The 57,671-nt window shown below is 37.4% G+C and carries 56 protein-coding genes, 1 riboswitch and 3 other annotated features (1 of these 60 running past the window's edge); of the genes, 51 read left to right on the top strand and 5 right to left on the bottom strand.

Translation table 11 applies throughout. The features are described from left to right. On the bottom strand, positions 1-99 hold the beginning of the coding sequence (gene ytvI, locus V7097_RS08960; protein WP_335703253.1) for a sporulation integral membrane protein YtvI. The gene continues 1,017 nt to the left of window position 1, outside the view; 99 of the gene's 1,116 nt are visible here — the first part of the coding sequence; the start codon lies at positions 97-99; its stop codon lies beyond the left edge, outside the window. Positions 100-666: 567 nt separating this feature from the next. Here ytvI and citZ point away from each other — a divergent pair. The 25 genes from citZ (at position 667) to V7097_RS08835 (ending at position 26,047) form a co-directional block, all read left to right on the top strand. Continuing rightward, positions 667-1,785: a citrate synthase gene (citZ, locus tag V7097_RS08955; RefSeq protein ID WP_335703274.1), complete on the top strand. Its 1,119-nt coding sequence runs from the start codon at positions 667-669 to the stop codon at positions 1,783-1,785. A gap of 90 nt (positions 1,786-1,875) precedes the next feature. Continuing rightward, positions 1,876-3,144: an NADP-dependent isocitrate dehydrogenase gene (gene icd / locus V7097_RS08950; RefSeq protein ID WP_335703252.1), complete on the top strand. Its 1,269-nt coding sequence runs from the start codon at positions 1,876-1,878 to the stop codon at positions 3,142-3,144. A gap of 82 nt (positions 3,145-3,226) precedes the next feature. Then, a complete protein-coding gene (gene mdh / locus V7097_RS08945) occupies positions 3,227-4,168 on the top strand; it encodes a malate dehydrogenase (RefSeq protein ID WP_335703251.1) in 942 nt (313 codons plus the stop codon). A gap of 95 nt (positions 4,169-4,263) precedes the next feature. Further along, the gene (locus V7097_RS08940; protein ID WP_335703250.1) at positions 4,264-4,740 is read left to right on the top strand and encodes a MaoC/PaaZ C-terminal domain-containing protein; all 477 of its coding nucleotides are present in this window, start codon (positions 4,264-4,266) and stop codon (positions 4,738-4,740) included. A gap of 114 nt (positions 4,741-4,854) precedes the next feature. Then, positions 4,855-5,571: a response regulator transcription factor gene (locus V7097_RS08935; RefSeq protein WP_335703249.1), complete on the top strand. Its 717-nt coding sequence runs from the start codon at positions 4,855-4,857 to the stop codon at positions 5,569-5,571. Beyond that, positions 5,564-6,991: a two-component system histidine kinase PnpS gene (gene pnpS, locus V7097_RS08930; RefSeq protein ID WP_335703248.1), complete on the top strand. Its 1,428-nt coding sequence runs from the start codon at positions 5,564-5,566 to the stop codon at positions 6,989-6,991. The genes V7097_RS08935 and pnpS overlap by 8 nt, the downstream gene beginning before the upstream one ends. 215 nt (positions 6,992-7,206) lie before the next feature. Continuing rightward, positions 7,207-8,175 (top strand): FtsH protease activity modulator HflK, encoded by a 969-nt coding sequence (gene hflK, locus V7097_RS08925; protein ID WP_335703247.1) that lies wholly within the window; start codon positions 7,207-7,209, stop codon positions 8,173-8,175. Continuing rightward, positions 8,172-9,101, top strand: a complete 930-nt coding sequence (hflC, locus tag V7097_RS08920; protein WP_335703246.1) for a protease modulator HflC — start codon at positions 8,172-8,174, stop codon at positions 9,099-9,101. The genes hflK and hflC overlap by 4 nt, the downstream gene beginning before the upstream one ends. Positions 9,102-9,244: 143 nt before the next feature. Further along, entirely contained in the window at positions 9,245-11,875 is a 2,631-nt protein-coding gene (gene polA, locus V7097_RS08915; RefSeq protein WP_335703245.1) for a DNA polymerase I, read from the top strand. Positions 11,876-12,046: 171 nt separating this feature from the next. Then, entirely contained in the window at positions 12,047-12,889 is an 843-nt protein-coding gene (gene mutM, locus V7097_RS08910) for a DNA-formamidopyrimidine glycosylase (protein WP_335703244.1), read from the top strand. 116 nt (positions 12,890-13,005) lie between these two features. Continuing rightward, on the top strand, positions 13,006-13,641 hold the full coding sequence (gene ytaF, locus V7097_RS08905) for a sporulation membrane protein YtaF (protein WP_335703243.1): 636 nt from the start codon (positions 13,006-13,008) through the stop codon (positions 13,639-13,641). A 27-nt stretch (positions 13,642-13,668) separates the two neighbouring features. Next, a complete protein-coding gene (coaE, locus tag V7097_RS08900; RefSeq protein ID WP_335703242.1) occupies positions 13,669-14,271 on the top strand; it encodes a dephospho-CoA kinase in 603 nt (200 codons plus the stop codon). Between the two features lie 197 nt (positions 14,272-14,468). After that, on the top strand, positions 14,469-15,500 hold the full coding sequence (locus tag V7097_RS08895) for a glyceraldehyde-3-phosphate dehydrogenase (protein ID WP_335703241.1): 1,032 nt from the start codon (positions 14,469-14,471) through the stop codon (positions 15,498-15,500). 475 nt (positions 15,501-15,975) lie between these two features. Beyond that, positions 15,976-16,356, top strand: a complete 381-nt coding sequence (speD, locus tag V7097_RS08890) for an adenosylmethionine decarboxylase (protein WP_010678381.1) — start codon at positions 15,976-15,978, stop codon at positions 16,354-16,356. Positions 16,357-16,465: 109 nt separating this feature from the next. Next, positions 16,466-16,849 (top strand): cytosolic protein, encoded by a 384-nt coding sequence (locus V7097_RS08885; RefSeq protein ID WP_335703240.1) that lies wholly within the window; start codon positions 16,466-16,468, stop codon positions 16,847-16,849. 94 nt (positions 16,850-16,943) lie between these two features. Further along, on the top strand, positions 16,944-17,402 hold the full coding sequence (gene nrdR / locus V7097_RS08880; protein WP_335703239.1) for a transcriptional regulator NrdR: 459 nt from the start codon (positions 16,944-16,946) through the stop codon (positions 17,400-17,402). 301 nt (positions 17,403-17,703) lie between these two features. After that, positions 17,704-19,095, top strand: coding sequence for a replication initiation and membrane attachment family protein (locus tag V7097_RS08875; protein WP_335703238.1), 1,392 nt, complete (start codon positions 17,704-17,706; stop codon positions 19,093-19,095). Between the two features lie 15 nt (positions 19,096-19,110). Beyond that, positions 19,111-20,040: a primosomal protein DnaI gene (gene dnaI / locus V7097_RS08870; RefSeq protein WP_335703237.1), complete on the top strand. Its 930-nt coding sequence runs from the start codon at positions 19,111-19,113 to the stop codon at positions 20,038-20,040. 311 nt (positions 20,041-20,351) lie between these two features. After that, a complete protein-coding gene (gene ytxC / locus V7097_RS08865; protein WP_335703273.1) occupies positions 20,352-21,203 on the top strand; it encodes a putative sporulation protein YtxC in 852 nt (283 codons plus the stop codon). Between the two features lie 76 nt (positions 21,204-21,279). Next, positions 21,280-21,518 (top strand) — a binding site (T-box leader). A 52-nt stretch (positions 21,519-21,570) separates the two neighbouring features. Continuing rightward, a complete protein-coding gene (thrS, locus tag V7097_RS08860) occupies positions 21,571-23,502 on the top strand; it encodes a threonine--tRNA ligase (RefSeq protein WP_335703236.1) in 1,932 nt (643 codons plus the stop codon). A 121-nt stretch (positions 23,503-23,623) separates the two neighbouring features. Further along, positions 23,624-23,758, top strand: a sequence feature (ribosomal protein L20 leader region). A 65-nt stretch (positions 23,759-23,823) separates the two neighbouring features. After that, positions 23,824-24,342 (top strand): translation initiation factor IF-3, encoded by a 519-nt coding sequence (gene infC, locus V7097_RS08855; protein ID WP_335703272.1) that lies wholly within the window; start codon positions 23,824-23,826, stop codon positions 24,340-24,342. 21 nt (positions 24,343-24,363) lie between these two features. Then, positions 24,364-24,564, top strand: a complete 201-nt coding sequence (rpmI, locus tag V7097_RS08850) for a 50S ribosomal protein L35 (protein ID WP_335365949.1) — start codon at positions 24,364-24,366, stop codon at positions 24,562-24,564. Positions 24,565-24,602: 38 nt separating this feature from the next. Next, complete coding sequence (rplT, locus tag V7097_RS08845) at positions 24,603-24,959, top strand: 50S ribosomal protein L20 (protein ID WP_057999469.1); 357 nt, start codon at positions 24,603-24,605, stop codon at positions 24,957-24,959. 159 nt (positions 24,960-25,118) lie between these two features. Then, positions 25,119-25,388, top strand: a complete 270-nt coding sequence (locus V7097_RS08840; RefSeq protein ID WP_335703235.1) for a DUF1294 domain-containing protein — start codon at positions 25,119-25,121, stop codon at positions 25,386-25,388. 71 nt (positions 25,389-25,459) lie between these two features. Continuing rightward, positions 25,460-26,047, top strand: coding sequence for a TVP38/TMEM64 family protein (locus tag V7097_RS08835; protein ID WP_335703234.1), 588 nt, complete (start codon positions 25,460-25,462; stop codon positions 26,045-26,047). A 16-nt stretch (positions 26,048-26,063) separates the two neighbouring features. Here the strand turns inward: V7097_RS08835 and V7097_RS08830 are convergent, their stop codons facing one another. Then, positions 26,064-26,459 carry a sigma-w pathway protein ysdB gene (locus tag V7097_RS08830; RefSeq protein ID WP_335703233.1) on the bottom strand — a complete coding sequence of 132 codons (396 nt, stop codon included), beginning with the start codon at positions 26,457-26,459 and terminating at the stop codon, positions 26,064-26,066. 110 nt (positions 26,460-26,569) lie between these two features. Here V7097_RS08830 and dut point away from each other — a divergent pair, with 110 nt between their 5' ends. Further along, complete coding sequence (gene dut / locus V7097_RS08825) at positions 26,570-27,007, top strand: dUTP diphosphatase (protein ID WP_335703232.1); 438 nt, start codon at positions 26,570-26,572, stop codon at positions 27,005-27,007. A gap of 128 nt (positions 27,008-27,135) precedes the next feature. Next, positions 27,136-28,221: a M42 family metallopeptidase gene (locus tag V7097_RS08820; RefSeq protein WP_335703231.1), complete on the top strand. Its 1,086-nt coding sequence runs from the start codon at positions 27,136-27,138 to the stop codon at positions 28,219-28,221. A 226-nt stretch (positions 28,222-28,447) separates the two neighbouring features. On the opposite strand, the gene sspI is transcribed toward V7097_RS08820, so the two are convergent. After that, positions 28,448-28,657, bottom strand: a complete 210-nt coding sequence (sspI, locus tag V7097_RS08815; protein WP_099362128.1) for a small acid-soluble spore protein SspI — start codon at positions 28,655-28,657, stop codon at positions 28,448-28,450. Between the two features lie 121 nt (positions 28,658-28,778). On the opposite strand from sspI, the gene V7097_RS08810 reads away from it, so the two are divergent. The 4 genes from V7097_RS08810 to pheT all read left to right on the top strand — a co-directional run bounded on the left by V7097_RS08810 (position 28,779) and on the right by pheT (position 34,053). Further along, positions 28,779-29,528, top strand: coding sequence for a TrmH family RNA methyltransferase (locus V7097_RS08810; protein ID WP_335703230.1), 750 nt, complete (start codon positions 28,779-28,781; stop codon positions 29,526-29,528). 12 nt (positions 29,529-29,540) lie between these two features. Then, complete coding sequence (locus V7097_RS08805) at positions 29,541-30,248, top strand: YwaF family protein (protein WP_335703271.1); 708 nt, start codon at positions 29,541-29,543, stop codon at positions 30,246-30,248. A gap of 60 nt (positions 30,249-30,308) precedes the next feature. Further along, positions 30,309-30,543: a binding site (T-box leader), on the top strand. A gap of 45 nt (positions 30,544-30,588) precedes the next feature. After that, positions 30,589-31,623: a phenylalanine--tRNA ligase subunit alpha gene (gene pheS, locus V7097_RS08800; RefSeq protein ID WP_335703229.1), complete on the top strand. Its 1,035-nt coding sequence runs from the start codon at positions 30,589-30,591 to the stop codon at positions 31,621-31,623. Between the two features lie 15 nt (positions 31,624-31,638). Further along, positions 31,639-34,053 (top strand): phenylalanine--tRNA ligase subunit beta, encoded by a 2,415-nt coding sequence (pheT, locus tag V7097_RS08795; RefSeq protein ID WP_335703228.1) that lies wholly within the window; start codon positions 31,639-31,641, stop codon positions 34,051-34,053. A 162-nt stretch (positions 34,054-34,215) separates the two neighbouring features. Here pheT and rnhC read toward each other — a convergent pair whose 3' ends face one another. Beyond that, on the bottom strand, positions 34,216-35,151 hold the full coding sequence (gene rnhC, locus V7097_RS08790) for a ribonuclease HIII (protein WP_335703227.1): 936 nt from the start codon (positions 35,149-35,151) through the stop codon (positions 34,216-34,218). Positions 35,152-35,296: 145 nt separating this feature from the next. Here rnhC and zapA point away from each other — a divergent pair, with 145 nt between their 5' ends. The 13 genes from zapA (at position 35,297) to V7097_RS08725 (ending at position 50,775) form a co-directional block, all read left to right on the top strand. Then, a complete protein-coding gene (zapA, locus tag V7097_RS08785; protein WP_335703226.1) occupies positions 35,297-35,566 on the top strand; it encodes a cell division protein ZapA in 270 nt (89 codons plus the stop codon). A 6-nt stretch (positions 35,567-35,572) separates the two neighbouring features. After that, entirely contained in the window at positions 35,573-36,100 is a 528-nt protein-coding gene (locus tag V7097_RS08780; RefSeq protein WP_335703225.1) for a CvpA family protein, read from the top strand. A 123-nt stretch (positions 36,101-36,223) separates the two neighbouring features. After that, on the top strand, positions 36,224-37,942 hold the full coding sequence (gene polX / locus V7097_RS08775) for a DNA polymerase/3'-5' exonuclease PolX (protein WP_335703224.1): 1,719 nt from the start codon (positions 36,224-36,226) through the stop codon (positions 37,940-37,942). A 54-nt stretch (positions 37,943-37,996) separates the two neighbouring features. After that, the gene (locus tag V7097_RS08770; protein ID WP_335703223.1) at positions 37,997-40,357 is read left to right on the top strand and encodes an endonuclease MutS2; all 2,361 of its coding nucleotides are present in this window, start codon (positions 37,997-37,999) and stop codon (positions 40,355-40,357) included. Between the two features lie 40 nt (positions 40,358-40,397). Beyond that, positions 40,398-40,817, top strand: a complete 420-nt coding sequence (locus V7097_RS08765; protein ID WP_335703222.1) for a DUF350 domain-containing protein — start codon at positions 40,398-40,400, stop codon at positions 40,815-40,817. A 281-nt stretch (positions 40,818-41,098) separates the two neighbouring features. Continuing rightward, complete coding sequence (locus tag V7097_RS08760) at positions 41,099-42,787, top strand: AMP-binding protein (RefSeq protein WP_335703221.1); 1,689 nt, start codon at positions 41,099-41,101, stop codon at positions 42,785-42,787. A gap of 215 nt (positions 42,788-43,002) precedes the next feature. After that, positions 43,003-43,593 carry a TetR/AcrR family transcriptional regulator gene (locus V7097_RS08755; protein ID WP_335703220.1) on the top strand — a complete coding sequence of 197 codons (591 nt, stop codon included), beginning with the start codon at positions 43,003-43,005 and terminating at the stop codon, positions 43,591-43,593. Between the two features lie 298 nt (positions 43,594-43,891). Further along, positions 43,892-44,665 (top strand): enoyl-CoA hydratase, encoded by a 774-nt coding sequence (locus tag V7097_RS08750; protein WP_335703219.1) that lies wholly within the window; start codon positions 43,892-43,894, stop codon positions 44,663-44,665. A 78-nt stretch (positions 44,666-44,743) separates the two neighbouring features. Continuing rightward, positions 44,744-45,520, top strand: coding sequence for an electron transfer flavoprotein subunit beta/FixA family protein (locus tag V7097_RS08745; RefSeq protein ID WP_335703218.1), 777 nt, complete (start codon positions 44,744-44,746; stop codon positions 45,518-45,520). Between the two features lie 63 nt (positions 45,521-45,583). Next, positions 45,584-46,561: an electron transfer flavoprotein subunit alpha/FixB family protein gene (locus V7097_RS08740; protein WP_335703217.1), complete on the top strand. Its 978-nt coding sequence runs from the start codon at positions 45,584-45,586 to the stop codon at positions 46,559-46,561. Between the two features lie 379 nt (positions 46,562-46,940). After that, positions 46,941-47,255: a thioredoxin gene (gene trxA, locus V7097_RS08735; RefSeq protein ID WP_335703216.1), complete on the top strand. Its 315-nt coding sequence runs from the start codon at positions 46,941-46,943 to the stop codon at positions 47,253-47,255. Positions 47,256-47,427: 172 nt separating this feature from the next. Continuing rightward, positions 47,428-49,200: an excinuclease ABC subunit UvrC gene (uvrC, locus tag V7097_RS08730; protein ID WP_335703215.1), complete on the top strand. Its 1,773-nt coding sequence runs from the start codon at positions 47,428-47,430 to the stop codon at positions 49,198-49,200. Between the two features lie 66 nt (positions 49,201-49,266). Beyond that, positions 49,267-49,444, top strand: a riboswitch (Lysine riboswitch). Between the two features lie 86 nt (positions 49,445-49,530). After that, entirely contained in the window at positions 49,531-50,775 is a 1,245-nt protein-coding gene (locus V7097_RS08725) for an aspartate kinase (RefSeq protein ID WP_335703214.1), read from the top strand. A gap of 87 nt (positions 50,776-50,862) precedes the next feature. Here the strand turns inward: V7097_RS08725 and V7097_RS08720 are convergent, their stop codons facing one another. Next, the gene (locus V7097_RS08720; RefSeq protein WP_335703213.1) at positions 50,863-51,318 is read right to left on the bottom strand and encodes a YslB family protein; all 456 of its coding nucleotides are present in this window, start codon (positions 51,316-51,318) and stop codon (positions 50,863-50,865) included. Between the two features lie 388 nt (positions 51,319-51,706). On the opposite strand from V7097_RS08720, the gene V7097_RS08715 reads away from it, so the two are divergent. From V7097_RS08715 to racE, 7 genes are all read left to right on the top strand, one after another. Continuing rightward, positions 51,707-52,315 carry a succinate dehydrogenase cytochrome b558 subunit gene (locus V7097_RS08715; protein WP_335703212.1) on the top strand — a complete coding sequence of 203 codons (609 nt, stop codon included), beginning with the start codon at positions 51,707-51,709 and terminating at the stop codon, positions 52,313-52,315. Positions 52,316-52,387: 72 nt separating this feature from the next. Next, positions 52,388-54,148, top strand: a complete 1,761-nt coding sequence (gene sdhA, locus V7097_RS08710; protein WP_335703211.1) for a succinate dehydrogenase flavoprotein subunit — start codon at positions 52,388-52,390, stop codon at positions 54,146-54,148. A 1-nt stretch (position 54,149) separates the two neighbouring features. After that, entirely contained in the window at positions 54,150-54,908 is a 759-nt protein-coding gene (sdhB, locus tag V7097_RS08705) for a succinate dehydrogenase iron-sulfur subunit (protein ID WP_335703210.1), read from the top strand. Positions 54,909-55,076: 168 nt separating this feature from the next. Next, positions 55,077-55,541, top strand: a complete 465-nt coding sequence (locus V7097_RS08700; protein WP_335703209.1) for an acyl-CoA thioesterase — start codon at positions 55,077-55,079, stop codon at positions 55,539-55,541. A 166-nt stretch (positions 55,542-55,707) separates the two neighbouring features. Next, positions 55,708-55,932, top strand: coding sequence for a spore germination transcription factor GerE (gene gerE, locus V7097_RS08695; RefSeq protein WP_010678342.1), 225 nt, complete (start codon positions 55,708-55,710; stop codon positions 55,930-55,932). 231 nt (positions 55,933-56,163) lie between these two features. After that, positions 56,164-56,622 carry a MarR family winged helix-turn-helix transcriptional regulator gene (locus tag V7097_RS08690; RefSeq protein ID WP_335703208.1) on the top strand — a complete coding sequence of 153 codons (459 nt, stop codon included), beginning with the start codon at positions 56,164-56,166 and terminating at the stop codon, positions 56,620-56,622. Between the two features lie 10 nt (positions 56,623-56,632). Continuing rightward, positions 56,633-57,427: a glutamate racemase gene (racE, locus tag V7097_RS08685; RefSeq protein WP_335703207.1), complete on the top strand. Its 795-nt coding sequence runs from the start codon at positions 56,633-56,635 to the stop codon at positions 57,425-57,427. Positions 57,428-57,671 lie beyond the last annotated feature (244 nt).

Below are 57,671 nucleotides of genomic sequence, written 5' to 3'. Positions count from 1 at the left end.
GGTAAGTTTAAATAGATAATAAAACAATACGAAACCAATAACTACTAATGCAATAACCAACAAAAATCGAAGAAAACCATACACATAGTTAATATTCAAACTTTTTCCTCCCTAGGTAATTCTTACATATTATTTTACAATCAGTTAGAAAACTTTAAAAGTATATAAGAAGAAATGAATAATAAAGTTTCCAATTATGGAGAAAAATTTGTAGATATGATATTATACGTAAGAGCGAGTGAAAAAATTTCGTGAATAAACTGCAAAATACCCTAAAATTAGATAAATCTATTTTAGATGACTAAATTAAGTGTTCGGCTCTGTTAATTAGCAAAAGAGAAAACCTAGTGAAAATATTTTTGTGTGATAATAGTTTGTTAGGGAAATTAGTCTCTTTTGATTCACAAAAGTCTGATTTTTTATTATAATAGAGTCGTGAGTTACAACTTTTCTACATATCACTTGCTAGTTCTTTTAAATTGTCACAATATTATTTTGATATTTGTGGCATAGAGTGATTTTCTCAAAAATGAAAGCATTTACTTCACGAAATGAAGGGTATGTAACGCATACTCAAAGATATGTAAATTTGTTTTTTTTTTGAGCATGCGCTCATTTTACCTCTTTATAAGGGGGTAGGGGAATATGAAAAAAGGAGAGGGTCTTATGACAGCAACAAAGGGTCTTGAAGGAATTGTAGCTACATCATCTTCAGTCAGTTCAATTATTGATGACACATTAACGTATGCAGGATTTGATATTGATGATTTAGCTGAAAATGCTAGTTTTGAAGAGGTTGTCTACCTACTATGGCATCGCAAACTTCCGAATAAGGAGGAACTAGCTGAATTAAATCAGCAGCTTGCTGATAATGCAAGTCTACCTCAAGAAGTATTAAATCATTTCAAAACATATCCAATCGATAAGGTTCACCCAATGGCTGCTCTTCGCTCAGCAGTATCGCTATTAGGACTGTATGATGAAGAGTCAGACGTTATGGATCCAGAAGCAAACTATCGTAAAGCGATTCGTCTACAAGCAAAATTACCTACAATTGTTACCGCTTTTTCACGTGTGCGTAAAGGATTAGATCCGGTTGCTCCACGCACCGATTTAAGCTTTGCAGGCAACTTCTTGTATATGCTAAGTGGTCAGGAGCCAAGTGAAATTGCAGAAGAAGCATTTAACAAAGCACTAGTTCTACACGCTGACCATGAACTTAATGCATCGACTTTCACGGCTCGAGTTTGTGTTGCAACTCTTTCTGATATTTATTCTGGTGTAACTGCTGCGATTGGAGCATTAAAAGGTCCACTTCACGGTGGTGCAAACGAAGCAGTTATGAAAATGCTTTCTGAAATCGGGGAAGTTGAAAACGTTGAAAATTATATAAAAACCAAATTAGCAAATAAAGAAAAAATCATGGGATTTGGGCACAGAGTGTACCGTAAAGGTGATCCACGTGCTAAACACTTGAAAGCGATGTCTCAAAAATTAACAACTATTACCGGCGAACCAAAATGGTATGAGATGTCTACGAAAATTGAGGAAATTGTTACAAGTGAAAAACCATTACCACCGAATGTTGACTTCTACTCAGCATCTGTATACCATAGCTTAGGTATTGATCATGATTTATTTACTCCTATCTTTGCAGTAAGTCGTGTTTCTGGTTGGTTAGCTCATATTCTAGAACAATATGATAACAACCGTCTAATCCGTCCACGTGCTGAATATACTGGTCCAGGAATGCAACAATACGTTCCAATCGACCAAAGAGGTTAATAAATCTATACAATATATATTAAATTGGAAAAGTATCTCAGGAGACATTTCTCCCTGAGATGCTTCTTAAAATTTTAGGAGGTAATACAAGTGACAGGAGAAAAAATTACAGTATCAAATGGCGTTCTAAACGTACCAAACAACCCAATTATTCCTTTTATTGAAGGTGATGGAACAGGTCCAGATATTTGGGCAGCAGCGTCACGTGTATTAGAAGCATCTGTAGAAAAAGCATACAACGGTGAAAAATCAATTGTTTGGAAAGAAGTATTAGCAGGGGAAAAAGCTTTTAATCAAACTGGCGAATGGTTACCAGCAGAAACATTAGATCTTATTCGCGAGTACATAATTGCTATTAAAGGACCTCTTACTACACCTGTTGGTGGTGGGATCCGTTCATTAAACGTTGCATTACGTCAAGAATTAGATCTATTTACTTGTCTTCGTCCGGTACGTTATTTTACAGGTGTACCTTCACCAGTTAAGCGTCCAGAAGATACAGATATGGTTATTTTCCGTGAGAACACAGAAGATATCTATGCTGGTATTGAGTATGCGCAAGGTTCTGAAGGCGTTCAAAAACTTATCAACTTCCTTCAAAATGAACTAGGTGTTAATAAAATCCGTTTCCCAGAAACTTCTGGAATTGGTATCAAGCCAGTTTCTGAAGAAGGAACTCAACGTCTTGTACGTGCTGCTATTAACTACGCAATCGAGCAAGGACGTAAGTCTGTAACTCTTGTTCACAAAGGAAACATCATGAAGTTTACTGAAGGAGCTTTCAAAAACTGGGGCTACGAGCTAGCTGAACAAGAATTTGGCGATAAAGTATTCACTTGGGCTCAGTATGATCGCATCGTTGAAGAAGAAGGTAAAGATGCAGCTAATAAAGCTCAAGCTGATGCTGAGGCTGCAGGTAAGATTATTGTAAAGGATTCAATTGCTGATATCTTCTTACAACAAATCTTAACTCGTCCACGTGAATTTGATGTTGTAGCTACAATGAACTTAAACGGTGATTACATTTCTGACGCATTAGCTGCACAAGTTGGTGGAATCGGAATTGCACCTGGAGCAAATATTAACTATGAAACTGGACATGCAATTTTCGAAGCTACACACGGAACAGCACCTAAATATGCTGGTTTAGACAAAGTTAACCCATCCTCTGTTCTATTATCAGGTGTATTAATGCTTGAACACCTAGGTTGGAATGAAGCAGCGAACCTAATCATGAATTCAATGGAAAAAACGATTGAATCTAAAGTTGTAACATACGACTTCGCTCGTCTAATGGAAGGCGCGACAGAAGTAAAATGTTCAGAATTTGCTGATGAACTAATCAAAAACTTAGGCTAATCATAAATATAAGTAACTACCCTGAAAAATTGGAGTAACATCCTAGGGGTAGTTACTTACATATGAATAGGGAGGATATATAATGACTCAATTCAAACGCAAAAAAATCTCTGTAATTGGTAGTGGATTTACTGGTGCAACAACAGCTTTTCTACTTGCTCAAAAAGAATTAGGAGACGTCGTTTTAGTTGATATTCCACAAATGGAGAACCCAACAAAAGGGAAAGCTCTAGATATGTTGGAAGCAAGTCCTGTTCAAGGGTTTGATGCAAATATTACCGGAACAGCAAATTATGAGGATACAGCTAATTCTGATATCGTTGTTATTACAGCTGGAATTGCTCGTAAACCTGGTATGAGTCGTGATGATCTTGTGCAAATCAACCAAAAAATCATGAAAAGTGTTGCCCAGGAAATTGTAAAACATTCTCCAAATAGCTATATCATTGTATTAACAAATCCAGTTGACGCTATGACCTATACTGTGTTCCAGGAATCTGGTTTCCCGAAAAACCGTGTCATTGGCCAATCAGGCGTACTTGACACTGCTCGATTCCGTACATTTATTGCCCAAGAACTAAATTTATCAGTAAAAGATATTACTGGATTTGTCCTAGGGGGTCATGGTGACGACATGGTGCCACTTGTTCGATACTCCTACGCAGGAGGCATTCCACTCGAAACTTTAATTCCAAAAGAACGTTTAGACGCAATAGTTGAACGTACACGTAAGGGTGGCGGTGAAATTGTCAACCTTTTGGGAAATGGAAGTGCATACTATGCACCAGCAGCTTCCCTAGTGGAAATGGTTGAAGCGATTTTAAAAGACCAGCGTCGCGTCTTACCTGCAATTGCATATTTAGAAGGTGAATATGGCTTTACTGGAATTTACCTTGGGGTTCCAACCATTCTAGGTGCAAATGGTATTGAAAAAATCATTGAGCTTGAACTTACAGAACAGGAAAAAGCAGAACTTGCAAAATCTGCAGAGTCCGTAAAAAACGTCATGAATATCCTTGTCTAATCATAAAATAAACAAAAAAATTTCGGGGTTCTCCCCGAATTTTTTGTACATAATATTGTAATCGTTTTCATTTTGATGGAGGTGCATCCTTTTTTATGTTATTGGGTAAAAAGAGAAAACTAGGAAGAATGATTGAAGAAATGACCGTCGGTGAAAAATTAACTCTTACGGAGAAAATCGAAGATAAAGATTTACTTTTATACTTAGGATTGACGAATGATGCAAATCCGCTTTATATTCAACATGATTATGCATCTCAAACCCCCTTTAAAAAACCAATTGTTCCCACTGTAATGCTGACAGGTATTATTTCAGCGGCTATTTCAAAGTATTTACCAGGTCCAGGCAGTCATATTCTTAAGCAGGAAATTGAATTTTTGCAGCCATTGTACCACTACGACACTGTTCAATTTCTATTTGAAGTAACTAAAATTAATCGTCATGACCATACTGTGGAAATTTCGGTTACTGCACTGGATGAAGATGAATCAAGGGTAATCGAAGGAAGATTACTCGTTTGTCCTCCACACAGAATCACCCCAATGGAAGGGAAAATATTGGAGAATTTTTAGAGAGCTTAGTCTCTCTTTTTTATTTTCATGGCAAGTCCTGAAATGTTATTCTATAATGATTTTATATAGAGAGAGAAAATTGATGGGGTTTATCTTTTTTGATGGAGGAAAACAATGAAGAAAAAAGTATTAGTTGTTGAGGATGAACGGTCGATCATTACATTACTTCAGTATAACCTACAACAGGCGGGATACGAGGTTATTACTGCCATGGACGGAGAAGAAGGATTAGAGAAAGCATTAGCGGAAAGACCACAAATTATCGTCCTTGACTTAATGCTGCCAAAATTGGATGGGATCGAAGTATGCAAACAGCTTCGTCAAAATAAAGTAGACATCCCAATCTTAATGTTAACTGCAAAGGACGACGAATTTGATAAGGTTTTGGGTTTAGAGCTTGGAGCCGACGACTACATGACAAAACCATTTAGTCCTAGAGAAGTAGTGGCACGTTTGAAGGCAATCCTTAGAAGAACAGGTAAAAAAGAAGTCAGTCCAGAAGAAACTAGTACAACTCCACAAATAGTGATAGGAGCGCTACAGATTTTACCTGAAAATTTCGAGGCTTATGTTAATGAGGAGGCACTTGACCTTACACCGAAAGAATTTGAACTTCTCGCTTATTTAGCAAAAAATAAAGGAAGAGTTTTAACTCGAGATCAACTTTTAAGTGCAGTCTGGAATTATGATTTTGCTGGTGACACTAGAATAGTGGACGTTCATATCAGTCATTTACGCGAAAAAATTGAAAAAGATTCGAAAAAACCAAGTATGATTAAAACAGTAAGGGGACTAGGCTATAAGCTTGAGGAGCCAAAACTCTATGAATAAATTTCACTCGAGACTTCTATTTGCGATTATCTTTTTAATTATTATTGTTTTTCTTTGTATGGGTTTAGTGTTGGGGCAATTCATTAGTAGTCTTATCACCAATAGTGCGAATCACGGAACTTCTGTAGATAAAACAATCCAGCAGGTTTGGATTGCTCTAGTCATTGGTCTAGGAATCGCACTAGTTATTATTCTCTCACTTATTGTAAGAATCACGACTACTTACACTAAACCTATTGATGCAGCAACAAAAGTAGTTAAAGAACTTGCAAAGGGAGATTATCGAGCAAGAACCTATGAAGATCATGTAAGTGCTGCTGGATTATTGGGACAATCTATCAATATTGTTGCAAGAAATATTGAAGAAATGACTAAATCCTATGAAATGCAGCATGATCGTTTGCATACCTTGATTGAAAATATGGGAAGCGGTCTATTGTTTATCGATAGCAAAGGGTATATTAGTATTTTCAATCGGTCAATCAATGAGATATTCAAAGTTGACCATGACGATTTTATGGGTCAGCTTTATTATGAGGCTTTTACTCATAAAGAAATTGTAAAATTGGTAGAAGAAATTTTTATGACCGAACGAAAATTACGAAGACAAATCCATTTGATGATTGGAAACGAACAGAAGGATTTTGAGGTATACGCTACACCAATATTAGGAGCAAATGTTGAGTGGAGGGGTGTTGTTCTTGTCTTTCATGATATCTCAGATATAAAAAGACTCGAGCAGATGCGTAAGGACTTTGTTGCAAATGTTTCTCATGAGCTACGTACACCGATTACTTCGATTAAAGGGTTTGCGGAAACATTATTAGATGGCGCAATGAATGATAGGGAAGTCTTAGAAGAATTTTTAACAATCATTCTAAATGAAAGTCATCGTCTTCAAGTCCTTATTCAAGATCTATTGGATTTATCTAAGATGGAAAATAAGGGTTTTTCGCTTAACCTTTCACGTGTTAATGTGAAGGAGCTTTTAGAAAATAGTTTACGAATGCTTAGATCAAAAGCGGAAGAAAAAGACATTCAATTAGAGCTTACTGTAGATGATGAAACAACCTTAGTAGAAGGAGATATGGACAGGTTGAAACAGGTCTTTATCAATGTTATTAATAATAGTTTGTCGTATTCTCCAAATAAAGCTAAGGTTGCGGTAAAGGCAACAAATCTGGTTGACTATGTTGAAATTCAAATTATTGATACCGGGATTGGAATTGAAGAAAACGAGCTTACCCGAATTTTTGAAAGATTTTATCGTGTGGATAAAGCTAGGAGTAGGAATTCTGGAGGCACAGGTTTAGGTCTTGCAATTGTAAAGCATATTATTGAGGCACATGAAGGGACGGTTCAAGTAAGAAGTAAGTTAGGAAAAGGAACTACAGTTACGTTTCGTTTAAAAAAGAAGTAACATCCACGAAATATGTCCTAATTTACAAAATGTTTACATAGTAAACATATTCTCTTAATATCCGAACCGTATGATATTAATGAGAACCCCTTCATTTTAGGAGGCCAAACTTTTTGACAAGGATTTAATATCCTTGTCATTTTTTTAATGAAAATGAAACCTTTTTACATGATATTCGTATAAAACTATGTAGATATAAATTGAGGGGGGAAAGCATGGTTAGTTTGAAACGAATTTATACTATTGTTGGACTTAGTGTGCTTGTTCTGATTTTGGGTGTGGTTGGTTTTACATCCTGGTATACGGTCGATGAATCGGAGCAAGCAATTATATTAACCTTCGGGAAAGCAGATGAAGGAATTACAGAGCCAGGGCTTCACTTTAAAATGCCATGGCCAATCCAAGATGTAGAGAAACTGCCAAAAACAACGTACAGTTTGCAGTTTGGATATGATCAAAAGGATGGTGAAATAACCGATGTGCCAAAGGACACGAAAATGATTACCGGTGACGAAAATATTGTTCTCGCCGATATGGTTGTTCAATGGCAAATTACCGATCCTTCAAAATTCCTATTTAATTCAGAGGATCCAGAGCAAATTCTATATAATTCTACTTCTGCATCTTTAAGAAGTATAATCGGAAGTTCTAAAATCGATGATGCCTTAACATCAGGTAAAGCAGAAATCGAAGCTGAGGTAAGAGATTTATTAGCGGCACTTTTAGAGAAATATGATATTGGCATTTCAGTTACAGCAGTTAAGTTGCAAGATGTTGAACTGCCCAATGATGATGTTCGTAAGGCGTTTACCAACGTTACGGATGCCCGTGAAACAAGAAACACAAAAGTAAACGAAGCAAACAAATACCGCAATCAAAAAATGAATGAAGCAAAAGGGGAGGAAAAAGCCCTAATTTCTCGTGCCAACGGGGATAAAGCAGCCCGTATTGAAATTGCGCGTGGGGATGTTGCTACATTTAATGCATTATATACTGAATACGCAAAAAATCCTGAGATTACAAGAAAACGACTTGTTCTTGAAACCTTAGATCAAGTGCTACCACATACAGAAATTTATATTATGAAGGATGATGGCAATACAATGAAATACTTGCCAATTCGTCAAGCTGGTAACCAGGCACAGGTACCTCCTGTAGAAACAGAAGGGAGTGGTAACCAATGAGTGAAAAAGTAGTTGATTTTAATGAACAAAGAGGGAACTCAAAATTTGGCAAATACACTAAAGGTGGAATCGCCATCATCATTGTGCTGATCCTAATCGGGATTGCACTGGTGAATTTATTTATTGTAAGAGAAGGGGAGTACAAAGTAATTCGTCAATTTGGTGAAGTTGTGCGAATTGTTGAGACACCAGGACTTTCCTATAAAATTCCATTTATTCAGTCTGTCGAAACCTTACCGAAATATCAAATGATTTATGATGTAGAAGAAGCTGAAATAAATACGAAAGATAAAAAACGAATGATGATTGATAATTATGCGGTTTGGAAGATTGAAAATCCAAAACAAATGATTGCCACAACAAGAACAGTAGTAAATGCGGAAGCAAAGCTGGATGAGTTCGTCTATTCTGCCATTAGGACTGAGCTTGGTCAATTAAATTATGATGAGATTATTAATGATGAGAAATCTGAGCGTGGTAGTCTTAATGACCGAATTACAGAAATTGTAAATAAAAACCTTGAGGAAGACAAATATGGAATAGTTGTAACAGATATTCGTATGAAGCGTACAGATTTACCTGCTGAGAACGAACAATCAGTATATACAAGAATGATTTCAGAACGTGAGTCAACAGCACAAAACTATCTTTCCGAAGGTGATGCTGAGAAAAATAAAATCGAAGCTGAAACTGACAGAGAAGTAAAAGAAATTATCGCAAAAGCACAAGCGGACGCGGAGGTTATTCGAAGTCAAGGGGAAGGAGAAGCAGCTCGTATTTATAACGATGCTTTCTCAAAAGATCCTGATTTCTATAATCTATTCCGTACGTTAGAATCCTATAAAACTACAATTGATGGAGAAACAGTCATTATTTTACCAGCTGATTCTCCGTACGCAAGATTATTATTAGGGTACACTGAATAACTATTAAAGATGGCCGTTATTTTCCATTTGCGTTCATGCATGCTAAAATGAACAGTAGGAAATGACGGCTATTTTTTTACGGATTTTTAAAGAAATACGTAGCACGAAAGGTCCAATGATGTAAAAGAAAGGAAGGATTTTTCTTGGATAAAAAGATTGTTTTAGTGGATGGAAATAGTATTGCATATCGGGCATTTTTTGCATTGCCACTTCTAAATAATGATAAAGGTGTACATACGAATGCAATTTATGGCTTTACAATGATTTTGAATCGGATTCTTGAACAGGAAAAGCCATCACATATATTAGTAGCCTTTGATGCAGGGAAAACAACATTTAGACATAGTACGTTTAGTGAGTATAAAGGTGGTCGACAAAAAACTCCGCCTGAGCTTTCAGAGCAGTTTCCATTTTTACGAGAGCTCCTTGATGCTTACAAGATTGCCAGATATGAATTAGAAAACTATGAAGCCGATGACATTATTGGAACATTATCGCTTCAAGCTGAAAAAGAAGGCTTTGAGGTTAAAGTTATTTCAGGTGATAAAGACTTAACACAGTTAGCTTCAGACCATGTTACAGTAGATATTACGAAAAAAGGGATTACAGATGTGGATTCATATACGCCTGATTTCATCAAGGAAAAGTATGGAATCACTCCAGAACGAATTATCGATATGAAAGGACTCATGGGGGATAGCTCTGATAATATTCCAGGTGTCCCAGGCGTTGGTGAAAAAACAGCCTTAAAACTTTTACATGAGTTCAACACATTGGAGGAACTGTTAGACTCAATTGATAAGGTGAGCGGGAAGAAGTTGAAAGAAAAGCTTGAAGAAAATAAAGACCAAGCAATAATGAGTAAGCAGCTTGCCACCATTTATCGTGAAGCACCAATAGAAATTGGAATTTCTGAGCTTGGGTATAACGGCTACGATGGCGATCAGGTAATCAAGCTATTTAAAGAACTCGGTTTTAACTCACTTCTTGATAAAGTAGAGGGAAGCGAGAAAACAGAGGACACGCCTTTAGAAGAAATTTCGTTTAAAATCGTTGACGAAGTTACTGATGATTTGTTAACAGCCGAATCTTCATTAATGGTGGAAGTGCTTGATGAAAGCTACCATAGAGCAGACATACAAGGAATTGCGATTTCAAATGAAAACGGGAATTTTTATATTCCAACAAAGCTCGCCCTTGAATCGAAAAACTTCAAGGAATGGGCAATGGACAAAGAAAAAAAGAAAACAGTTTTTGACGGAAAAAAATCAATTGTTGCCTTAAGATGGAAGGGAATCGATTTACAAGGAATCGTTTTTGATTGTTTAATTGCCTCCTATATTTTAAATCCGTCTGATTCGACCGGTGATATTGCTCCAGTTGCAAAATTAAAGGGAATAAAAGACGTACAAACTGATGAATCGGTGTACGGAAAAGGGGCAAAACAAAGAATACCAGGTGAAGAAGTTCTTTCCGAGCATATAGTGAGAAAGGCAGTTGCTCTCAAAAAGCTACAGGATATTTACCTAAAGGAGCTTCAGGAAAACGAGCAATATAAGCTTTTCACTGATTTAGAAATGCCATTATCACTAATATTAGCTGATATGGAAGCAACAGGGGTAAAGGTCGATGTGGGACGATTAAAAGCAATGGGAGAGGAATTAAAGGGACATCTTCAAGAGCTTGAACAAAAGATTTATGAGCTGGCTGGAGAGGAATTCAATATTAATTCACCAAAGCAGCTTGGTGTCATTCTTTTTGAAAAGCTTCAGCTTACCGCATACAAGAAAACAAAAACTGGTTATTCAACTTCTGCTGATATTCTTGAAAAGCTCGCTAAAGAGCATGAGATTATCAATTATATATTGCATTATCGACAAGTTGGAAAGCTTCAATCAACCTATATTGAAGGTTTACTAAAGGTTGTTCATGAAGATACATGCAAGGTTCATACACGATTCCAGCAAGCTTTAACACAAACTGGAAGACTAAGTTCAACAGACCCAAATCTACAAAACATTCCAATTCGCTTGGAGGAAGGTCGTAAAATTAGACAAGCCTTTGTACCTTCACAAAAGGATTGGTTTATGTTTGCAGCTGATTATTCTCAAATTGAACTAAGGGTGCTCGCTCATATAGCAAATGATGAAAATTTAATCCACGCCTTTACAAATGACTTGGATATTCACACAAAGACTGCAATGGATGTGTTCCATGTTAAGGAAGACGAGGTTACCTCCAATATGCGTCGTCAGGCAAAGGCAGTAAATTTCGGAATTGTGTACGGAATTAGTGATTTTGGATTATCTCAAAACCTTGGAATTACAAGGAAGGAAGCGGGACAATTTATTGAACGATATTTCGCAAGCTTTCCAGGTGTTAAGGAATATATGGAAGATATTGTTGAGGACGTCAGACAAAAAGGGTATGTATCAACTCTTCTTCACAGAAGAAGATACATTCCTGAAATTACGGCACGTAATTTTAATGTTCGAAGCTTTGCAGAAAGAACGGCGATGAATACCCCAATTCAAGGAAGTGCTGCCGATATCATCAAGAAAGCAATGATTGATATGGCTGCCAAATTGAAAGAAGAAAAGCTTCAATCGAAATTGCTTTTACAAGTACATGATGAATTAATTTTTGAAGCACCAGAAGAGGAAATAGAGATATTGAAAAAGATTGTACCGGAAGTAATGGAAAATGCCATTTCCTTAAAAGTACCATTGAAGGTCGATTATTCGTACGGAAAGACCTGGTATGATGCAAAATAGTTTAACTTTATTTAGCCGGGGTTTAAACCCAGCTGAATAAAGTTAAAAGCCTTCGGCGGATGCCACGATTTTTCAAAGGAAGTTTTTCGAGCTTTGCTCGAAAAAAATCGAGCGCAAATACGCCGAGGCGTATTTGATTTAAAGTTGTTTAGAAATAAAGGAAGTGATCAAATGCCTGAATTACCAGAGGTCGAAACCGTTAGACGAACATTAATTCAGCTTGTAAATGGAAAGACAATCGATCATGTAACGGTGCTATGGCCAAAAATCATCAAAAAACCAGAAGAGCCAGAACAATTTTGTGATGCTCTTCGTGGTCAAACTATCCATGATGTGGATAGAAGAGGAAAGTTTTTAAAATTTTTATTAGATGATTATGTGATGGTTTCACATTTACGCATGGAGGGCAGATACGGTCTATACGATAAAGATGAACCATATGATAAACATACCCATGTTTTGTTTACTTTTACAGATGGCACTGAGCTTCGCTATCGGGATGTTCGGAAATTTGGAACGATGCATTTATTTAGTATAGGGGAAGAAGAGGGGAGTCTTCCCTTATCCCAATTAGGTCCTGAGCCATTTTCAAAAGAATTTACACTGAAATATTTGGAGGAAAAGCTCTCTAAGACTAATCGGAAAATAAAGGTTGCACTACTTGATCAAACAAATGTTGTTGGCCTTGGAAATATTTATGTGGATGAGGCGTTGTTTAGAGCAGGAATTTTTCCGGAACGTGAAGCAAATTCCCTGACTAAAAAGGAAATGAAAATACTCCACCAAGAAATCATTCAAACATTGAACGAGGCCGTTGAAAAAGGTGGAAGCACAATCCGCTCTTATGTTAACACTCAAGGTGACATCGGGATGTTCCAATTGGAGCTATTTGTTTATGGTCAAAACGGAAAAGCATGCCAAAGATGTGGAACAGAAATAGAAAAAACAGTCGTCGGCGGAAGAGGCACCCACTACTGCCCAAAATGCCAGAAGAATAAAAAGAAATTAAAATAAAGATCAAAAAGGAGGAGGAATCCGATGTGTCATTTCCTTCTCCTTCGGACATTTCACATAAATGGGCTCCCTCCATATAATATCTTAGCAATCGATAGGAAGGAGACTTTTGCGAGATGTCCCAGTTTGCGTCACTCGTTTTATTAGCATTTGCAGTTAGCTTGGATAGTTTTAGCGTTGGTTTCACATACGGTATGAGAAAAATGAAAATACCATTTAAATCAATCATTACAATAGCCTGCTGTTCAGCCGTAACGATGGCGGCTGCCATGGGGTTAGGTAAATCAATTGCACTCTTCGTATCACCTGTAATCGCCGACCGGCTTGGTGGTATTGTACTCGTATTAATTGGTGTTTGGGTATTATTTCAGTTTTTTCGTCCAACATCCCAAGCGTCGGAGCTTAACGAAGAAAAACTACTGGTGAAGGTTGAAATAAAATCACTTGGACTTGTTATCAATATTTTAAAGAAGCCAATGGTTGCAGACCTTGATAAATCAGGAACCATTACTGGTTTTGAAGCATTTTTACTAGGTCTTGCCCTTTCGCTTGATGCTTTCGGTGCCGGAATTGGCGCTGCTTTATTAGGTTTTTCTCCGTGGGTAATGGCTTTGTTGGTTGCTTTTATGAGCTCACTTTTTGTTTATACAGGTATCGAAAGCGGTTCCGTATTTTCAAAGAAAAGATGGATACAGAAATTTTCATTTTTTCCAGGAATCTTACTGATTTTAATTGGAATATGGAAATTCTAAAAAAACGCGGCAGAGGAGATAGAATACGTGATACTAACAATCGGATTAACAGGTGGAATCGCAAGTGGAAAAAGTACAGTATCACAGATGTTTAAAGAAGCTGGAATCATTGTAATTGATGCTGACGTTATTGCACGTAAAGTTGTTGAGGTTGGTGAAGAAGCATACGAGCAAATTGTTCAATCCTTTGGCGAAGAAATTTTATTATCTGACAAGACGATTGACCGTCCGAAGTTAGGATCGGTCGTCTTTTTCAGTGAAGAAAAACGTCTTTTATTAAATTCAATTGTTCATCCGGCCGTTCGAAAACAAATGCTAAAGGAAAAGGAAGAGCATATCATGAACGGTGAAAAAACAATTGTATTAGACATCCCATTATTGTTTGAAAGCAAATTAACTTCATTGGTCGATCGAACTCTCCTTGTTTATGTTGATAAAGAAACACAGTTATTGCGTCTTATGAATCGCAATAATCTTAGCAAGACGGATGCAGAGGCTAGAATTCACTCACAAATGCCACTTGAGGAGAAAATTCAACTTGCGGATGCTGTAATTGATAATAATCGCACAATTGAGGATACGTTTGATCAGTTCCGTGAAATTTGCAAAAAATGGGGTATACAAAATTAAGTATCATAACATATAAATTAAGGTATCTCGGATTGCTGAGATACCTTTTTTTATGCTTAATTATGGAACACAATAGCTATATGAATAACCATTTTTATAAAAAACTGAATAAAAATGTTACATATCCAATCCAATGTGTTATACTAATTGTGAATATTGAGTGTAAAAAGTATAGCATATATTTTGGAGGGGTTGTAATGAAGCCAAGAATCGCAATTAATGGATTTGGCCGTATTGGAAGAATGGTATTTAGAAATGCAATTATGGATGATTCATTGGAAATAGTTGCTATTAATGCAAGCTACCCTGCTGAAACACTAGCACATCTCATAAAATATGATACTAACCATGGAAAGTTCGATGTAGAAGTCATTCCTGAGGAAGAATCTTTATTGGTGAATGGAAAGCGCGTTCAACTACTAAGCTCCCGTGATCCGTTAGAGCTTCCTTGGAAAAGATTAAATATAGATATTGTGATTGAGGCAACAGGAAAGTTTAACTCAAAGGATAGAGCGAACCTACATTTACAAGCTGGTGCGAAGAAAGTGATTTTAACAGCACCTGGTAAGAATGAAGACATTACTATCGTAATGGGTGTTAACGAAGAAAAGTACGATCATGACAAACATACGATTATTTCAAATGCATCTTGTACAACAAATTGCTTAGCTCCAGTTGCGAAGGTGTTAAATGAGCAATTTGGAATTGTAAACGGTCTAATGACAACTGTTCATGCTTATACAAATGATCAAAAGAATATTGATAATCCACATAAGGATTTGAGAAGAGCAAGAGCTTGTGCACAGTCAATTATTCCAACTTCAACAGGAGCGGCAAAAGCACTATCACTTGTATTACCGGAACTAAAAGGAAAATTACATGGAATGGCACTGCGCGTCCCGACTCCAAATGTGTCATTAGTTGACTTAGTTGTAGATGTTGAGAGAGATGTAACAGTTGAAGAAATTAACGAAGCTTTTATTACTGCATCCGTCGGATCATTAAAAGGGATTTTGGATTTTACTACTGAGCCACTAGTTTCAATTGATTACAATACAAATCCTCATTCTTCGATAATTGATGGCCTATCAACGATGGTCATTGGAGATCGTAAGGTAAAGGTACTAGCTTGGTATGATAATGAATGGGGATATTCTTGTAGAGTCGTAGATTTGGTTAGATATGTAGGCGCAAAAATCATCCAAAAAACAGAAGTGAACGTAGGATAACTTTATTCAGTAGAGTCCCTACTATAAAGTGGGGATGAATGTTAATGAGTATCAAACATAATGGCGTGGTAAAACCCTGACTGAATAAAGTTATAGCCTCCGGCGGATGCCACGATTTTTCAGAGGAAATTTTTCGAGCAGTAAGATCAAAGCCTAAAAACGCCACATCCTGTGGCAACGTCTTTATAACCCACTTCCTGTGGAGCTAAAAATCGGGCACAAATACGCCAAGTCGTATTTGATTATGATAACCTTCCTAATTTGCGGGAAGGTTTTTTATATTTTTAAAAAATTTATTGCTAAAAGTATATAAAATTAGTATACTAGGTTTCGTGAACTTCTTAAAAGCCTATGCTTTTGTAGCTACTTAAAGGGTTAGGACCTCTCTGGACTAACTTTCCCCCGTGGTAGTTATGCTCATGCTTTACGCGAAGAACTCACCCGAAATTATTGTAAGAGGGGGAACAACTGAATGATGGAAACTATGGGACGTCATGTAATCTCTGAATTATGGGGTTGCGATTTTGAAAAATTAAATGACATGCAAGGAATTGAAGAAACATTTGTTCAGGCAGCACTTAAGTCAGGTGCAGAAATTCGTGAGGTAGCATTTCACAAATTTGCTCCACAGGGAGTAAGTGGTGTGGTTATCATTTCGGAATCACATTTAACGATTCACAGTTTTCCTGAACATGGATATGCAAGTATTGATGTATACACATGTGGAGATTTAGATCCGAATATTGCTGCAGACTATATTGCCGAGGCACTTGGTGCACAAACGCGCGAGAATATTGAACTTCCACGTGGCATGGGCCCAGTACAAGTAAAACCAGCACAAGTTAAAGTACTTTAAAAATAAATAAGAATCATCTAAAATAGTAAGAGGTGTATTAATTACACCTCTTTTTTTACATTTTCAGCTTACATAATTTAATATATAGGATTAATAAGGAGTGGAACAAATGGGATTGCAAGCGTTTTTTTCTAACCACAGTGAAACAAGGGACAAACATTCGGACGAGCTTTTGAGAAGTCATTATTATAAAATAACTAATAAAAAAGCAATCGAAGCAGTAAAAAAGGTTATAAATAATTTAGATGGCTATCATATTAACTCTGTATCAGAAGAACGAGGAGAAATCAGCATCTCGATCAAAAAAGGAAGAAAAGCCTTTGTTGTAGCAACCATCGTCTCTGTTAGACCATTTGAAACAGCAATTGACTTTGCTGTCACGACGGAGACATTATTGCTACCGATCGACTTTGGCTATAGCCGAAAGGTTATCATGAATTTATATCAACACTTAGATAAAGAGCTTCCGCTAAGCGGAAAGGGAGAATCTTAAGAACAGCATAATTTACAAGTATAAGCCCTTGTCCTACAAAAATCTTTCTTATATGATAAATACAAAGAGATCTCCTTGGAAGGGAGTTGTTACAATGAGATGCCCATCTTGTAATCATAATGGAACAAGAGTGTTGGATTCACGTCCAGTTGATGATAGTCGTTCAATCCGCAGAAGACGCGAATGCGAAAAATGCCAATATCGTTTTACAACATTTGAAAAAGTGGAAGAAATTCCGTTGATTGTCGTAAAAAAAGAAGGAACGCGCGAGGAATTTAGTAGAGAAAAGATGCTGCGTGGACTTATTAAAGCATGTGAAAAACGTCCGGTTTCCTTAAAACAATTAGAGGATATTACCCACGAGGTTGAAAAGGAACTTCGAAGTCAAGGGATTGCAGAAGTGCATAGCGATATTATTGGTGAGTATGTAATGAATCATTTGGCCAAAGTGGATGAAGTGGCATATGTTCGATTTGCATCCGTATACCGTCAGTTTAAAGATATTAATGTGTTTATTGATGAATTAAAGGAATTAATTAAACGGGAACGCTAAGGGCTTAAGAATCTTTTTAAGCTCTTTTTTAACTTTATTCAGCAGAAGTCCATACTTGGACAAGTGGGATAATGAAAAAAGTATACAATATTAATGTTGATTCAAATCCTGGCTGAATTAAGTTAGCCTCCGGCGGATGCCACAGAAAAGGTAACTTTTCGAGCAAAAGGATCGAAGACTAAGAACGCCACATCCTGATGTCTTCGTCTTTGTGACCCACATCTTGTGGGCCTAAAAAACCTGGGCGCAAATACGCCAAGGCGCATTTGATCTATTAGTAGAAATGAAAGGCTTTGATGAAATGGAGCATTGGAAGGAATTAGTACCAGTTGATCGCTATATCGTTCATGCTGCAGACCTTATGCATGACTATGATCGGAAAGTTATATCATTGCTATACCAGCCTCTAATTGGAATGAAAGCCTTCAGTCTTTATATGACCCTGTGGAGTGAATTGGAGCAAAACCGACTTTGGAGTGAGGAAAGCACCCATTATACGTTAATGGCCCTTCTTCAAACGAATCTAGAGGAAATTTATCAAGAACGCTTAAAGCTAGAAGGCATTGGCCTATTAAAAACATTTGTGAAGTCTGATGAAGATTCAAGAAGTTTTATTTATGAGCTCCAAGCCCCCCTTTCCCCGAGAGCCTTTTTTACGGATGGTGTTCTCAACGTTTACTTATATAACAGGCTTGGTAAGAGTAAATTTTTTAAACTTAAGCAGTTCTTTTCTGATAATGAACTAGATTTAAACTCGTACAAACCAATTACAAAAGCGTTTAGCGAAGTATTTGAATCGGTTAAAGTCTCGAAAATGATTTCCACGATTAGTGATGAAATGAATCATAATCTTGAACGGGATGACAATACAGAATTCATGGACCGAAGTGAGGAGAAAAAGCTTTTAATTGAAAATGTGAGCTTTAATTTTGATTTGTTCTTTGCAGGAATTTCCGAAGTAATGATTCCCCAAAAATCAATTACTCCTAGAGTAAAAGAGGCTATCACAAAGCTCTCCTTCCTATACGGAATCGATCCAATTGAAATGCAGGGGATTGTCATGAGTGCACTTGACCCAAATGAAAAAATTGATATTGAAAAATTAAGAAGAGCTTCAAGGGATTGGTATCAATTTGAAACAGGCAATGAATTACCTACACTGACTGAAAAAGTTCAACCACTACCTAACCAAACTATGGTAAATAAAGTCCCGCAAACAAAGGAAGAGGAATTAATTCAAAAGCTTGAAAGAATCTCACCAAAGGAGTTTCTAATTGATGTTTCTGGAGGAGCACAGCCGTCTGTCTCGGAATTGAAAATCATTGAAGATGTAATGTTCCGACAAAACCTTCTTCCAGGTGTTGTGAATGTACTGTTATATTATGTCATGTTAAAATCGGATATGAGACTAACAAAGTCCTATATTGAAACCATAGCGAGCAACTGGGCGCGTTTGGATATTAAGACAGTAAAAGATGCAATGGAAACAGCGAAAAAGCATAATTGGACTGCTGATAAAAAAGCAAGTAAATACAAAAGGCAGCCGATACGTAAAGAATTACTGCCTGATTGGTTAAAACAAGATGAAGAAACAACACAAGTAGAAACTCCAAAACAGGAAGATACGTATGATCCTTCGTTTGAGGAAAAGAAGAGATTATTTGAGGAAAGACTGAAGAAAATTAAAAAGTAAGATGGGGGTGAGGACATGAAGCCGATTCAGGATTCATTAAAAAAACTATCAAATAATACTGGTTTTCAACAGCGGTATGAGCAAATCAAGCATGAAGTATTGAATAATCCTGAGGTAAGGGACTTTATAAATGTCCATCAAGACGTAATCACGAATGACACAATCAATAGAAGTCTTGGAAAACTGTACGAGTATATTAACCAAAGTAAGGAATGTACGAAATGTGAAAGCCTGGATACTTGTAAAAACATGCTACAGGGATATCATCCTCATCTCGAACTTAAAGGAAATTCAATTGATTTAAGTTATGAAAGATGTCCGAAAAAGGTAATGCATGATGAACAGGTTAAATATAAATCATTAATCAAAAGTATGTATGTTCCAAAGGACATTCTTGATGCATCCCTTGAATCCATTGAATTTGATGAAGGACGTTCTGATGCGATTTTATTAATCCAGGAATTTCTTGATCATTATGAACCGGGTAAACGGATGCAAGGTCTATATTTGTACGGTTCATTTGGAATTGGAAAAACTTATTTTCTTGGAGCACTTGCAAATGGTTTGGCACAAAAGAAAGTTGCTTCAATGCTCGTATATGTACCTGAATTTATGAGAGAACTAAAAGGATCCTTACAGGACCAATCCATCAATTCGAAAATTGACGCAGTTAAAAAGGTTCCAGTGTTAATGCTTGATGATATTGGAGCAGAATCCATGTCTAGCTGGATGAGAGATGATATTCTTGGAAGTATATTACAATATCGTATGCTTGAAAATTTACCGACCTTCTTCACATCAAATTTTGATATGAAAGGTCTTGAACACCACTTATCATATACACAACGTGGTGAAGAGGAAAAAGTAAAAGCGGCTAGAATTATGGAACGAATTAAATTTTTAGCGAAACCAGTTGAACTTAAAGGAAAAAACCGTCGTTACTAACTTTATTCAGCCGGTTTGAACCCGGCTGAATAAAGTTAGAGCCTCAGGCAGATGCCACGATTTTTCAGAGGGAATTTTTCGAGCAGTAAGATCAAAGACTAAAAACGTCACATCCTGTGGCAACGTCTTTATGACCCACTTCCTGTGGGCCTAAAAATCGGGCGCAAATACGCGAAGGCGCATTTTATTCGAGCAAACGGCTATCTCAAAAAAAGGGATAGCTTTTTTTATATTCTAAAGTTGTCCCTTGTACCATATACATTTAACAGGGTAATGGTATTGGCTATTAGGGGGGGACTAGCTTGATTGAAATGCATTTTCAAGAAATCACAGATGCACAAAAAATGTATAAGAGCTTACTAAGAAAGATAAAAGCTCTTTCTATAGATTACATAGAGGTTGTAAATGAAGAAGAAAACGTGGTGTCTGTTTTTGCATCAGAACAAACACAATATGCAATACAGGTTGTTATCATTCCAGTTATGACCGAATTTATTATCAAAAATAATGAAGATAATTGGATTCTTGATTATATTGAAAACTTATTTTACTTTACCGATTATGAAGAGAAAAAACAAATTTTAGAAATTTCTAAAGCATTGATGGATGGGAATAACCCTGATATACCTGGTGTACAGGATGTCGTTCCACGGGAACAACTAATAGCGGAAGCGCTTCACGATTTCCTGCAGGTTCCCATTTCTTTTTCCTTCGAATCGTTTTTAAAGTTTCGCATGCGCTCGTATAATGAGGCATTATTACAAATTGTAGAGTCAGCAATTGACGAGTACAAGCTAGAGCAGGAGTATCAGACATTTATTCAAGGATTGCGAGAATTTCGGGAAAAACGGGAACCGAAGCTTGACCAATTACATATTTTCCATGATGAACAATTTTATTTTTTTAATCAGGAATTTACTGAAATTAAACGAGATGAGCTATTTAAATTTATTGATCGTAAATTAATTTTGCACCAACCGATGTATATTGATTCCGCAGTTTTGGCACCTCTAGTATCGATTGCACCAAAATCGATATCAATTTATACAGATCAGATTGATAATGGGATGGTTCAAACCATTCATAATATATTCTTGGAAAATGTAACGATTTATACAAAAAAGTCTTTTGAAAATAGACGTCTTAAAGCAAAAAAAATATAAAATATGTCAAGTGCCCTTGATTTAACTTTTAAATAAGACTATAATACCTACATATTGCAAATACTACATTAATAATTTAAAAGTTATGATGAGGACACGATGGTATGATTACGGTTTTCAGAGAGGGAAGACATGGCTGGAAGCTTCCTAACACGAATGATACGATTACCACCTCTAAACTTCAGTAGTGAACCTTTGTTTATCAAAGCTGTAATTGCTGACGGGATAACCGTTACTTATTTCTTGAGCCATGGATAGACTTGTGTCTGACATGGAAACAAGGGTGGAACCACGATACATATACTCGTCCCTTTTTTATAGGGACGGGTATTTTTTATTTTCATAAAGAAAAAGGAGTTGAAAACTGATGTCAGATGTAGTAAAAATTACATTCCCAGACGGTGCAGTGAAGGAGTTTCCTAAAGGAACAACAACCGAAGAAATTGCAGGCTCAATCAGCCCAGGACTTAAGAAAAAATCATATGCTGGTAAATTCAACGGCGAGGAAATTGATTTGCGAACTGAAATCCATGAAGATGGTGAAATAGCAATCATTACCCAAGATACTGATGCAGCATTAGAAATCATGCGACACAGTACAGCTCACTTGATGGCTCAAGCGATTAAGCGTCTATACAAAGACGTTAAGCTTGGTGTGGGCCCGGTTATTGAAAATGGCTTCTACTATGATATTGATATGGAAAAGTCATTAACACCTGAAGATTTGCCTGAAATTGAAAAAGAAATGAAGAAAATCGTTAATGAAAATCTTGAAATTCACCGTGTTGAGGTTTCACGAGATGAAGCGATTCGTCGATACGAAGAGATTGGTGATGAGCTTAAGCTTGAGCTGATTCAAGATATTCCAGAAGGAGATACATTAACTATTTACGAACAAGGTGAATTCTTTGACCTTTGCCGTGGTGTTCATGTTCCTTCTACAGGAAAAATTAAAGAATTTAAGCTATTAAGCATTGCTGGTGCATACTGGCGTGGCGATAGTGACAATAAAATGCTTCAACGAATTTATGGGACAGCATTCTTTAAAAAGGCCGACCTTGATGAATATTTACGTTTACTTGAAGAGGCTAAAGAGCGCGACCATCGTAAATTGGGTAAGGAACTAAGCCTTTTTACAAACTCACAAAAAGTAGGTCAAGGCTTGCCATTATGGCTTCCAAAAGGTGCGACTATTCGTCGTGTTATCGAACGATATATCGTTGATAAAGAAGTTAGACTTGGCTATGATCATGTTTATACACCTGTTCTAGCAAATGTTGATCTTTATAAAACATCAGGTCACTGGGATCATTATCAAGATGACATGTTCCCTGTAATGGAAATGGATAATGAAGAGCTTGTCCTACGTCCAATGAATTGCCCGCACCATATGATGATCTATAAAAATGGCATTCACAGCTATCGCAAGCTTCCAATCCGTATTGCTGAATTAGGAACAATGCACCGTTATGAAATGAGTGGAGCACTTTCAGGTCTACAGCGTGTTAGAGGGATGACACTTAATGATGCACATATCTTCGTTCGTCCTGACCAAATTCAAGAAGAGTTCAAACGCGTTGTTAACCTTATTTTAGAGGTATATAAAGACTTTGATATTAAAGACTACAGTTTCCGACTTTCTTATCGCGACCCAGCGGATACTGAAAAATATTTCGATGATGATGCGATGTGGGAAAAAGCACAAGCTATGTTAAAGGCGGCGATGGACGACCTTGGCCTTGATTATTTCGAGGCAGAAGGTGAAGCAGCTTTTTATGGTCCTAAGCTTGATGTACAAGTTCGTACAGCTCTTGGAAAAGATGAAACACTTTCAACTGTTCAGCTTGACTTCTTATTACCTGAACGCTTTGATTTAACATATGTCGGTGAAGATGGAAAACAACATCGTCCAGTCGTTATTCACCGTGGTGTTGTATCAACAATGGAACGCTTCGTTGCTTATTTAATCGAAGAATACAAAGGCGCATTCCCAACTTGGTTAGCACCTGTGCAAGTTCAAGTTATTCCAGTTTCTCCAGACGTTCATTTAGACTATGCGAAGAATGTCCAAGAGAAACTTCAAGCAGAAGGTTTACGCGTAGAAATAGATGATCGCGATGAAAAAATCGGCTATAAGATTCGAGAAGCTCAGATGCAAAAAGTTCCATTTATGCTTGTTGTAGGGGACAATGAAATAAAGGAAAATGCAGTAAACGTACGCAAGTATGGCGAGCAAAAATCAGAGACTCTTGCCTTTGATACATTCCTTGCAAATATCCTCCAAGAAGTTAATAAATAAAAAAAGTTCTTGTCAAACATAAAAGTGCATGCTAGAATAAATTTCGTTGTGTTATTCTAGTTGCACTATTTGACAGATACCATCTTAAATGTTATACTTTTGAAGGTAATTGAATACTTGTTTGAGAAAGTAGAGGCACCCGCTTCTCACCTGATTGACGCAAATTGCAGTTGGTAGGTCTTACGTTCATTAATCATTATTGTGTAAATGAATTGTAATAGTGTGGGTGTGTATACATTCACACTTTTTTGTTTGTCTCAAATCTGTAAAATGCGCAAGATTTCAAACGAGGCATTCTTTAAAAAACCTTGGAGGTGGCTAATTATTAGCAAAGACATGATGGTTAACGAGGGCATTCGTGCCCGTGAGGTTCGTTTGATTGGTTCAAATGGTGATCAGCTAGGAATTAAATCCAAAATTGAAGCATTAGAAATTGCTGCTAGAGCAAATCTTGATCTTGTATTGGTTGCCCCAAATGCGAAACCACCTGTATGTCGTATTATGGACTACGGTAAATTCCGTTTTGAGCAACAGAAGAAGGAAAAAGAAGCTCGTAAAAATCAAAAGGTTATTAACATTAAGGAAGTTAGACTTAGTCCGACAATTGATGAGCACGATTTTAATACAAAGCTTCGTAACGCAATTAAATTCCTTGAAAAAGGCGACAAGGTTAAAGCATCAATTCGCTTTAAAGGTCGTGCGATTACACATAAAGAAATCGGTCAACGTGTATTAGATCGTTTTTCTAAAGCTTGTGCTGAAGTTGCTACTATTGAATCCCACCCTAAAATGGATGGTAGAAGCATGTTTTTAGTACTAGCACCTAAAATCGAAAAGTAATGAATTGAGGAGGAACTCCCTATGCCAAAAATGAAAACACACCGTGGAAGTGCAAAGCGTTTCAAGAAAACAGGATCTGGTAAACTGAAACGTTCACAAGCATATACAAGCCACTTATTCGGAAATAAAACTACAAAACAAAAGCGTAAGCTTCGTAAAGCTTCATTAGTAAGCAAAGGCGATTTCAAACGTATTCGCCACATGTTAGACAACTTAAAATAATCAATGATCGATTGATATAGATTCTAGGAGGGTACAAAATGCCAAGAGTAAAAGGCGGAACTGTTACACGCAAACGTCGTAAAAAGGTATTAAAATTAGCTAAAGGTTATTTTGGTTCAAAACACACTTTATATAAAGTTGCAAACCAACAAGTAATGAAATCATTAATGTATGCTTACCGTGACCGTCGTCAAAAGAAACGCGACTTCCGTAAGCTATGGATTACTCGTATCAACGCAGCAGCTCGTATGAACGGTCTTTCTTACAGCCGTTTAATGCACGGACTTAAGCTTGCTGGTATCGAAGTAAACCGCAAAATGCTTGCTGACCTAGCTGTTAGCGATGAAAAAGCATTTGCAGAATTAGCAACTGTTGCAAAAAGCAACCTAAAATAATTTAATCTATGTAAAAAGGTTACTCCCATTGTAAAATGAGAGTAACCTTTTTTGTTAGTTTGTCACATTAAGCTAAAAACCATTGAATCAAAATAATGACCATAGAACGAAAAGAAAAACCATAGTGCGCATTCTCGTGCTGTAAAAGGTGGAAAAACAATGTACGCAATTCTATTAATCTATGTAATACTGAACGTATACGGTTTACTACTCATGTACATCGATAAAAACAGAGCCAGAAACAATAAATGGCGCATCTCTGAAAAACATATTTGGATTGTCGCTATCTTAGGCGGCGCGCTTGGAGCGACTTTTGGAATGAAGCAATTTCGACATAAGACAAAACATAAGCACTTTGTTACCCTGCTTCCTATTCTTACGGTTATGACATTAGCCCTCTACATATATATTTTGGTTAACATGTCATAACTACTTGTACGATTGTATATGCTTAATTAGCACTTCTATAAGTACCCTAGAGGAAGAGGTGACTTGTACATTTGGATGAAACAATGACATTGCTGTTCGTTTTTATTGAATCCACTGGACTACTTGCCCCCATTATTTTTATTGTAATACATCTTATCCGTCCTTTCTTTTTCATACCAGTTCCTGTTGTATGTATCGTTGGGGGTATTTTATTCGGGTCGGTATTTGGCACAATTTATTCTATACTAGGATTAACCATGCTCAGCATTCTTTTCTATTTTTTATATCGGCAAGTTCCGAGATTGTCAAAAAAAATTAATACACTCAAGCAAAAATGGTTAGGTGACAAAGTGAATTTTACCATCGGGCAAATTGCAATCTTACGTGTTATTCCTTTTATTAATTTTCATCTTTTATCCTTGTGTATCATAGATGTTACTAGAAATTTTCGAGACTATGCCAAAGCCTCTTTTTATACAAATATTCCAGTAGCACTTCTTTACACCGTTTTCGGTCAATTTATCCGGGAATTCTCTACAACTGTGATTCTCGCGATACTTCTGGCACTTACTCTCTTGTTTTATCTACTAAGAGAAAAACAAGTTATTATCAAATGGCATGAATTTTTTAATCCTAAAGCAGGTAGGTCATATCAATAAAAAAACAGTCGTGGGTTTATTGCTCACGACTGTTTTCCTTTATTAGTTCTTTTATTGGGCTCTTCCAATCAATTTTTGCATGCGGATAAATTTCCCTAATTCTACGTTCAATGTATTGGAAATCCGTATAGGTTAAACCCTTAAGATTATCAGTTTTGGACCATACAAAGATGGAGACAACCTCAAACGATTTCGAAGTAGATCCTAAATATTTTTCCCCTTCAAACAAAACTCCCTTATACGTTAATAAAAAGTTTTTATGGACATTTGCTAGGTCATCAAGCCAGTAGAATTCCTTTTTTTCTTGTGCGAGCTCAATCTTCCTCTTTGGATTTAGTACGTACTTGAAAATCCGATATAATAAAAAGATGATTAGAAGTAAGATGACAAAACGAATGAGTATGACAAACATAAGAGGACTCCCTCCATTTTCAATCTGCCAACATATACGATTAACCTACACAAAAGGTTTCAAGTTATTTTAAATTTGTTATAATTTTTTTCTAGAGGAGGATTTTTTACATGACATACAACTTAAAAGTAATGCTGCTAAACAAGGATGCTAAGCTGCCGTTGCAAGCAAATCCAGGTGATGCAGGTTTAGATTTATATTCTGCCGAAGAAAAACTAATTAAACCAGGTGAGGCTGACTTAATCAAGACAGGCATCAAAATTGAGCTACCGCCTGGAACAGAAGCGCAAGTACGACCAAGAAGTGGACTAGCACTAAAACATTCGGTAACTGTCTTAAATAGTCCTGGAACGATTGACGAAGGCTACCGTGGAGAAATTGCCGTCATCTTAATTAATCATGGAAAAGAAGACTTTGTAGTCGAAAAACATATGCGGATAGCGCAAATGGTGGTTGCCGAAGTGGCCCAGGTTAACTTGCTGCAGGTTGAGGAAGTGACTGCTTCTAAAAGAGGAGAAGGAGGATTTGGATCAAGTGGGACAAAGTGAAACTTCAATTAGTGAGGTTTTACCGCCCGATAATGTGGGACAGAATAATATGGATCCAAAATTGCTCAATTGCCACTATTTTCTGTATAATGAAATGGTCAAAATAACGAAAGCGATGGTGTTTAATAATGACAAAGCTTGACGAAACATTAACGATGCTAAAAGATCTTACTGATGCAAAAGGTATTCCTGGTAATGAACGAGAGCCTCGTGAGGTCATGAAAAAATACATAACTCCATATTCTGATGAAATTTCGTACGATGGATTAGGAAGCTTAATTGCGAAAAAGGAAGGCAATGCAACTGGTCCAAAAATCATGATTTCTGGACATTTAGATGAAGTTGGTTTCATGGTAACACAGATTGATGAAAAAGGATTTTTACGTTTCCAAACAGTAGGTGGCTGGTGGTCACAGGTTATGCTTGCACAACGTGTAACCGTTGTTACTAGTAAAGGGGATATTACGGGTGTAATTGGTTCAAAACCACCACATATTTTATCTGCTGAAGCACGAAAAAAACCTGTTGAAATCAAAGATATGTTCATAGATATTGGTGCAGCAGGTAGGGAGCAAGCCTTAGAATTTGGGGTGAAACCTGGAGACCAAGTTGTTCCATATTTTGAATTCACGGTTATGAATAATGAAAAAATGCTACTTGCAAAAGCATGGGATAACCGTATTGGCTGTGCGATTGCAATAGATGTATTAAAATATTTAAAGAACGAAGAGCATCCAAACGTTGTATATGGAGTTGGTTCTGTTCAAGAGGAAGTTGGTCTTCGAGGTGCCAAAACGGCTGCAATGATGATCAAGCCTGATATTGCAATTGCTGTTGATGTTGGAATTGCAGGTGATACACCTGGAATTTCAGAGAAAGAAGCGTTGAGTAAAATGGGTGATGGGCCTCAAATTATTTTATATGATGCTTCCATGGTTTCTCATAAAGGCTTACGAGATTTTGTTGTTGGAGTAGCTGATGAGATGAACATCCCATACCAATTTGATGCAATTGCTGGTGGTGGAACAGATGCTGGCTCAATCCATATTACCTTAGAAGGTGTTCCAGCTCTAGCGATTACAATCGCAACACGCTATATTCATTCACATGCTGGAATCCTCCATCGAGATGATTATGAAAATGCAGTTAAGTTAATTGCAGAAGTAATCAAGCGTTTGGATCAAGAAGCAGTAAATATAATTAAATTCGATTAACTTTATTCAGCAGAATTCTCTTACTTTTATGGCGAGATGAACGTATTAAGAGTACCCAATTCAGTAAAGGGTTTAACCCTAGTCTGAATAAAGTTAAGCCTCCGGCAGAGGCCACGATTTTTAAAGGGAAATTTTTCGAGCATGGCTCGAAAGAAATCGGGCGCAAATACGCCAAGGCGCATTTGATTAAAAAAAGCCGATGATTTTTGTCATCGGCTTTTTCCGTTTACTGCTTTAACCCTTGCTCTAGTGTTGTGAGCATCTCTTGTTTATCCTCTTGGCTTGCATTTTGCCAAATAACTTCAAACAATACTCCTAATCCAGGAAGCATTTTTTCTTCTCCGCTTTGGATTGCATCTACAATTGTATCTTCTAATTCAGCCTGAGAGTTTCCTGTAACATTATGCTTAACAGCATGTCTTAAATTCAAATTCATTCACATGCACACCTTTCCTATGTAACTTTTTCTTTAGTATCTTTTACGGTGCCCACCTTTTTTATGTATCTTCCTTAGGATATAATGGAAAAAGAATCAACAAAAAGGAGTAATTAGTGCGTTGAAACGAATCGAATCAAATAAAAATCCTCAAATAAAACAATGGAAAAAACTTCATACGAAAAAGGAACGTGAAAGATCAGGAACTTTTATGATTGAAGGGTATCATCTAGTTGAAGAAGCTTTAAAAAGTGATGTAATCATACGTGAATTGATTATAAGTGAAACAATAGATATCCCTTCAAAATGGAGTGTAGACAATCTTTCAATCACAATTGTGACAGAAAAAATTATGCAGGAAATAAGTGATACAGATACATCTCAAGGGGTCGCGGCTATTTGTGAACAATATTCCGCTGAAGAAGACCGACATTTTTCTAAATTATTATTGATTGATGCGGTTCAGGACCCTGGAAATCTTGGAACAATGATACGTACTGCGGATGCAGCAGGAATAGATGCTGTAATTATTGGTGAAGGAAGCGTTGATGTATACAATTCAAAGGTGGTTCGCTCTACACAGGGCTCGATTTTCCATATACCTATTATAAAAGCAAATTTACAGGGAACGATAGAACAACTTAAGCAAAGTGGTATTAAAGTATACGGAACATCTTTAAAAAATGCAGTTGACTACAAACAAGCTGTTGCTCAAGATTCATTCGCATTACTGGTTGGCAATGAAGGAAATGGAGTAGATCCTGAGTTACTAGAGAAAACAGATCAAAATCTATATATTCCAATCTACGGAAAAAGTGAATCATTAAATGTAGCCGTGGCAGCGGGGATTTTACTATATCATCTGCGGTAAAGAGGGGGGAGTATAATAAGCGACTTTTTCGGAGGGTCAATTGTAGGTGAACAATTTCACTGGTTATCTTTTTCACATGTTGTGATGCTGGGCTTGCTCCTAGTTTCGGGAGTTTTGTTATTTCTTTTTAGAGCTAGAATCACTAAAGGAAAATCCGCAATTCGTTATACGTTGGCATTCTTTTTATTGGGAAGTGAGCTATCTCTCTATATTTGGTACGTGTTTACAGGTGTATGGGACCCGATTGATTCCCTGCCACTTCAGCTTTGCTCAATTTCACTATTTTTAAGTATCACAATGCTGTTAACTCGGAGCTACCTTTTATTCGAGATCACTTATTTTTTGGGCATAGGTGGCGCATTACAAGCGATGCTTACACCAGAGCTTGCATATGACTTTCCACATTATCGTTATTTTCATTTTTTTCTAGCTCATATCGCGATTATTCTGGCCAGCCTATACATGCTTTGGTACGAGAATTTTAGACCAACAATAAAATCGGTTTGGAAGGCATTCGCAGCACTTAACCTAATCGCATTACTAGTCTTTTTCATCAACAAAGTGACTGGCGGAAACTATATGTTTCTCGCTCGAAAACCGATAACCCCAAGCCTAATCGACCTACTTGGTCCGTACCCATGGTATATATTATCGTTGGAAATTGTCGCTTTGATCATGTTTTTTATCCTCTATCTCCCATTTGTAAGAAAAAAGAAATAAATTGGGTTTGATTTGCACATCGAAGATACGTATAATATAATCTATATGCTTTACATATAGTTAAAAACAATGATTGAGATTAGTATCTTTCCACTCACTATTCAGGGAGAAAATGCCGTGACTGCAAGCATTTTTATAGAAGAAGAAAGTGAATTCACCTCTTGAGTTGGCACTTGGACCGTTATAAATAACGTAAAGGTGTTCCGGCATTTGCCGTTATCGAAACGAAGTGAACAATTATGATGCTGTAATTGTTAACAAGGGTGGTACCGCGAATCTAAACCTCGTCCCTTTTTTGGGATTGAGGTTTTTTATTTTGTCCAAAAAAGGAGGAAATGTAATGCAAGAAAGATTAAATGAGTTAAAAGATGAAGCTCTTGAAAAAGTAGAGGCTGCAACGAATCTTAAAGAATTAAATGATATTCGTGTTGCTTATTTAGGTAAAAAAGGACCTATCACTGAAGTACTAAGAGGGATGGGCAAGCTTTCTGCTGAAGAGCGTCCAAAAATGGGAGCACTCGTCAATGAAGTCAGAGAGCAAATCACTGTAAAGTTGACGGCAAAACAAGAACTACTCGAAAAAGAAGAAGTAGAAAGAAAACTAGCTTCTGAAACAATCGATGTAACACTTCCAGGTAGACCTGTTCATGTTGGTGGACCTCACCCGCTAACTAAGGTAATTGAAGAAATTGAAGATTTATTCCTAGGTATGGGTTATTCAATTGCGGAAGGACCTGAAGTAGAAAAGGATTATTACAATTTCGAAGCGTTAAATTTACCGAAAGACCACCCAGCAAGGGATATGCAGGATTCATTTTATATTACAGAAGATATTCTTCTTCGTACACAAACTTCTCCTGTTCAAGCGAGAACAATGGAAAAGCATGAAGGAAAAGGACCTGTAAAAATCATTTGCCCAGGTAAAGTATATCGCCGTGATAATGATGATGCGACACACTCTCACCAATTCACGCAAATTGAAGGATTGGTTGTCGATGAGAACATTCGCATGAGTGACCTTAAGGGTACATTAAATACATTTGCGAAAAAGATGTTCGGTGAAGACCGTGAAATTCGTCTACGCCCAAGCTTTTTCCCATTCACTGAGCCTTCCGTAGAGATGGATATCTCATGCTTTAAGTGTGGCGGGGATGGATGTAATGTATGTAAAAAGACAGGCTGGATTGAAATTTTAGGTGCTGGTATGGTTCACCCAAATGTACTGGAAATGTCTGGCTTTGATTCAAAGAAATATACAGGATTTGCGTTCGGTATGGGCCCAGAGCGTATCGCAATGTTGAAATATGGAATTGATGATATTCGTCATTTATACACAAATGATAATCGTTTCATCAAACAATTTAATCGGGTCTAAGGAGGGAGTAAGAGAATGTTTGTTTCATACAAATGGTTGCAGGAATACGTTGATTTATCAGGTGTAACTGCAGAAGACTTAGCAGAAAAAATCACTAGAAGTGGAATTGAAGTTGAAGGTGTCGATCATTTAGGTGAAGGCATTAGCGGGATTGTGGTTGGTCATGTATTAGAATGTGAGCAACATCCGAATGCTGACAAATTGAATAAATGTCTCGTTGATTTAGGTGAAGGTGCACCTGTTCAAATTATTTGTGGAGCACCGAACGTTGCAAAAGGCCAAAAGGTCGTAGTCGCAAAGGTAGGAGCAGTCTTACCGGGCAATTTTAAAATCAAAAAGGCAAAGCTTCGTGGTGAAGAATCAAGTGGAATGATTTGTTCCCTTCAAGAGCTTGGTTTTGAATCAAAGCTTGTTTCAAAAGAATACTCAGAAGGAATTTTTGTATTCCCGAATGAGGTTGAGCCAGGAGCTGACGCAATTGTTCAATTGAATCTTGATGATAAAGTTCTTGAGCTAGGCCTAACACCTAATCGTGCTGATGCTATGAGCATGATGGGGGTTGCTTATGAGGTTGCGGCTATTTTAGGAAAAGATGTAAAACTTCCACAACCGAAAGTGACAGCTTCATCGGAAAAAGCGGAAGATTACATTTCGATTTCAGTAGAAGCGAAGGAAGATAATCCGTTATATGTAGCACGAGTAGTGAAGGATGTAAAAATTGGTCCATCACCATTATGGCTTCAAACACGCCTAATGGCTGAAGGAATCCGCCCACATAATAATGTTGTCGATATTACAAATTATATTTTATTAGAATATGGTCAACCATTACATGCGTTTGACTATGATCGTCTAGGTTCTAAAGAAATTCTCATAAGACGTGCGAAAAACGAAGAAAAGATTACGACATTAGATAATGCTGAGCGTACATTAACCGACGAGCACCTCGTAATTACAAATGGAACAGTTCCAGTAGCTCTAGCAGGGGTTATGGGTGGAGCGAATTCTGAAGTTAAAAATGATACAACAACCGTATTAATTGAGTCTGCTTATTTTACAGGTAGCACAATCCGTAAGTCATCAAAAGATCACGGATTACGAAGTGAAGCAAGTGCTCGTTTTGAAAAAGGAATTGATCCAAACCGTACTCGTGAAGCAGCAGATCGTGCAGCTGAGCTAATGGCAGAGCTTGCTGGTGGTGTCGTTCTAGAAGGTGTGGTGGCTGTTGATACGCTTGATATTCAACCGACCAATGTTTCTGTGACACTTGAGAGAATCAATAAAGTGTTAGGAACTGAAATTTTTAAAGAAAAAGTAGAAGAGATTTTCACTAACCTAAAGTTCTCATTTACTGTGGATAACGATACTTTCCATGTTACTGTGCCTACTCGTAGACCTGACATTACAATTGAAGAGGATTTAATCGAGGAAGTAGCTCGATTATATGGATATGATGAATTACCAACCACTCTTCCATTTGGTGAGTCAAATCCTGGTAGATTAACGGCTTATCAAGCAAAGCGTCGTCTAGTGAGAAGATATTTAGAAGGTGTTGGATTATATCAAAGCATCACATATTCACTTACAAGTGCTGAAAAAGTAAATAGATACGCACTTGAACGTAGTGAGCCAATTCGTTTGGCTATGCCAATGAGTGAAGAACGAAGTCTCTTAAGATTAAGCCTTCTTCCACATTTATTAGAGGTTGTTTCACATGATTTGGCACGTCAAATTGATAGTGTGGCGACTTACGAAACGGGCTCTGTATTCATTACTAGACCAAACCAAGAACTTCCAGATGAAAAAGAACACTTAGCAATTGCTCTGACTGGCTCATGGTTATCACCAACATGGCAGGGTGAGAAAAAAGCAGTGGACTTCTATGTTGTCAAAGGAATTCTAGAAGGGCTATTTGAAAAGCTTGGTCTTGAAAACAGAACTGCATTCCTACAAGCGAGAGTAGAAGGGATGCATCCTGGGCGTACAGCTTCCGTGTTATTAGATAACAAAGAAATTGGATTTGTTGGTCAACTTCATCCAAATGTTCAAAAGGATTTAGATTTAACACCAACTTATGTGTTTGAATTATCATTAAAGGATCTTTTAGAAGCAGATGTTGAGGAAATTCTTTATCAACCAATTCCACGATTCCCGTCGATGACTCGTGACATTGCACTTGTTGTGGATCAGTCAGTGGCTGCAGGTGACATGAAGCAGGTCATTATTGAAGCAGGTGGTAAGCTACTTCGTGATGTATCAATCTTTGACCTTTATGAAGGAGAGCGTATGGAGCCTGGTAAAAAATCAGTTGCATACTCAATCAAGTATTTTGATCCAGAGCGCACCTTAACTGAAGAAGAAGTAACAAAAGTACATGACAAAGTACTAAAAGCAGTTGAAGAAAAATTTGAAGCAACATTGCGTTCATAATAAAAATGGAGTGGGTCCAAAGTGGCCCACTCCATTTTTTATGTCTAGCTCCAGGGGCCATCGACTCGAGGTCATAAGCCAATCTCTTCGGTAGGTAAAAGGCACCTTCTGTCAGCGCTCGTCTTATGCTTGTCGCCGATTAGCGGGCGCCTTGTGCTTTTCTTATACCCCGGCTATTTTTTTGGCTTTTTCTGTATTTGCAAAATGGACCTTTGTAAAGCTCCGTAGTGCTCCCATTCCTTGCTTTTTGATAAGCTTAGCGGCAACTACATCAACTTGAGCGCCAGCTCCTTTTTTTAACTCCAAGCCGCACTTTTCACTTAATTTATCAAATTCTTTTATAAACGCATACCTTGCAATAATCGAAGCAGCAGCAACAGACAGATGAACCCCTTCTGCCTTTGTACTGAAATACACATGATCCTTGATAATCTCCTTTTGACCTGATAAATGCCTGAAATACACATCGGGAATTGCAAACTGGTCGATTAATATACCATCCGGTGTTGTGGGTGCAATCTTTTTAAGCACATGCCCAATTGCTTGATTATGCAACAATGCCTTCATTTTACCTTGAGTCATGCCTTTTGCTTGTAGTTCGTTGTATTTTTCGTTATGTAAAGTTAACAGGCTATATGGTATTACATGAATGATCGATTCTGCAATCTCACAAATTTGTTTATCATTTAAATCCTTGGAATCCTTAACTCCAAGTTCCTTAAGCAAAGCAAACTTATCATTAGAAACATATGCGGCAACGACTGTCATTGGACCGAAATAATCACCTGTTCCAACCTCATCAGAACCAACCATCGATAAAGCTCCGATATTAGGTGGTAAGCCACTATTTTTTGCCCCTGATTTCTTTGTAGTTGTCATTTTAGTTGGAGCCTCGGAGCTTCCCCATTTTTCAGCTTCTCCTGCAGCGCTATTTCCTTGAAATAACACTTTCCCAGATTTATATGCTGTAATTGTACAACTTGGAAGTTTGGCAACAAATACTCCACCCTGTGGGACCTTTTCTAATAGGTGACTTTTATAATGCGTCTTCATTTTTTCAATGGTACCGGGGGTACACTTTAAGACAGTATTAGACAAAATAACATCCCCTACTTACTATTTTTATACAAGGTTAGATAAAATTCTTTATAATCTATCATAACGTTTCTTGAGATTTCTTTCCATAAATATCGTGTTCATGGTATTATTATCTTTAGGATTGACTAGAATGGAGGCCAACTACTTGTCACAGCCACAAAAAACAAGAACAACTGTAGATATATATGGGCAGCAATATTCGATTATCGGGTCTGAGAGCACAAGCCATATACGCCTTGTGGCCTCAATTGTTGATGATAAAATGAGAGAAATTAGCGGTAAAAATCCGACACTTGATATTAATAAACTAGCAGTATTAACAGCCGTTAATATTGTTCATGAACATTTAAAGTTAAAAGAAGAATATGAAGAGCTTGAAAAACATTTGGAACAAGCAAAAAATGAAAAGGATTGACATGATATGTTCGATTTAATCTTAATAATCATCCTTTTAGTGGGATTTTTAATTGGTTTGAGAAGAGGCTTTATCCTTCAAATCGTTCATCTTACAGGTTTTATTGTTGCATTTATCGTTGCATACCTCTATTATGATGAACTTATGCCAAAATTAATATTATGGATTCCATATCCAACATTTGGTGACGCCGATACTATGAAGTTTTTATTTGAAAGTACGAATTTAGAAACGGCATACTATCGTGCAATTGCCTTTGCAATTATTTTCTTTGCAACAAAATTTATATGGCAAATCATTGGATCGATGCTTGATTTCCTTGCAAATCTCCCCATTTTAAAACAAATCAATGGTTGGGCTGGAGGTTTACTAGGATTTGTTGAAGTTTACTTAATTGTATTTATCGTGCTTTATATTGGAGCACTACTTCCAGTAGAAATCGTTCAGTCTAATCTTAATGATTCATTTATGGCTAAAATGATTGTCCAACACACCCCATTTTTCACAGGGAAAATCAAGGATATGTGGATCTAACTTCTCTCTTACAGAGAAGTTTTTTTTATGAACTGACAATTAACCCACAATAAGTGACTTTTTAGCAAAAAATCTGTATCATTTTGGATAGTTAATCGTATGGAATATAGGTAGGTGGTAACAATGACAATTAATAAAAAAGATGTAATCCGTCTTTTAGAAACTATTGCAATTTATATGGAACTAAAAGGAGATAACCCATTTAAAATATCTGCCTTTCGAAAAGCAGCAGCAGCCCTTGAAAATGATGATCGAAGCTTATCGACAATTGATGACTTCACGACATTACCTGGCATTGGTAAAGGAACAGCAGCGGTGATTACAGAATACATCGAAACCGAAGAATCAACCGTTTTAAATGAATTAAAAGAAAAGGTACCAGAAGGCCTCATCCCTTTGCTTAATCTACCAGGGCTTGGTGGCAAAAAAATAGCCAAGCTCTATCAAGAGCTAGGCATTGAAGATATGGAAATGTTAAAACAAGCATGCGAAAACGAAAAAATTCAAAATCTAGCAGGCTTTGGGAAGAAAACAGAAGAAAAAATACTCGCTGCTATCGAGGAATATGGCAAACGTCCAGATCGCTTGCCGATTGCTTTAATGCTAGCGCTAGCTGAAGATATTGAAAAGCAGCTATCTGCGATGGAAGGAATCATTACATTTTCTCGTGCAGGCAGTCTTCGCCGTATGAGAGAAACAATCAAGGACCTTGATTTTATTATTGCAACAAACGAACCTGAAAAAGTACGCGATCAGCTTTTACAGTTAAACGGGATTAATGGAATTATTGCAAGTGGGGATACAAAGGTTTCCGTACAAATATCATACAGCTACGATATTTCGGTCGATTTTCGTCTAGTGAAACCATATGAATTTGCAACTACCCTTCATCATTTTACGGGAAGTAAAGACCATAATGTAAGAATGAGGCAATTAGCAAAAGAACGTGGCGAAAAAATAAGTGAGTATGGCGTTGAAAACACTGAAACAGGTGAAATAAAAACGTTTGAAACAGAAGTAGAATTCTATCAATATTTTGGTCTCAACTTTATCCCGCCAGAGCTTAGAGAGGATGGTTCTGAAGTAGATGCCTTCCATCAGGAAGTTGAACATATTCAGCTTGAAGATATAAAAGGTGATCTTCATTTGCATACATCGTGGAGCGATGGAGCTTTTACTATCGAAGAGATGGTTGATGCATGCAGGAAAAAGGGCTATCACTATATGGCGATTACAGACCATTCACAATACTTACGCGTTGCAAACGGTCTAACACCTGAGCGTTTACAAGAACAACACAAAGAAATTAAAAGACTAAATGAAAAATATGATGACTTCACAATATTTACAGGTGTTGAAATGGATATCCTTCCAGATGGTAGACTTGATTACGACGATGAAATTATTAGAGATGTTGATGTGGTAATTGCATCGATTCATTCAAGCTTTTCTCAGCCAAGAGAGAAAATCATGCAACGCTTAAAAACAGCTCTAGAAAATCTACACGTAGATATCATCGCACACCCGACTGGAAGGATAATAGGGCGCCGAAATGGATATGACGTAGATGTAGATATGTTAATTGAACTTGCAAAAGAAACGAATACAGCTTTAGAATTAAATGCGAATTTGAATAGGTTGGACCTTTCTTCAGAATATATTAAAAAGGCACAAGAGAAGGGCGTAAAACTAGTCATTAACACAGATGCACATAATATGGACATGCTAGATGATATGGGATATGGCGTCTCCGCTGCAATAAAAGGGTGGATCAAAAAGGAAAATGTCATTAATACATGGGATAAAGATGAGTTAATAACATATTTAAAACGAAATTTGTAGGATTAAATAGGATCGTTGATGTTGAAGCAGTTGGTGCAAGAAGGGAGTTACAGCATGCAACCACGGGTTTTAAAGGTACTAGAGTTTGATAAAGTAAAGGAGCAGCTCAAACAGCATGTCTCCTCCTCTTTAGGAAGAGAAAAGATAGATAAAATGACCCCGTCCACAAATGTTGAGGAGGTTATTTTTCTACAGGAACAAACAGATGAAGCTGCAAAGGTATTGCGTTTAAAAGGAAATGTTCCACTTGGTGGATTAACAGATATTAGAGCCTCCATTAAGCGTGCTAGCATCGGTGGAGCTCTGAATACAATGGAGCTATTAGATATTGCAGGCACTATTTATGCTGGGCGACAGATGAGGAAATTTATTGAGGGCATGATTGAGGATGATATTCTTTTACCTATTCTAGGGGAACTTGTTACAAGCATTACTCCCTTATTTGAACTTGAGCAAAAAATAAATAACTGTATTGATGATAATGGAGTCGTCATGGATGGCGCAAGTGACAAATTGCGTGGAATCCGACAGCAGCTGCGAAGCAGTGAAGCAAGAATCAGGGAAAAGCTTGAGCATATTATTCGTTCATCATCCGCCGGGAAAACACTATCGGATGCGATTATTACGATTCGAAATGATCGATATGTAATCCCGGTAAAACAAGAATACCGTGGGACATATGGTGGGATCGTTCATGACCAATCCTCTTCAGGTGCTACATTATTTATTGAACCACAATCAGTGGTCGAGCTTAATAATGTATTGCAGGAGGCAAGGGTAAGAGAAAAACAAGAAATCGATCGAATTTTACTTGAGCTATCAAATGAGGTAGCAGTCGAAGCAGAATCACTGTATCAAAATGTGGAGACACTCGGAGAGCTTGATTTTATGTTCACAAAAGCGGGCTACAGTAAAAAAATAAAAGGCTCGAAACCGAAAATTAATGGGAATGGCTATGTTTTAATTAAAAAAGGCCGCCATCCTTTAATAGACCCACAAGTAGTAGTTCCAAATGATATTGAGCTTGGTAAGGAATATACTTCGATCGTTATAACAGGTCCAAATACTGGTGGTAAAACCGTCACAATAAAAACAATTGGTTTATTAACGATTATGGCACAATCAGGTCTGCAAATTCCTGCACAGGAAGAGTCAGAGATTGCTGTTTTTGAATCCGTGTATGCTGATATCGGTGACGAACAGTCCATTGAACAAAGCTTGAGTACGTTTTCATCCCATATGGTAAATATTGTGGATATTTTAAACCGGGTCGATGAAAATAGCTTGGTTCTGTTTGATGAATTAGGGGCAGGAACCGATCCGCAGGAAGGGGCTGCGCTTGCAATCTCAATTCTTGATGAAGTCTATAACAGAGGTGCTAGGGTAATAGCGACATCTCATTATCCAGAGCTTAAAGCATATGGATACAATCGAGAAGGAGTTATAAATGCAAGTGTCGAATTCGATATAGAAACATTGAGCCCAACATATAAGCTATTAATTGGGGTCCCAGGTCGAAGTAATGCATTCGAAATTTCGAAACGTCTTGGTCTTTCGGATACGATTATTAGCTTAGCGAAAAATCATATTAGCTCAGAAACCAACACAGTTGAGAATATGATTGCCTCCTTAGAAAAAAGTAAAAAGGATGCAGAGCATGAGCTTGAAGAAGCAGAAGATATCCGCAAACAAGCAGAAAAACTTCATAAGCAGCTTCAAGAGCAAATTATCGATCTTAATGAACAACGTGATAAATTATATGAAAAAGCGGAACAAAAAGCAGCTGAAACAATCAATCATGCAAAAGCTGAAGCAGAAGAAGTCATTCGTGATTTACGTAAAATGAAGCTTGAGCAACAATCGCTTGTAAAAGAACATCAATTAATTGATGCAAAAAAGCGCTTGGAAAATGCTGTGCCAAAGCTTACTGATAAAACGAATAAACAATCTGTCGCTACGAAAATGATAAGGAAACTGGTTCCTGGTGACGAAGTGAAGGTGATTAGCCTAAATCAAAAGGGGCATCTAATCGACAAGGCAGGAAATAATGAATGGCAGGTCCAAATCGGGATCTTAAAGATGAAAGTTAAAGAAAAAGATATCGAGTTTGTGAGCAGCCCGAAACCAGTGGAAACAAAACCGCTCGCAACAGTAAGAGGAAAAGATTATCATGTGAGTCTTGAGCTTGACCTACGGGGAGAACGTTTTGAAAATGCATTATTAAGAGTGGAAAAATACATTGATGACGCATTGCTTGCAGGGTATCCACGAGTTTCCATTATCCATGGAAAAGGAACGGGTGCTCTAAGGCAGGGAGTTCAAGAATACCTGAAAAATCACCGCTCCGTAAAATCAACTAGATTTGGGGTAGCTGGAGAAGGTGGAACAGGCGTCACAGTTGTTGAACTAAAATAATCTTGTAATACAGTGTAATCTCTAATAGGGAGAGAAGATGATGGATCAATTTTGGGACAATGAATATGTGTTAACAGCTGCTAACTACAGTGTCGTAATACTGTGTATGGTTCTATTTATGGCCATATTTGAATTGGTTACTAAGTATAAAAATTGGGAAGAAATCCAAAACGGTAACCTATCAGTTGCAATGGCAACCGGAGGGAAAATCTTCGGAATCGCAAATATATTCCGCTATTCCATCCAAAATCATGACTCATTATTCGTCATGATCGGCTGGGGTGTATTTGGATTCTTCCTCCTCTTGATCGGCTACTTTGTGTTTGAATTTTTAACTCCAAAATTCAACATCGATGTTGAAATACAACAAGATAATCGCGCAGTAGGGCTCATATCCATGATTATATCAGTGGGACTCTCTTATGTAATCGGCGCAGGGATTGGAAATGGTGGTTTTTAAATTATGGAAAAGCTAGCGAAAATTTTGTTAGTTGTAAGTGGAATCTTTGTTATCATCGGAATACTGTACCTAGTTTTATAAGTTTAAGGGCTGATTGGAAGTACCATCAGCCCTATTTTTTTGTCGTAAATTAGACCTAAAACAGCAAACACAATACATGAATCTAATTGTCACGGAATATTCATTATACTATAATGAATATAAATGGTTTGAAAATTCAAACTGACTTTTGAATACGTCTTCGTATTCGCAGGCACAAAATTTATAAGGGAGGTTTTAGGATGGAGTTTGAAAGGCCGTGGTTAGCCAATTATCCGGAGGAAATTCCACATGAACTTGAATACGAAAACATTCCAGTTCAAACGTATTTGAAACGAACAGCAAATGAATTTCATGCGAAGACTGCAGTTCATTTTCAAGGAAAAGAATTAACTTTTTCGCAAGTGTACGAAGAATCTTTGAAGCTTGCAAACTATTTAGTGGAACAAGGCATTAAAAAGGGAGACCGTATTGCCATCATGTTGCCTAACTGTCCACAGGGTGTTATTGCCTATTATGGTGTACTATTTTCTGGTGCAATTGTTGTCCAGACAAATCCTTTGTATACAGAAAGAGAACTTGAATATCATCTAAAGGATTCAGGTTCGAAAGCAATCATTACATTGGATATCCTTTTTCCACGTGTCTCAAAAGTGAAAGCGCTAACACAACTTGAGCACATCATTGTGACAGAAATTAAAGAATATCTACCCTTCCCTAAAAATTTGATTTATCCTTTCATTCAAAAGAAACAATATGGAATTGTAGTAAAAGTTGAACACGAGGGAACGAATCACTTACTAAGAGAAATTATTAAGAATTCGGAAGCAAAAGAAATCGAAATTGAGATTGATCCTGAAGAAGACCTGGCATTGTTACAATATACAGGGGGAACTACAGGTTTTCCAAAGGGCGTAATGCTAACACATCGAAATTTGGTAGCAAATACATTAATGTGTTCAAAATGGATGTATAAATGTAAAAAAGGAGAAGAGACCGTTTTAGGGATTTTGCCATTTTTCCATGTATACGGGATGACGACCGTGTTAAACCTTTCAATTATGATGGCAGCAAAAATGATCCTGTTGCCAAAATTCGATGCAGGTGACACATTAAAAACAATTCATAAACTGAGACCCACTTTATTCCCAGGGGCACCAACTATGTACATTGGGCTATTGAATCATCCTGACCTTAAAAAATATGATTTATCCTCAATTGATTCTTGTATTAGTGGTTCAGCAGCATTGCCACTTGAAGTTCAAGAACAGTTTGAAAAAATAACAGGTGGAAAACTTGTAGAAGGATATGGTTTATCGGAAGCCTCACCTGTAACGCATGCGAACTTACTTTGGGGTCATCGGATAAATGGTAGTATCGGATTACCATGGCCAGACACTGATGCAGCTGTGCTTTCCATGGAAACGGGAGAGCCTGCAGAATTTGGTGAAATTGGAGAAATCGCGGTAAAAGGTCCTCAGGTTATGAGAGGATATTGGAATAATCCAGATGAAACTGAGGCAACATTCCGGAATGGCTGGTTATTAACAGGTGACTTGGGCTATATGGATGAGGACGGATATTTCTATGTAGTAGATCGCAAAAAGGATATGATCAATGCGGGTGGATTTAATATTTACCCACGAGAAGTTGAGGAAGTTCTTTTTGAACATGAAAAGATTCAAGAGGCTGTTGTTGCGGGAATTCCTGATCCATATCGTGGTGAAACAGTTAAGGCATATGTTGTATTAAAAGAAGGTCAGCAATGCACAGAAGAGGAACTTGATACACATTGCCGTAAACATCTGGCTGCTTATAAAGTTCCGAGAGTATATGAATTTAGAAAAGAATTACCTAAAACAATCGTTGGAAAAGTACTGCGACGAGTATTAGTGGATGAAGAAAAGGAAAAACTAACAAAAATCAATTAATAATTAGGACGATCAGCTCTAAAGACATCTATGTAAAAACATAAGATATTTGTCGAGCCAGACGTAAGCCTATGGCTCTTTTTTCTATTAAAATAAAAAAGAGCGAACGGGAAACAAGTCAAATTACATAAGATAATCTTGACAGTTGTTCCATTTGGTTTTATTATAGAATTATGAATGACTATTCATTCATTTTTCTGAAAGGAAGTAAGATCTTGAAAAATACAAAACCAAAATACAAGCAAATCATAGACGCAGCGGTAGTTGTCATTGCAGAAAATGGCTATCATCAATCCCAGGTCTCAAGAATTGCTAAACAAGCAGGCGTGGCAGACGGCACGATTTATCTTTATTTTAAAAACAAAGAAGATATTCTTGTTTCGTTATTCCAAGAAAAGATGGGCGAATTTATTGAAAAAATTGATGCTGAAATAGCAGGAAAATCGAGTGCGGCAGAGAAGTTATTAACATTAGTAGAAAAACATTTTGAGCTTTTATCTGCCGATCATCACCTTGCAATCGTTACACAGCTTGAATTAAGACAATCAAATAAGGAATTACGTCACCGAATTAATGAAGTCCTAAAAGGATACTTAAGCACAATCGACTCCATTATCCAATTTGGGAAAGAAAACGGTGAGTTTAATCCAAACCTTGATGTTCGGTTGGCAAGACAAATGATATTTGGCTCAATTGATGAAACAGCAACCACATGGGTCATGAATGAACAAAAATATGATTTGCCTACCTTGGCAAAAGATGTTCATGCCTTATTAGTGAATGGTTGTGGGAAGATACACCTCTAGTTATTAACTTTATTCAGCAGGGGTCCCTAAACTATATAGAGGTACCAAAATGCAATAAGGATAAACAACATGTCTTGGGGTTCAAACCTTGGCTGAATAAAGTTAAAGCCTCAGGCGGATGCCACGATTTTTCAAAGGAAATTTTTCGAGCATAAGATCAAAGACTAAGTACGCCACTTCATGTGGCAACGTCTTTGTGACCCACCTCGTTTGGGCCTAAAAAAATCGGGCGCAAATACGCTAAGGCGCATTTGATTGAGGTGTGTTACATACATATACATAATTAGGAGGGATGCAGATGGAGTTTTTAAAAGTGAAAATAGATGAGTGTATCGCCACTATTGCCTTTAATCGTCCTCCAGCAAATGCATTATCAACTGCTGTTTTGAAAGAGCTTACAAGCTTACTGGAAACAATAGAGTCTAATGATGCTGTACGAGTGTTGGTTATTCATGGCGAAGGGAGATTCTTCTCTGCAGGGGCTGATATAAAAGAGTTTACAACAATTAATTCTGGTGAAGAATTTTCAAATCTTGCTAGACAGGGTCAAAGCTTATTTGAAAGAATGGAACGATTCCCAAAACCGATTATTGCAAGTATACATGGAACAGCCTTAGGTGGTGGCCTAGAGTTAGCAATGGCATGTCACTTCCGTCTCGTAAGTGAAAAGGCAAAGCTTGGTTTACCTGAGTTGCAGTTAGGACTTATTCCTGGATTTGCGGGTACTGCACGGTTGCCGCGCTATGTGGGAGTTGCAAAAGCAGCTCAAATGCTTTGGACAAGTGACCCAATAAGCGGGATAGAAGCTGTCCAGTATGGATTGGCAAATCAGGCATTCCCTGAAGAAAGCCTTCATGAGGAAACATTGGCGATTGCAAAGAAAATTGCTCTGAAAAGCCCTGTCTCTATAAAAGCCTCTATTGAATTATTAAATTTAATGAAGACTGAACAATATGAAGCAACAGTTCAACGAGAGGCTGTATTATTTGGTGAAATGTTTGTTTCTCGCGATGGGCAAGAAGGAATATCTGCCTTCATTGAAAAACGTCAGCCAACGTTTAAAGGGAATTAATAGATAACTAGTTTTTATTATGGATTACAAGACTAATAGACTTTCACCATAAAGCACATTACCTTAGGAGGGAAACACATGAACATCTTTGTTATTTTGAAGAGAACATTTGATACAGAAGAAAAAATCGTTGTAAACAATGGACAAATCAGTGAAGATGGTGCTGAATTTATTATTAACCCATATGACGAATATGCGGTTGAAGAAGCAATCCGACTTCGTGACGCAAACGGTGGAGAAGTAACAGTTGTAACAGTTGCTACGACTGATGAAGCCGATAAAGAATTACGTACAGCATTAGCAATGGGTGCTGATAAAGCCGTAATGATTAATACAGAAGATGATCTCGAAGATGGAGACCAGTTTACAACTGCAAAAATTTTAGCTGAATATTTAAAAGATAAGGATGCCGATCTCATTTTAGGTGGTAATGTGGCAATCGATGGAGGCTCAGGTCAGGTAGGTCCACGTGTTGCAGAAATTTTAGATATTCCTTATGTAACAACAATTACAAAACTTGAGATTGACGGTTCAAAAGTAACTGTAGTCAGAGATGTTGAAGGAGACTCTGAGGTTATTGAGACTTCTTTACCATTACTTGTAACTTGTCAACAAGGTTTAAATGAGCCTCGCTACCCGTCTTTACCTGGAATTATGAAAGCGAAGAAAAAGCCACTTGATGAGCTAGAGTTAGATGATTTAGATCTAGATGAAGGTGATGTAGAAGCAAAAACAAAAACAATTGAAATCTATCTTCCACCTAAAAAAGAAGCTGGTAGAGTGCTTGAAGGTGAGTTAGAAGATCAGGTCAAAGAATTAGTATCACTTCTTCATAATGAAGCAAAGGTCGTATAACTTAATCGTAGTTTTTGTATCCGATTTCAAAAATTACTCAACTAATCTAGGGGGTTACGCATAATGTCAAGAAAAGTTTTAGTTCTAGGGGAAGCACGTGATGGTGCGTTACGTAACGTATCTTTTGAAGCTATTGCGGCCGGGAAAACAGTAGCAGAAGGTGGCGAGGTAGTTGCAGTTTTAGTTGGTGATTCTGTAAACTCATTAGCAAATGAATTAATCCATTATGGTGCAGACAGAGTTGTAACTGTAGAAGATGCAAAATTAGGTTCATATACTCCGGATGGCTACTCACAAGCCTTACTAGCTGCAATTGATGCCGAATCACCAGAGGGTTTAGTATTTGGACACACAGCATTAGGTAAGGACCTATCACCAAAAATTGCAGGTAAACTCAATTCAGGTTTGATTTCAGACGTAATGGCTATTGAAATTGCTGGTGGAAACATTGTCTTTACTCGTCCAATTTATTCAGGTAAAGCATTTGAAAAGAAAATTGTGACGGACGGATTAATGATTGCAAGTGTTCGTCCAAACAATATTTCCCCACTTGAAAAAGACGAGTCACGTTCTGGAGAAGTTTCTTCTCTAGCAGTTGACATTAAAGATTTACGTACAATTGTAAAAGAAGTTGTGCGGAAGGCAACTGAAGGTGTTGACTTGTCTGAAGCGAAGGTTGTGATTGCAGGCGGACGTGGAGTGAAAAGTGCTGAGGGGTTTGAACCATTAAAAGAATTAGCAACAGTTCTTGGTGGAGCTGTAGGTGCTTCCCGCGGTGCATGTGATGCTGATTACTGTGACTACTCCCTTCAAATTGGTCAAACTGGTAAGGTTGTAACGCCAGACCTATATATTGCTTGTGGGATCTCGGGAGCAATCCAGCACTTAGCCGGAATGTCAAACTCTAAAGTTATCGTTGCTATCAACAAAGATCCAGAAGCAAACATCTTCAAGGTTGCGGACTATGGAATTGTTGGAGACCTTTTTGAAGTAGTTCCAATGCTTACGCAAGAGTTTAAAAAATTAAAAGTAAATGCATAATGTGAAGTGAAGCGAGCTAATTAGCTCGCTTTAATTTAGGGGAATTTTTCTATTTTACCTTTTTAAAAAATATGGTATACTAATCAAGCGATGAGCTGAATTGCATAAGTCGAGTTGACACGCCTATCGGCAAGGCACTATGTGGAGTGCTGTTACTCGCCGCAATACGCAAAAAAGACGTCCTTCTGGGCGTCTTTTTCTATATGTCACCTTCTGTTTCCATACATATCAGGTGAAAAAAATGGGTAAGATGATGACGTATGATAGATCTGTTCAAAAAGCATTTTCTTTTTGAATGCAAATCATTCGTAAATTTAAAAATGAGATGTTATACTCTTTGTAGAATTTCAAAGTTGTAATTTATTTAGGAGGGGTTAAAATGGCTATTACAAACGTAACAGATCAAAGTTTTGACACAGCAACAAAAGAAGGATTAGTTTTAGCAGACTTCTGGGCACCTTGGTGTGGACCATGTAAGATGATTGCTCCAGTATTAGAAGAATTAGATACTGAAATTGGAGATAAAGTGAAAATCGTTAAACTTGATGTAGATGATAACCAAGAAACAGCAGCTAAGTTTGGCGTAATGAGCATCCCAACTTTACTTGTATTCAAAAACGGTGAAGTTGTAGATAAAGTAGTTGGCTACCAACCAAAAGAAGCATTAGCTGAAAGACTTGCTAACCATTATTAATCATTAAAACAGCCGCCATCGGCTGTTTTTTTGTTTGCTCTTATTTAAACAACGGAATTCCTTTTATTTCACATACAACTTCTCCGAAAAAATGTTACAATATAATGTACGACTTAACTGGGCGCAGATGCACCAAAGTATATTAGATTTTATAACAGATGGAGTGGTAAATATGCACGATCATCTTAAAGAGAAATTAGCAATACTACCGGACCAGCCTGGTTGTTATTTAATGAAAGACAGGCAAGGGACCATTATTTATGTGGGAAAAGCGAAAGTATTAAAGAATCGTGTCCGGTCTTATTTTACAGGGTCGCATGATGGGAAAACCTTGAGACTTGTAAATGAAATTGAGGACTTTGAATATATCGTAACATCTTCAAATATTGAAGCTCTGCTACTAGAAATCAACTTAATAAAAAAGCATGATCCGAAATATAATATTATGTTAAAGGATGACAAGACATATCCTTTTATTAAAATTACCGCTGAGAAACATCCTCGTTTGTTGATAACACGAAAAGTTAAGAAGGATAAAGGGAAATATTTTGGCCCGTACCCGAACGTCCAAGCAGCAAATGAAACAAAAAAGCTATTAGATCGGATTTATCCTTTACGAAAATGTTCGACTCTACCAGATAAGGTTTGTTTGTATTATCATATTGGTCAATGTCTTGCTCCTTGTGTGAATGAAGTATCTGATGAAACAAATAAAAAAATGGTAGACGATATCATACGTTTTCTTAATGGTGGATATAAAGAAATCAAGCATGAGTTAACTGAAAAAATGCTAAAAGCTTCGGAAGAACTAGATTTTGAGAGAGCGAAAGAATACCGCGATCAAATCACAAATATCGAAACAACGATGGAAAAACAGAAAATGACGATGACCGATTTTATTGATCGTGATGTATTCGGTTATTCCTATGATAAAGGTTGGATGTGTGTTCAAGTCTTTTTCATTCGTCAAGGTAAATTAATAGAGAGGGATGTTTCATTATTCCCATTTTATAATGAGCCAGAACAAGATTTCTTAACATTCCTGGGACAATTCTATTTGAAAGAAAATCATTTTAAACCAAAAGAAGTTCTACTTCCTAGTTCGATTGATCATGAGATTGCTGAGCAATTACTAGAGGTAAATGTACAACAGCCAAGTCGTGGGAAGAAAAAACAACTAGTTGACTTGGCAAGGAAAAATGCCAAAATCGCTTTAACGGAGAAATTTGCTCTGATTGAGCGTGATGAAGATCGGACAATCAAGGCAGTAGAAAACTTAGGTCAAAGATTGGGAATATACACCCCCCATCGGATTGAGGCATTTGATAACTCGAATATCCAAGGGACAGACCCTGTTTCAGCAATGATTGTTTTTACGGACGGAAAACCGGATAAAAAGGAATATAGAAAATATAAAATTAAATCGGTGCAAGGTCCTGATGATTATGAATCAATGAGGGAGGTTGTGCGGAGAAGATACAGCCGCGCTCTCAAAGAAAACCTTCCATTACCAGATCTTATAGTCATTGACGGAGGAAAAGGTCATCTTGCTGCAGTAAGGGATATTATAGAAAATGAGCTAGGTTTAGAAATCCCGTTAGCAGGACTTGCGAAGGATGATAAGCATAGAACTTCAGAGTTGTTGATTGGGGACCCACCTGAAATTGTGGAACTTCCAAGAAATAGCCAGGAGTTTTATCTTCTTCAACGGATTCAAGATGAAGTGCACCGCTTTGCCATTACCTTCCATCGCCAAGTTCGTGGAAAAAGTGCCTTTCAATCTGCACTTGATGATATTCCAGGAGTCGGGGATAAGCGAAAGAAAGCATTGCTAAAGCATTTTGGTTCAATCAAGAGAATGAAGGAAGCAAGCATAGAGGAAATCCAACAAGCCAATATTCCTCGGCCAACCGCTGAAGCCATCTTTGAAAAATTAAAGGAATAGGCGTTGCTATTTTGAAAATACTCTGATATAATCCTTAATAATATAATATACACTTCAATACGTTGAAGTGATGATAGAGGAGCGAGCTTTATCAGTATGCAATTGGAGGGGAATGAGCCCCTATGATTATTGCAGAAAGGAAAGTTCGCCGAAGTGAAAAAGGCCTCATACCTTTTTTGCTGGTCTTATGTTTAAGAGACGTAAGATTGTCAAGATGAGTTAATCTTGGAGAGCTATCTCACGATGTGACACGTTTTTTGTTTACGTATATCACAGCAATGAGATAATCTCATTGCTGTTTTTTATTATATTCAGAAAGAGGTTGAGGGCATGGGGATCATCGTACAAAAATTTGGAGGCACCTCAGTAGGGTCACCGGATAGAATTAAAAATGTTGCTAATCGTGTTATTCAAGAAGTGCAAGCAGGGAACCAAGTTGTGGTTGTTGTATCAGCAATGGGTAAAACAACAGATCAGCTAGTAAGCTTAGCAAATGAAATTACAAACTCGCCAAGCAAACGCGAGATGGATATGTTGTTAAGTACAGGTGAACAAGTAACAATCGCCCTTTTATCAATGGCAATTCAGGAAAAGGGGTATGAATCTGTATCTTACACTGGCTGGCAGGCTGGTATTGAAACTGAGGCTATACATAGTAATGCCCGCATTGAAAATATTGAAGTTTCAAGAGTAAGCGATCGTCTAAAAGAAGGGAAAATCGTTGTCGTTGCAGGATTCCAGGGAATCAGTGGCTCTGGAGATATAACGACTCTTGGACGGGGTGGGTCTGATACAACTGCAGTTGCACTAGCAGCAGCATTGAATGCGGACAAATGTGATATCTACACAGATGTAACAGGTGTATATACGACGGATCCTCGTGTTGTTCCATCTGCACGTAAACTTCATTCCATTTCCTATGATGAAATGCTGGAGCTTGCAAACCTAGGTGCGGGTGTACTTCACCCACGTGCAGTTGAATTTGCGAAAAACTTTGAAATGCCGCTTGAAGTTCGATCAAGCTTAGAGCTAGAAAATGGAACCATAATTGAGGAGGAAGTTTCGATGGAAAAGAATCTCGTTGTCAGGGGAATTGCTTTCGAAGACCAGATCACAAGGGTAAGAGTATCTGGATTACCAAATGAATTACACACACTTTCAACCATCTTTGGCACACTTGCAAAGAATGGTTTAAACGTAGATATCATCATTCAAAACACGACAGATCAAAATCATACAAATATTTCATTTTCAATTAAAACACCAGATTTACGCGACACTCTTGCTGTTTTAGAAAATAACAAGGATTTATTAAAATATGAGAGTATTCAGCATGAAGATGGTTTAGCGAAGGTTTCAATTGTTGGCTCTGGAATGGTTTCAAACCCAGGGGTTGCGGCTGATATGTTCCAAGTACTTGCACAAGAAAACATTGAAGTAAAAATGGTAAGTACATCTGAAATCAAAGTTTCAACTGTTGTTGATCAAGGAAGCATGGTTCTTGCGGTTGAAGCATTACATGATTCATTTAATTTAGCAGTGGTTGAAGAAGAAAAAGCAAAAGTCAAACTATAATTTGATGCATAGCGGGGCGTTCAAAGATAAATCTTGTTTTTGGGCGCCCATTTCTATATAAAAAGCCTGCACGTATTGTGCAGACTCTTATTCTTCAGTAATGTCTTTTTGATCCCATTTTACCGTGAAGATGATTTTTTTTGCTCGTCTTTTTTGTTGTTCATAGCTTTCAGTGATTCGATTTTTCTGTTGTTGAATTTGTTGAGCAAGAAAACCAGATTCAAGTTGGAATGTACAAATATCCTTTCGTTTAAAACGAGAAGACACGATCGTTCCATCTAAATGGAATTCAATAGAATTCTTATCCGAACGCTCTACCGTTAGGTCTCCCCATCCAGCATCATGAAAAAACGAAATAATTTCTTCAATTGTTGGTAAGGGGAATTTACGGGCAAGATTTTTTCCAGCCCAGTATAGAATCTGTGGAGTTTCTTTGCCAAGTAAATCAGGTATTAAAATTTCACGTATAAGTTCATAACCAAAAACAGAAACGGTCTGTTCACTTGAATTTACACTTTGTTCATTGATGTTAATGTTCTTCACTGCATTCCCCTCTTTCTCCATTCTTTATTATAAACTATCGGGGATAAGAAACACATGAATTTTTTTGTTTCTTTTTGTCATATTAGATCAATTTGTATTTCAGGTAGATAGAAACAAAAGTGTCCAAATATTATCAGATTCATGAATAATTTGTGGACGTGTTTCCTTGACGCTCTTGCTAGATGGGAGTAAAATGAACTTGTTACATTATACTGATAAAAGAAAATTGTGCCTACACTTGTCTTTTTATCTATGAAAAAAGCATTTTGTAGTTTACTGCAAGGGTTTTCAATTGTCAGTTTTTATTTCGTCCTAATACATAATTTTGGGGATGAGGAATGAAAAGGAGTGCCTAAAAGGTGCGGTTTATTATTAAGGGGGGTAAAGTATGGCTGGTAATCGTGAGTTTTTTAATCGCAGGCTCCATTCATTATTAGGTGTAATCCCTGTAGGGGTGTTCTTAATTCAACACTTAGTTGTGAATAACTTTGCGACAAGAGGAGAAGAAGCATTTAACAGTGCTGCTGACTTTATGGGGAGTCTCCCATTTAGACTATTTTTAGAAACTTTTATTATCTATTTACCATTACTATTTCACGCGATTTACGGTCTATATATTGCCTTTACTGCAAAGAACAATGTGAGTAGATACGGCTTTTTCCGTAACTGGATGTTCTTCTTACAACGTATATCCGGAATCATTACTCTAATTTTTCTAGCATGGCATGTATGGCAAACACGTATTCAAGCGGCTTTGGGGACACAAGTTGACTTCAATATGATGGAGGAAATCTTGAGTTCACCAGCAATGCTTGTTTTCTATCTTGTTGGTGTAATTTCCACAATTTTCCATTTCTCAAATGGTCTTTGGTCATTTGCCGTAAGTTGGGGACTAACAATAACTCCTCGTTCTCAACAAATTGCAACATATGTAACAATCATTATTTTTATTGCATTATCATACGTAGGTGTTACGACAATTTTTGCTTTCGTTTAAGAATTTGAAAATTAGAACGTTCACAGTTTTTTATACAAGATGAACGATCTCTTTATTGGGGAGTGAGTTACTTTGAGTCAAGGAAAAGTTATCGTAGTTGGTGGTGGATTAGCTGGTTTAATGGCTACCATCAAGGCTGCTGAAGAAGGAACACAAGTTGATTTATTTTCACTCGTACCTGTAAAACGATCACACTCAGTTTGTGCTCAAGGTGGGATTAACGGTGCGGTTAATACAAAAGGTGAAGGGGACTCTCCTTTGATCCACTTCGACGATACCGTATATGGTGGAGACTTCCTAGCAAACCAAAAGCCAGTTAAGGCAATGTGTGAAGCTGCACCAGGAATCATTCACCTAATGGACCGTATGGGAGTTATGTTTAACCGTACACCAGAAGGTTTACTTGATTTTCGTCGATTCGGTGGAACACAGCACCATCGTACTGCATTCGCGGGTGCAACAACTGGTCAACAATTGCTTTATGCATTAGATGAGCAAGTTCGTCGTCATGAGGTAGCAGGACTTGTAACGAAGTACGAAGGTTGGGAATTTTTAGGAATTATCCAGGACGATGAGGGGATTTGTCGTGGTATCGTAGGACAGAACCTTCAATCAATGGAAATTAAATCCTTCCCTGCTGATGCTGTTATCATGGCGTCTGGTGGTCCTGGAATTATCTTTGGTAAAACAACTAACTCAGTTATTAATACTGGTTCAGCTGCATCAATTGTGTACCAACAAGGTGCATATTATGCAAACGGTGAGTTTATTCAAATCCACCCAACTGCTATTCCTGGAGATGACAAACTTCGTCTAATGAGTGAATCTGCTCGTGGTGAAGGTGGACGAGTATGGACTTATAAAGATGGTAAGCCTTGGTACTTCTTAGAGGAAAAATATCCTGCATACGGAAACTTAGTTCCACGTGATATTGCAACACGTGAAATTTTCCACGTATGTGTAGATATGAAGCTAGGTATCAATGGTGAGAACATGGTATATCTTGATCTTTCTCATAAAGATCCAAAAGAGCTTGATATTAAATTAGGCGGAATTATTGAAATCTATGAAAAATTCATGGGTGATGATCCACGTAAAGTTCCAATGAAAATTTTCCCTGCTGTTCACTACTCAATGGGTGGACTATGGGTTGACGATCATCAACAAACAAATATCCCTGGTTTATTTGCTGCAGGTGAATGTGACTTTTCACAGCACGGTGCAAACCGCTTAGGTGCGAACTCATTATTATCAGCTATCTACGGTGGTATGGTTGCTGGACCTAACGCAGTTCATTACATCAAAGGACTTAAGAAAGGTACAGATTCCATTTCTTCAACTGTTTTCGATAGCCATGTAAAACAAGAGCAAGAAAAATGGGATAACATTATGTCAATGGATGGTACCGAAAATGCATACATCCTTCACAAAGAGCTTGGTGAGTGGATGACTGATAACGTAACAGTGGTTCGTTACAATGACAAGCTATTAAAGACAGATGAAAAAATTCAAGAGCTTATGGAACGTTATAAGAACATCAATATCAATGACACATCTAAGTGGAGCAACCAAGGTGCTACATTTACTCGTCAATTACAAAATATGCTTCAACTTGCACGTGTAATTACAATTGGTGCTTATAATCGTAACGAAAGCCGTGGTGCACACTATAAGCCTGACTTCCCTGATCGTAACGACGAGGATTTCTTAAAGACGACTATGGCTAAATTTACTGGTAATGATGCTGCGCCTGCATTCCATTATGAAGAAGTAGATACTTCATTAATCACACCACGTAAACGTGACTATTCAAAGAATAAGGAGGAAAAGTAATATGAGTGAAAAAACAGTTGAATTTCATGTTACTCGTCAGGATACTCCAGATTCTGATCCTTATGTCATTAAATTTAAGATACCATACCGTAAAAACATGAACGTTATTTCAGCTTTAATGGAATTTCGCCGTAATCCGATAGATGTTAATGGAAATCAAGTTGCCCCAATTACTTGGGACATGAACTGTTTAGAAGAAGTTTGCGGTGCTTGTTCAATGGTTATCAATGGCAAGCCACGTCAATCTTGTTCAGCACTTATTGACCAACTTGAACAACCGATTAAACTTGAACCAATGAAGACATTCCCAATTGTCCGTGACTTACAAATTGACCGTAGTAGAATGTTTGATTCATTGAAAAAAGTAAAAGCTTGGGTTCCGATCGACGGAACTTATGATTTGGGACCTGGTCCTCGTATGCCAGAAAAGAAACGTCAATGGGCATATGAATTATCAAAATGTATGACATGTGGTGTATGTCTAGAAGCATGTCCGAACGTTAACAGCAAATCTGAGTTCATTGGACCTGCTCCATTATCACAAGTTCGTTTATTCAACGCTCACCCAACTGGTGCTATGAATAAAGGAGAACGTTTAGAAACAATTATGGGAGATGGAGGCCTAGCAAACTGTGGTAACTCACAAAACTGTGTACAGTCTTGTCCTAAAGGTATTCCACTCACAACCTCAATTGCCGCTCTAAACAGAGATACTTCAATCCAAGCATTTAGAAATATGTTTGGTAGTGACCAAGTCTAATAGAAATGCGAAGCACTCCTTCATGTAAATGGAGGAGTGCTTTTTTACGAAGAGATTTTTCATTAAGGCGGTCAACTTTCAAGAAGTTTTGAAAAATCCTCTTTTTCCATTAGTTGAAGGCACCACTTTACCATGACCTGAATAATCTTATGTAAGGGAGCTATTGGAATGAAACATATTACGTATATCGATGATATTGAGACATGGGAGAATACATTTGATTTTTTCCAACCGATTCAAGTACGCTTTTCCGAAACAGATATGTTTGGACATTTAAATAACACTGTACCCTTCACTTACTTTGAGGAAGCAAGAATTCAATATTTTAATAAATTGGGTTTTATGCAAATATGGACCGACAAATCAAGCAAAGCAATCCCCGTGGTTGCAAGCCAACAATGTGATTATTTGAAACAAGTCTTTTTTGGTGACCAGCTTAAGCTGTATGTAAAAATAAATCAGCTTGGCAATTCCTCAATGGATATTCATTATATGGCGAAGAACAAAGAGGGAGCCATTAGTTTTGTCGGTAGGAGTACATTAGTTCAAATGTCCAAGCAAACAGGAAAAGGGGAACCATGGTCTGAAGAGATGAAGCATATGTTAAAAAAGCACCTAACCTATATTGTATGAGCAAAGTTGAACGGTAATACCAATACACTAAAAAATGGACGCGCAAAAGTCTACATATCAACCTTTTAACAGTCACCGCAACACTCTCCTTCTCATACTATATTGTGACTAAATATATACCCATCCAGTAGTTCAGCTCGAACCTTAGCAAGGAGGGTTACAATACTTGAAGGAGAAAGAGTTTCAACCAAAACCGCTACTAACAAAAAGAGAGAGAGAAGTTTTTGAATTACTAGTTCAAGACAAAACAACGAAAGATATCGCAAGTGAATTATTCATTAGCGAAAAAACAGTTCGTAACCACATTTCGAATGCGATGCAGAAGCTGGGAGTAAAGGGGCGTTCTCAAGCAGTTGTAGAGCTCCTTCGTATGGGAGAACTTGAACTTTAAGTATTACCGGCTACACTTTACACTGTAAGGTAGCCGGTTACTTATTTAAGAAGCAACTACATATTTCAAAATACTTGAACTTGCTTTTTACGCGAAAAAAGTAGAAAATAAGAATAATATAGTTTTTTTCCTGAAATGAAAAAGTTCTTACGGATGAGACAAATTCACTAACTGTGACACGAGAGAAAAACAGTTGGATTTTACACTAATACTTTACTAGGAGAGGATGTAATGACTGTTCAAGAGAGCAAAGACACAAAAGACTACCAAGTAATCGCAGATATCGAAAAATCTCTTCGTTTTATTTCCGGTTTACTCAAACAAAAAGGCCGTGAAATCCTAAATAACTTTACAATTACAACACCACAATTTATTGCCCTTCAGTGGTTGCTTGAACATGGAGATATGACAATTGGTGAATTATCAAATAAAATGTACTTAGCATGTAGCACAACAACCGATCTTGTTGATAGAATGGAAAAAAATAATCTTGTCATGCGTGTAAAAGATCCAAAAGATCGCCGTGTCGTTCGAATTCATTTACTTGAAGAAGGAGAGCGCATCATCGAGGAAGTTATTAAAAAAAGACAAGATTATTTACAAGAAATCATGGAAAATTTCTCTGAAATAGAAGTTATCCAACTAGAAAAAAGTCTAAAGAAATTACATCAAGAAATGCGAGTAGAATGAGGCGAAACGTTTGAAAAGACCAATCGGAATTATTGATTCCGGGGTGGGCGGTTTAACCGTTGCTCGGGAAATAATTAGACAATTACCAAATGAAGAAATCATATATTTAGGTGATAACGCAAGATGTCCGTATGGGCCAAGACCTAAAGAAGAAGTTCGTCAGTTTACATGGGAGCTGACGAACTATTTATTGTCACATGAAATTAAAATGCTTGTGATCGCCTGCAATACAGCAACCGCACTTGTATTGGATGAAATCCAAGCAGAGCTCTCCATCCCAGTAATCGGCGTTGTATACCCTGGAGCAAGGACCGCCCTGAAGGTAACTAAAAATAACTATGTTGGTGTCATCGGAACCGTCAACACAATTGCAAGTGGTGCATATGAGGATGCACTAAAATCAATCAACAATCAAATCCTTGTCGAAAGTCTCGCCTGCCCTCGATTTGTTCCGATTGTCGAATCAGGGGAGTTTGTTGGTGCAGAGGCTGAACAAATTGTAGCCGAATCACTTGAGGTTTTACAAGGCAAAGAAATCGACACCTTAATTCTTGGTTGTACCCATTATCCTCTCCTACGTGATACCATCCAAGCCTGTCTTGGAGATAGAATCCAACTCATTGATTCCGGGGCCGAAACAGCCCGTGAAGTCAGTACGGTATTATTCTATAGTGGATTATTAAATAAAAAGGCAAGGAAAAAGAACCACCTGTTCCTCACAACAGGCGAGAAAGAAATCTTCCAAGAAATCGCAACCAGCTGGTTTGAAGAACCGGTCTATAACGTGAAATCGATAAAGTTGTAAAAAGCGGAAAGTCCCTGGTGGGGCTTTTTTTGTTTTATTTTTATTAAGGGCTATTAACCAAATTTCTTATTTATTGGTAAAATATGTAAAAAAATTCACCAGCAGTGATAAAATCTTCATACTATGAGGGGAATCAAAGGTTAATCTTATCATCATGGTATGAAAAAAGTACAAGTGAAGGTAAGAAAAGTGTTCAATCATGCCCTCGCACTTCGTCCTGAACCCAAGTGAAGGTAAGAATAGT

It is taken from the genome of Bacillus sp. JJ1562 (assembly GCF_036962705.1).
Classification (GTDB): domain Bacteria; phylum Bacillota; class Bacilli; order Bacillales; family Bacillaceae_L; genus Ferdinandcohnia.
This window is presented reverse-complemented; position numbering and strand designations above follow the sequence as displayed.

Excerpts from the sequence above, each read along its gene's own strand:
- V7097_RS08830 (WP_335703233.1), bottom strand. The coding sequence starts at position 26,459 with ATGTTTGTCATACTCATTCGTTTTGTCATCTTACTTCTAATCATCTTT.
- V7097_RS08760 (WP_335703221.1), top strand. The coding sequence starts at position 41,099 with ATGGAGTTTGAAAGGCCGTGGTTAGCCAATTATCCGGAGGAAATTCCA.
- V7097_RS08690 (WP_335703208.1), top strand. The coding sequence starts at position 56,164 with ATGACTGTTCAAGAGAGCAAAGACACAAAAGACTACCAAGTAATCGCA.
- mutM (WP_335703244.1), top strand. The coding sequence starts at position 12,047 with ATGCCTGAATTACCAGAGGTCGAAACCGTTAGACGAACATTAATTCAG.
- dut (WP_335703232.1), top strand. The coding sequence starts at position 26,570 with ATGACATACAACTTAAAAGTAATGCTGCTAAACAAGGATGCTAAGCTG.
- ytaF (WP_335703243.1), top strand. The coding sequence starts at position 13,006 with ATGTCCCAGTTTGCGTCACTCGTTTTATTAGCATTTGCAGTTAGCTTG.
- V7097_RS08740 (WP_335703217.1), top strand. The coding sequence starts at position 45,584 with ATGTCAAGAAAAGTTTTAGTTCTAGGGGAAGCACGTGATGGTGCGTTA.
- V7097_RS08820 (WP_335703231.1), top strand. The coding sequence starts at position 27,136 with ATGACAAAGCTTGACGAAACATTAACGATGCTAAAAGATCTTACTGAT.
- polX (WP_335703224.1), top strand. The coding sequence starts at position 36,224 with ATGACAATTAATAAAAAAGATGTAATCCGTCTTTTAGAAACTATTGCA.
- V7097_RS08750 (WP_335703219.1), top strand. The coding sequence starts at position 43,892 with ATGGAGTTTTTAAAAGTGAAAATAGATGAGTGTATCGCCACTATTGCC.
- uvrC (WP_335703215.1), top strand. The coding sequence starts at position 47,428 with ATGCACGATCATCTTAAAGAGAAATTAGCAATACTACCGGACCAGCCT.
- V7097_RS08895 (WP_335703241.1), top strand. The coding sequence starts at position 14,469 with ATGAAGCCAAGAATCGCAATTAATGGATTTGGCCGTATTGGAAGAATG.
- ytxC (WP_335703273.1), top strand. The coding sequence starts at position 20,352 with ATGCATTTTCAAGAAATCACAGATGCACAAAAAATGTATAAGAGCTTA.
- V7097_RS08875 (WP_335703238.1), top strand. The coding sequence starts at position 17,704 with ATGGAGCATTGGAAGGAATTAGTACCAGTTGATCGCTATATCGTTCAT.
- trxA (WP_335703216.1), top strand. The coding sequence starts at position 46,941 with ATGGCTATTACAAACGTAACAGATCAAAGTTTTGACACAGCAACAAAA.
- V7097_RS08935 (WP_335703249.1), top strand. The coding sequence starts at position 4,855 with ATGAAGAAAAAAGTATTAGTTGTTGAGGATGAACGGTCGATCATTACA.
- V7097_RS08770 (WP_335703223.1), top strand. The coding sequence starts at position 37,997 with ATGCAACCACGGGTTTTAAAGGTACTAGAGTTTGATAAAGTAAAGGAG.
- V7097_RS08885 (WP_335703240.1), top strand. The coding sequence starts at position 16,466 with ATGGGATTGCAAGCGTTTTTTTCTAACCACAGTGAAACAAGGGACAAA.
- V7097_RS08780 (WP_335703225.1), top strand. The coding sequence starts at position 35,573 with ATGTTCGATTTAATCTTAATAATCATCCTTTTAGTGGGATTTTTAATT.
- speD (WP_010678381.1), top strand. The coding sequence starts at position 15,976 with ATGGAAACTATGGGACGTCATGTAATCTCTGAATTATGGGGTTGCGAT.
- V7097_RS08940 (WP_335703250.1), top strand. The coding sequence starts at position 4,264 with ATGTTATTGGGTAAAAAGAGAAAACTAGGAAGAATGATTGAAGAAATG.
- hflC (WP_335703246.1), top strand. The coding sequence starts at position 8,172 with ATGAGTGAAAAAGTAGTTGATTTTAATGAACAAAGAGGGAACTCAAAA.
- pheT (WP_335703228.1), top strand. The coding sequence starts at position 31,639 with ATGTTTGTTTCATACAAATGGTTGCAGGAATACGTTGATTTATCAGGT.
- V7097_RS08725 (WP_335703214.1), top strand. The coding sequence starts at position 49,531 with ATGGGGATCATCGTACAAAAATTTGGAGGCACCTCAGTAGGGTCACCG.
- rplT (WP_057999469.1), top strand. The coding sequence starts at position 24,603 with ATGCCAAGAGTAAAAGGCGGAACTGTTACACGCAAACGTCGTAAAAAG.
- V7097_RS08745 (WP_335703218.1), top strand. The coding sequence starts at position 44,744 with ATGAACATCTTTGTTATTTTGAAGAGAACATTTGATACAGAAGAAAAA.
- hflK (WP_335703247.1), top strand. The coding sequence starts at position 7,207 with ATGGTTAGTTTGAAACGAATTTATACTATTGTTGGACTTAGTGTGCTT.
- sspI (WP_099362128.1), bottom strand. The coding sequence starts at position 28,657 with ATGAATTTGAATTTAAGACATGCTGTTAAGCATAATGTTACAGGAAAC.
- V7097_RS08715 (WP_335703212.1), top strand. The coding sequence starts at position 51,707 with ATGGCTGGTAATCGTGAGTTTTTTAATCGCAGGCTCCATTCATTATTA.
- V7097_RS08700 (WP_335703209.1), top strand. The coding sequence starts at position 55,077 with ATGAAACATATTACGTATATCGATGATATTGAGACATGGGAGAATACA.
- nrdR (WP_335703239.1), top strand. The coding sequence starts at position 16,944 with ATGAGATGCCCATCTTGTAATCATAATGGAACAAGAGTGTTGGATTCA.
- pnpS (WP_335703248.1), top strand. The coding sequence starts at position 5,564 with ATGAATAAATTTCACTCGAGACTTCTATTTGCGATTATCTTTTTAATT.
- sdhB (WP_335703210.1), top strand. The coding sequence starts at position 54,150 with ATGAGTGAAAAAACAGTTGAATTTCATGTTACTCGTCAGGATACTCCA.
- mdh (WP_335703251.1), top strand. The coding sequence starts at position 3,227 with ATGACTCAATTCAAACGCAAAAAAATCTCTGTAATTGGTAGTGGATTT.
- citZ (WP_335703274.1), top strand. The coding sequence starts at position 667 with ATGACAGCAACAAAGGGTCTTGAAGGAATTGTAGCTACATCATCTTCA.
- rpmI (WP_335365949.1), top strand. The coding sequence starts at position 24,364 with ATGCCAAAAATGAAAACACACCGTGGAAGTGCAAAGCGTTTCAAGAAA.
- thrS (WP_335703236.1), top strand. The coding sequence starts at position 21,571 with ATGTCAGATGTAGTAAAAATTACATTCCCAGACGGTGCAGTGAAGGAG.
- dnaI (WP_335703237.1), top strand. The coding sequence starts at position 19,111 with ATGAAGCCGATTCAGGATTCATTAAAAAAACTATCAAATAATACTGGT.
- V7097_RS08765 (WP_335703222.1), top strand. The coding sequence starts at position 40,398 with ATGGATCAATTTTGGGACAATGAATATGTGTTAACAGCTGCTAACTAC.
- V7097_RS08840 (WP_335703235.1), top strand. The coding sequence starts at position 25,119 with ATGTACGCAATTCTATTAATCTATGTAATACTGAACGTATACGGTTTA.
- pheS (WP_335703229.1), top strand. The coding sequence starts at position 30,589 with ATGCAAGAAAGATTAAATGAGTTAAAAGATGAAGCTCTTGAAAAAGTA.